53 protein-coding genes (2 of these 53 cut by a window edge) are annotated in these 56,702 nt (G+C 63.7%); 27 read left to right on the forward strand and 26 right to left on the reverse strand.

The annotated features are described in order from the left end of the window. The 4 genes from POM99_RS10870 to POM99_RS10885 form a co-directional block, all read right to left on the reverse strand. Positions 1–172: the beginning of a TonB-dependent receptor gene (locus tag POM99_RS10870; RefSeq protein WP_277277657.1), read on the reverse strand. Its footprint begins 2,123 nt before the window's first position; the window shows 172 of its 2,295 coding nt (coding positions 1–172); the start codon lies at positions 170–172; the stop codon falls past the left edge of the window. A 208-nt stretch (positions 173–380) separates the two neighbouring features. Then, positions 381–1,721 (reverse strand): MFS transporter, encoded by a 1,341-nt coding sequence (locus POM99_RS10875; RefSeq protein ID WP_277277659.1) that lies wholly within the window; start codon positions 1,719–1,721, stop codon positions 381–383. 45 nt (positions 1,722–1,766) lie between these two features. Beyond that, complete coding sequence (locus POM99_RS10880) at positions 1,767–3,209, reverse strand: NAD-dependent succinate-semialdehyde dehydrogenase (protein ID WP_277277661.1); 1,443 nt, start codon at positions 3,207–3,209, stop codon at positions 1,767–1,769. A 21-nt stretch (positions 3,210–3,230) separates the two neighbouring features. Next, entirely contained in the window at positions 3,231–4,727 is a 1,497-nt protein-coding gene (locus tag POM99_RS10885; protein ID WP_277277662.1) for a carotenoid oxygenase family protein, read from the reverse strand. Positions 4,728–4,794: 67 nt separating this feature from the next. On the opposite strand from POM99_RS10885, the gene POM99_RS10890 reads away from it, so the two are divergent. After that, positions 4,795–5,418, forward strand: a complete 624-nt coding sequence (locus POM99_RS10890; protein WP_277277664.1) for a MarR family winged helix-turn-helix transcriptional regulator — start codon at positions 4,795–4,797, stop codon at positions 5,416–5,418. Here the strand turns inward: POM99_RS10890 and POM99_RS10895 are convergent. After that, positions 5,403–5,888: a DUF3237 domain-containing protein gene (locus tag POM99_RS10895; protein WP_277277666.1), complete on the reverse strand. Its 486-nt coding sequence runs from the start codon at positions 5,886–5,888 to the stop codon at positions 5,403–5,405. The two genes, POM99_RS10890 and POM99_RS10895, sit on opposite strands and share 16 nt — an antisense overlap. 107 nt (positions 5,889–5,995) lie before the next feature. On the opposite strand from POM99_RS10895, the gene POM99_RS10900 reads away from it, so the two are divergent. Beyond that, positions 5,996–6,478, forward strand: a complete 483-nt coding sequence (locus POM99_RS10900) for a DUF3237 family protein (protein WP_277277668.1) — start codon at positions 5,996–5,998, stop codon at positions 6,476–6,478. 40 nt (positions 6,479–6,518) lie between these two features. Here the strand turns inward: POM99_RS10900 and POM99_RS10905 are convergent, their stop codons facing one another. The 3 genes from POM99_RS10905 to POM99_RS10915 form a co-directional block, all read right to left on the reverse strand. Beyond that, entirely contained in the window at positions 6,519–7,988 is a 1,470-nt protein-coding gene (locus tag POM99_RS10905) for an NAD-dependent succinate-semialdehyde dehydrogenase (RefSeq protein WP_277277670.1), read from the reverse strand. Positions 7,989–8,068: 80 nt separating this feature from the next. Next, a complete protein-coding gene (locus tag POM99_RS10910) occupies positions 8,069–8,977 on the reverse strand; it encodes a LysR substrate-binding domain-containing protein (protein WP_277277672.1) in 909 nt (302 codons plus the stop codon). 180 nt (positions 8,978–9,157) lie between these two features. Beyond that, positions 9,158–9,787, reverse strand: a complete 630-nt coding sequence (locus POM99_RS10915) for a TetR/AcrR family transcriptional regulator (protein ID WP_277277674.1) — start codon at positions 9,785–9,787, stop codon at positions 9,158–9,160. 74 nt (positions 9,788–9,861) lie between these two features. Between POM99_RS10915 and POM99_RS10920 the strand changes: the two genes are divergently transcribed. The 3 genes from POM99_RS10920 to POM99_RS10930 all read left to right on the forward strand — a co-directional run bounded on the left by POM99_RS10920 (position 9,862) and on the right by POM99_RS10930 (position 12,858). Next, positions 9,862–10,995 carry an acyl-CoA dehydrogenase family protein gene (locus POM99_RS10920; RefSeq protein ID WP_277277676.1) on the forward strand — a complete coding sequence of 378 codons (1,134 nt, stop codon included), beginning with the start codon at positions 9,862–9,864 and terminating at the stop codon, positions 10,993–10,995. Between the two features lie 37 nt (positions 10,996–11,032). Next, on the forward strand, positions 11,033–11,800 hold the full coding sequence (locus tag POM99_RS10925) for an SDR family NAD(P)-dependent oxidoreductase (protein WP_277277678.1): 768 nt from the start codon (positions 11,033–11,035) through the stop codon (positions 11,798–11,800). A gap of 77 nt (positions 11,801–11,877) precedes the next feature. Then, positions 11,878–12,858 carry an NAD(P)H-dependent flavin oxidoreductase gene (locus tag POM99_RS10930; RefSeq protein WP_277277680.1) on the forward strand — a complete coding sequence of 327 codons (981 nt, stop codon included), beginning with the start codon at positions 11,878–11,880 and terminating at the stop codon, positions 12,856–12,858. 60 nt (positions 12,859–12,918) lie between these two features. Here POM99_RS10930 and POM99_RS10935 read toward each other — a convergent pair whose 3' ends face one another. Then, the gene (locus POM99_RS10935) at positions 12,919–14,103 is read right to left on the reverse strand and encodes an acyl-CoA dehydrogenase (RefSeq protein WP_277277682.1); all 1,185 of its coding nucleotides are present in this window, start codon (positions 14,101–14,103) and stop codon (positions 12,919–12,921) included. 96 nt (positions 14,104–14,199) lie between these two features. Between POM99_RS10935 and POM99_RS10940 the strand changes: the two genes are divergently transcribed. Continuing rightward, positions 14,200–15,093 (forward strand): LysR family transcriptional regulator, encoded by an 894-nt coding sequence (locus tag POM99_RS10940; RefSeq protein ID WP_277277684.1) that lies wholly within the window; start codon positions 14,200–14,202, stop codon positions 15,091–15,093. Between the two features lie 47 nt (positions 15,094–15,140). Here POM99_RS10940 and POM99_RS10945 read toward each other — a convergent pair whose 3' ends face one another. After that, complete coding sequence (locus POM99_RS10945) at positions 15,141–17,657, reverse strand: TonB-dependent receptor (protein WP_277277686.1); 2,517 nt, start codon at positions 17,655–17,657, stop codon at positions 15,141–15,143. Between the two features lie 358 nt (positions 17,658–18,015). On the opposite strand from POM99_RS10945, the gene POM99_RS10950 reads away from it, so the two are divergent. Further along, positions 18,016–19,239 (forward strand): acyl-CoA dehydrogenase family protein, encoded by a 1,224-nt coding sequence (locus POM99_RS10950; RefSeq protein ID WP_277277688.1) that lies wholly within the window; start codon positions 18,016–18,018, stop codon positions 19,237–19,239. Between the two features lie 16 nt (positions 19,240–19,255). Here the strand turns inward: POM99_RS10950 and POM99_RS10955 are convergent, their stop codons facing one another. Next, positions 19,256–20,200 (reverse strand): LysR family transcriptional regulator, encoded by a 945-nt coding sequence (locus tag POM99_RS10955; RefSeq protein ID WP_277277690.1) that lies wholly within the window; start codon positions 20,198–20,200, stop codon positions 19,256–19,258. Between the two features lie 213 nt (positions 20,201–20,413). Between POM99_RS10955 and POM99_RS10960 the strand changes: the two genes are divergently transcribed. Then, the gene (locus POM99_RS10960; RefSeq protein WP_277277692.1) at positions 20,414–21,778 is read left to right on the forward strand and encodes an aminotransferase; all 1,365 of its coding nucleotides are present in this window, start codon (positions 20,414–20,416) and stop codon (positions 21,776–21,778) included. 34 nt (positions 21,779–21,812) lie between these two features. Further along, positions 21,813–22,994 (forward strand): MFS transporter, encoded by a 1,182-nt coding sequence (locus POM99_RS10965; RefSeq protein WP_277277694.1) that lies wholly within the window; start codon positions 21,813–21,815, stop codon positions 22,992–22,994. A 75-nt stretch (positions 22,995–23,069) separates the two neighbouring features. Here POM99_RS10965 and POM99_RS10970 read toward each other — a convergent pair whose 3' ends face one another. Both POM99_RS10970 and POM99_RS10975 read right to left on the reverse strand, forming a co-directional pair. Continuing rightward, a complete protein-coding gene (locus POM99_RS10970) occupies positions 23,070–23,873 on the reverse strand; it encodes an SDR family NAD(P)-dependent oxidoreductase (RefSeq protein WP_277277696.1) in 804 nt (267 codons plus the stop codon). Between the two features lie 22 nt (positions 23,874–23,895). Next, a complete protein-coding gene (locus POM99_RS10975) occupies positions 23,896–24,666 on the reverse strand; it encodes a 2-keto-4-pentenoate hydratase (RefSeq protein WP_277277698.1) in 771 nt (256 codons plus the stop codon). 203 nt (positions 24,667–24,869) lie between these two features. Between POM99_RS10975 and POM99_RS10980 the strand changes: the two genes are divergently transcribed. The 11 genes from POM99_RS10980 (at position 24,870) to POM99_RS11030 (ending at position 36,887) form a co-directional block, all read left to right on the forward strand. Then, complete coding sequence (locus POM99_RS10980; protein WP_277277701.1) at positions 24,870–26,393, forward strand: aldehyde dehydrogenase family protein; 1,524 nt, start codon at positions 24,870–24,872, stop codon at positions 26,391–26,393. Positions 26,394–26,432: 39 nt separating this feature from the next. Next, positions 26,433–27,467, forward strand: a complete 1,035-nt coding sequence (locus tag POM99_RS10985) for a WD40/YVTN/BNR-like repeat-containing protein (protein ID WP_277277703.1) — start codon at positions 26,433–26,435, stop codon at positions 27,465–27,467. Further along, positions 27,454–27,918 carry a VOC family protein gene (locus POM99_RS10990; RefSeq protein WP_277277705.1) on the forward strand — a complete coding sequence of 155 codons (465 nt, stop codon included), beginning with the start codon at positions 27,454–27,456 and terminating at the stop codon, positions 27,916–27,918. The genes POM99_RS10985 and POM99_RS10990 overlap by 14 nt, the downstream gene beginning before the upstream one ends. A gap of 49 nt (positions 27,919–27,967) precedes the next feature. Beyond that, positions 27,968–28,573 carry an amino acid synthesis family protein gene (locus POM99_RS10995; protein ID WP_277277707.1) on the forward strand — a complete coding sequence of 202 codons (606 nt, stop codon included), beginning with the start codon at positions 27,968–27,970 and terminating at the stop codon, positions 28,571–28,573. Between the two features lie 14 nt (positions 28,574–28,587). Next, a complete protein-coding gene (locus tag POM99_RS11000) occupies positions 28,588–29,520 on the forward strand; it encodes an alpha/beta fold hydrolase (RefSeq protein ID WP_277277709.1) in 933 nt (310 codons plus the stop codon). Next, entirely contained in the window at positions 29,517–31,097 is a 1,581-nt protein-coding gene (locus POM99_RS11005; protein WP_277277710.1) for an acetolactate synthase large subunit, read from the forward strand. The genes POM99_RS11000 and POM99_RS11005 overlap by 4 nt, the downstream gene beginning before the upstream one ends. After that, on the forward strand, positions 31,094–31,858 hold the full coding sequence (locus POM99_RS11010; RefSeq protein ID WP_277277712.1) for an SDR family NAD(P)-dependent oxidoreductase: 765 nt from the start codon (positions 31,094–31,096) through the stop codon (positions 31,856–31,858). Before POM99_RS11005 ends, POM99_RS11010 begins: the two co-directional genes overlap by 4 nt. Before the next feature lie 23 nt (positions 31,859–31,881). Continuing rightward, a complete protein-coding gene (locus tag POM99_RS11015) occupies positions 31,882–32,451 on the forward strand; it encodes a cytochrome b (protein WP_277277714.1) in 570 nt (189 codons plus the stop codon). Between the two features lie 51 nt (positions 32,452–32,502). Beyond that, on the forward strand, positions 32,503–32,898 hold the full coding sequence (locus tag POM99_RS11020; protein WP_277277716.1) for a carboxymuconolactone decarboxylase family protein: 396 nt from the start codon (positions 32,503–32,505) through the stop codon (positions 32,896–32,898). A 402-nt stretch (positions 32,899–33,300) separates the two neighbouring features. Continuing rightward, positions 33,301–34,593: a PepSY-associated TM helix domain-containing protein gene (locus tag POM99_RS11025; protein ID WP_277277718.1), complete on the forward strand. Its 1,293-nt coding sequence runs from the start codon at positions 33,301–33,303 to the stop codon at positions 34,591–34,593. An 89-nt stretch (positions 34,594–34,682) separates the two neighbouring features. Next, complete coding sequence (locus POM99_RS11030; RefSeq protein ID WP_277277720.1) at positions 34,683–36,887, forward strand: TonB-dependent receptor; 2,205 nt, start codon at positions 34,683–34,685, stop codon at positions 36,885–36,887. A 91-nt stretch (positions 36,888–36,978) separates the two neighbouring features. Here POM99_RS11030 and POM99_RS11035 read toward each other — a convergent pair whose 3' ends face one another. Genes POM99_RS11035 through POM99_RS11045 form a run of 3 tightly spaced genes read right to left on the reverse strand, consistent with a single transcriptional unit; the run spans position 36,979 to position 38,758 of the window. Continuing rightward, positions 36,979–37,581, reverse strand: a complete 603-nt coding sequence (locus tag POM99_RS11035) for a hypothetical protein (RefSeq protein ID WP_277277722.1) — start codon at positions 37,579–37,581, stop codon at positions 36,979–36,981. After that, on the reverse strand, positions 37,578–38,249 hold the full coding sequence (locus tag POM99_RS11040) for a HupE/UreJ family protein (RefSeq protein ID WP_277277724.1): 672 nt from the start codon (positions 38,247–38,249) through the stop codon (positions 37,578–37,580). Before POM99_RS11040 ends, POM99_RS11035 begins: the two co-directional genes overlap by 4 nt. A gap of 26 nt (positions 38,250–38,275) precedes the next feature. Continuing rightward, positions 38,276–38,758: a hypothetical protein gene (locus POM99_RS11045; RefSeq protein WP_277277726.1), complete on the reverse strand. Its 483-nt coding sequence runs from the start codon at positions 38,756–38,758 to the stop codon at positions 38,276–38,278. Positions 38,759–39,045: 287 nt separating this feature from the next. On the opposite strand from POM99_RS11045, the gene POM99_RS11050 reads away from it, so the two are divergent. From POM99_RS11050 to POM99_RS11060, 3 genes are all read left to right on the forward strand, one after another. After that, positions 39,046–41,127 (forward strand): TonB-dependent receptor, encoded by a 2,082-nt coding sequence (locus POM99_RS11050; RefSeq protein ID WP_277277728.1) that lies wholly within the window; start codon positions 39,046–39,048, stop codon positions 41,125–41,127. Between the two features lie 154 nt (positions 41,128–41,281). After that, entirely contained in the window at positions 41,282–41,755 is a 474-nt protein-coding gene (locus tag POM99_RS11055; RefSeq protein ID WP_277277730.1) for a DUF6644 family protein, read from the forward strand. Between the two features lie 72 nt (positions 41,756–41,827). Beyond that, positions 41,828–42,331 (forward strand): DUF6644 family protein, encoded by a 504-nt coding sequence (locus POM99_RS11060; RefSeq protein WP_277277732.1) that lies wholly within the window; start codon positions 41,828–41,830, stop codon positions 42,329–42,331. A gap of 3 nt (positions 42,332–42,334) precedes the next feature. On the opposite strand, the gene POM99_RS11065 is transcribed toward POM99_RS11060, so the two are convergent. Then, positions 42,335–43,408: an AraC family transcriptional regulator gene (locus POM99_RS11065; RefSeq protein ID WP_277277734.1), complete on the reverse strand. Its 1,074-nt coding sequence runs from the start codon at positions 43,406–43,408 to the stop codon at positions 42,335–42,337. A gap of 239 nt (positions 43,409–43,647) precedes the next feature. Here POM99_RS11065 and POM99_RS11070 point away from each other — a divergent pair, with 239 nt between their 5' ends. From POM99_RS11070 to POM99_RS11085, 4 genes are read left to right on the forward strand one after another with little or no spacing between them, the layout of a single operon-like run. Next, positions 43,648–44,805, forward strand: coding sequence for an ornithine cyclodeaminase family protein (locus tag POM99_RS11070; RefSeq protein ID WP_277277735.1), 1,158 nt, complete (start codon positions 43,648–43,650; stop codon positions 44,803–44,805). Between the two features lie 35 nt (positions 44,806–44,840). After that, on the forward strand, positions 44,841–45,263 hold the full coding sequence (locus POM99_RS11075; RefSeq protein ID WP_277277736.1) for a Rid family hydrolase: 423 nt from the start codon (positions 44,841–44,843) through the stop codon (positions 45,261–45,263). A gap of 26 nt (positions 45,264–45,289) precedes the next feature. After that, the gene (locus POM99_RS11080; RefSeq protein ID WP_277277738.1) at positions 45,290–46,588 is read left to right on the forward strand and encodes an NAD(P)/FAD-dependent oxidoreductase; all 1,299 of its coding nucleotides are present in this window, start codon (positions 45,290–45,292) and stop codon (positions 46,586–46,588) included. Positions 46,589–46,611: 23 nt separating this feature from the next. Beyond that, positions 46,612–47,469 carry a DMT family transporter gene (locus POM99_RS11085; protein WP_277277740.1) on the forward strand — a complete coding sequence of 286 codons (858 nt, stop codon included), beginning with the start codon at positions 46,612–46,614 and terminating at the stop codon, positions 47,467–47,469. Between the two features lie 4 nt (positions 47,470–47,473). Here POM99_RS11085 and POM99_RS11090 read toward each other — a convergent pair whose 3' ends face one another. The 9 genes from POM99_RS11090 to POM99_RS11130 all read right to left on the reverse strand — a co-directional run. Further along, positions 47,474–48,997 carry an aldehyde dehydrogenase family protein gene (locus POM99_RS11090; RefSeq protein WP_277277741.1) on the reverse strand — a complete coding sequence of 508 codons (1,524 nt, stop codon included), beginning with the start codon at positions 48,995–48,997 and terminating at the stop codon, positions 47,474–47,476. A 35-nt stretch (positions 48,998–49,032) separates the two neighbouring features. Then, a complete protein-coding gene (locus tag POM99_RS11095; RefSeq protein ID WP_277277743.1) occupies positions 49,033–50,418 on the reverse strand; it encodes an APC family permease in 1,386 nt (461 codons plus the stop codon). A gap of 268 nt (positions 50,419–50,686) precedes the next feature. Continuing rightward, positions 50,687–51,478 (reverse strand): cyclase family protein, encoded by a 792-nt coding sequence (locus POM99_RS11100; protein WP_277277744.1) that lies wholly within the window; start codon positions 51,476–51,478, stop codon positions 50,687–50,689. After that, the gene (locus POM99_RS11105) at positions 51,475–52,683 is read right to left on the reverse strand and encodes an SDR family NAD(P)-dependent oxidoreductase (protein ID WP_277277747.1); all 1,209 of its coding nucleotides are present in this window, start codon (positions 52,681–52,683) and stop codon (positions 51,475–51,477) included. Before POM99_RS11105 ends, POM99_RS11100 begins: the two co-directional genes overlap by 4 nt. Next, entirely contained in the window at positions 52,680–53,852 is a 1,173-nt protein-coding gene (locus POM99_RS11110) for a thiolase family protein (protein ID WP_277277749.1), read from the reverse strand. The genes POM99_RS11105 and POM99_RS11110 overlap by 4 nt, the downstream gene beginning before the upstream one ends. Positions 53,853–53,862: 10 nt before the next feature. Then, on the reverse strand, positions 53,863–55,530 hold the full coding sequence (locus tag POM99_RS11115) for an AMP-binding protein (RefSeq protein ID WP_277277751.1): 1,668 nt from the start codon (positions 55,528–55,530) through the stop codon (positions 53,863–53,865). A 78-nt stretch (positions 55,531–55,608) separates the two neighbouring features. Further along, positions 55,609–56,064 (reverse strand): MarR family winged helix-turn-helix transcriptional regulator, encoded by a 456-nt coding sequence (locus tag POM99_RS11120; RefSeq protein ID WP_277277753.1) that lies wholly within the window; start codon positions 56,062–56,064, stop codon positions 55,609–55,611. Next, positions 56,054–56,539, reverse strand: coding sequence for a MarR family winged helix-turn-helix transcriptional regulator (locus POM99_RS11125; protein ID WP_277277755.1), 486 nt, complete (start codon positions 56,537–56,539; stop codon positions 56,054–56,056). The genes POM99_RS11120 and POM99_RS11125 overlap by 11 nt, the downstream gene beginning before the upstream one ends. A gap of 123 nt (positions 56,540–56,662) precedes the next feature. Continuing rightward, positions 56,663–56,702: the final stretch of an indolepyruvate oxidoreductase subunit beta family protein gene (locus POM99_RS11130; RefSeq protein ID WP_277277757.1), read on the reverse strand. The gene runs 1,541 nt beyond the window's last position; only the last 40 of its 1,581 coding nucleotides appear in the window; its start codon lies beyond the right edge, outside the window; it ends in the stop codon at positions 56,663–56,665.

A 56,702-nucleotide genomic window follows, 5' to 3' on the forward strand; every position in this document is an offset into this window, starting at 1 on the left:
TGCTTTCGGTGGTGAAGGCGGCGACGCTGATCGGCACCTTGCTGAGCTTTTCGTCCTGCCTGGTGGCGGTGACGACGATTTCACCCGTCTGCTGTGCGGCATCGCTGGCGGCTTGGCCGGCGGATTGCGCCTGGGCTGGGGTGCCGAGGGCGACGGCCGAGGTCAGGGCCAAGGCAACGATTCTGGTCGTAGTGGAAAGCAGGGCAGTGCGGCAGGGGTTCATATCGTCCTCCGGTGTCTTGCTCCGGTCCGGGCTCGCCAGGCCGGTGCGCTTGTTGGATCAAAAATGATCAGATGACTGAATAATTCAGCCGCGCGCTTGGGTCAACGATTCTTTGACTAATCAAACAAAATTGGGTGCGCGCCTCGGAACTGCGCCGTCAGGCGGTGGAGGGGGCGGCCTTGGCCGCAGACCGGCCAAGGAAGATCACGAGCACGGCCACTGTGAAGGGGAAGGCGGCCACCACCGCCATGGTCAGCTTCAGCGTGAAGGCTTGCGCCAAGGCGAAGCCGCCGAACAGCGGCAGCACCACCCCGCCGATCCGTCCGGCGCCGCCGGCCCAGCCGATCCCCGTGCTGCGGATGTGGGTGGGATAAACGCGGGCCATGGTCATGTTCAGGCCCGCCTGTCCGCCCCCCTGGAAGAACGCCATGGTGAACAGTGCCGGGGTGAACCACACGCTGCCGAACGGCACATGGCCCAGCAGCAGGATCGCCGCGGAATAGCCCAGGAAGAACAGCGGGATCGGCAGGTGCCGGCTGCCCCGGTCGAGCAGAGTGCCCATCGCCAGCATCCCCACGATTCCGCCAAGCAGTCCGATCATCGCCGACCGGGCAAATGCCTGGATGGAAACGCCCGCCATCTGCTGGAGGAAGCTGGGCAGCCACGCCGCCACCAGCGCGATCGTGCCCATGGAAAAGAAACAGGCGGCAAACAGCAGCGTGCTGGTGGCCATCCGTCCCTCGCGGAACAGGTCGAGCGGATTGGCGCGCGCCTTTCCGGCATCGAGTGCACGCGCGCTGAACAGTTCATCGCCCGAAAGCGCGGTTTCCGGCGCAAGCCGACGGATCGTGCGGGATATTGCAGGGTCGGCTGGATCCTTTGCCGCACGAAACGCGATGGATTCGGGCAGGGCCAACGCCAGGGCGGGCAGCAGCGCCAGCGGCATCGCGCCGCCGATCAGGAATCCGGCCTCCCAACCATAGGCCGGAACCAGCAGCGCGGTCATCGATCCGGCGACGTTGCCAAGGCTGTAACCTGCCATTCCGGCGGAAAGGAACATCGCCCGCTGGCGCAGCGGCGTGAATTCCGAAATCAGCGCCACCGCATAGGGCAGCACCGCCGCCAGGAACAGGCCGGTCACCCCCCGCAGCGCCGCAAGCACGAGTATCGAAGTCGAAAACGCAGTGACGACGGTCAGCACGCCAAACAGGGCGAAGGCGATAAGCAGCATGCGCTTGCGGCCCAGCCGGTCTCCCAGCGGGCTCATCAGGAATGCACCCACCGCAAGGCCGATCTGCTGCATTGCGATCACCGGGGTCATCGCGGCGGGAGTAGCGCCAAAATCCCGGGCGATGGCAGGGGCGATCTTGCCGACCATGTAGATGTCGAAGCCATCGATGAACATGACCAGAAAGCACAGGATCAGGATCCCGAAATGGACCGGGCGGAGCCGCTGCCGATCGATGAACTCCTGCACGTCGAAGATCCTGGCCGACATCCTGAATTCCCTCGCTTTTTCCCGCACCCCAATTGAATTCGGACGCTATACCTGGTGGATCGTCTTGGTGACCATGCAGGCCATCAGCCCTTCCGGTCCATCCTCCGCGCCATGGCCGCTCTGCTTTACCCCGCCGAATGGTGCATCGGCCGCGGCGAGGCCGGTTGTGTTGATCCCTATCATCCCCGCCTCGATCGCATCGCCGATCAGGTTGGCCCGGCGCGCGTTCTCGGTAAAGGCAAAGGCGGCCAGGCCGAAGGGCAGGCGGTTGGCCTGCTCCACCGCTTCGTCCAGCGATCCAAATCGCGCGATCGCCGCCACCGGGCCGAACGGTTCGTCGTTCATCACGCGGGCGGTGATTGGCACGTCGGCCAGAATGGTCGGCTGCCAGTAGTTGCCTGGACCGTCCACGCCATCTCCACCGCCGGCAATGCGCGCACCCTGCCGGCGTGCATCGGCCACGATCTCGCCCATCGCCTCCACCCGGCGCGGGTTGGCCAGTGGGCCCATCTGGGTTTGTCCGTCCAGCCCGTTGCCGATGCGTGTGTTGCCGAACCGGCTGGCGAAGGCGGCGACGAAGCGATCGTGGATTGCGTCCTGCACATAGAACCGGGTGGGCGAAACGCAGACCTGACCGGCATTTCGCGCCTTGCCAACCGCCAGCGTCTCAACCGTCCGTTCCAGGTCGCAATCGTCAAACACGATCACCGGGGCGTGGCCACCCAGTTCCATCGTGGTGCGCTTTACCGTATCCGCGGCCAGCCGCAGCAGGTGCTTGCCCACTGCGGTCGATCCGGTGAAGCTTACCTTGCGGATCACCGGGCTGGCCAGCAGGTGGCGTGAAACTTCGTCGGGCACCCCGAACACCAACTGCACCACGTCCGCTGGGCAGCCGGCGTCGATCAGCGCCTGCACCACCGCCATGGCCGAGGCTGGCGTTTCCTCTGCGGGCTTCAGGATCACCGAACAACCCGCCGCGATCGGCGCGCCCAGCTTGCGTCCCGGATTGTGTACCGGGAAGTTCCATGGCGCAAACGCGGCCACCGGCCCCACCGGTTCATGCACCACCAGCGAACGCGTGCCCGCGGGCCGCACCAGCACGCGGCCATAGGTTCGCTTCGCCTCCTCGGCATAGAAATCGAACAGAGCCGCACAGGCCATGGTTTCGATCCGCGTCTCGGCCAGCGTCTTGCCTTCTTCCAGCGTGGCGATCGTGGCGATCTGCTCCACCCGCGCGCGCAGCAGGCGGGCGGCATCCTGCAGCACCCGCGCCCGTTCGGCCACGGGCGTCGCACGCCAGGTGCGGAAACCGCGTTCGGCGCACTGCAGCGCGGCATCCAGATCGCCGGCATTGGCCAGCGGCAGCTCGCCCAGTGTCTCGCCCGTTGCCGGATTGACCACGCGGTGCGTGCGGTCGGCTGCGGTGATCCACCGCCCGGCAATGTACATGGCAAGGCGGGGATAGGTCGCCTGCGGATTGGTCGTCATGTGTCGTTCCCTGCGAATGGATCAGGCCGCAAGGGCGCTGGCGGGCGCCCAGTTGCCGTGCAGGCCCGGGCGGATGCGGAATGGGATGGCCAGCGTGGCGATGGGCCCCGCTCCAAGCTCGAGCGCCGCGAACAGCAACAACCGCGATGCGTTCTCGGCCAGGCGGTTTTCGATCACGACAAGGTACCCGTCGCCTTCCGTGGTGGAACCGGGGCGCGGGATGAAGGCCGGTTCCTGCAATGAGCTGGTCGGCCCGACCCACCAGGTATCGGTCTCGCCCGTGGTGCAATCGATATGGGCCAGCGTGTTCATCATCATGCCCGTGGCGCTGCGCATGCCGGGCAGGTCCACGGGCTTCGTGGCATCCTGCACCAGCTGCCAGCCATGCCGGTTGGCAAGTCCTGCGAAACGATCGTCGATGCGGGGGAATTCCCCCACCAGATCGGCCAGGGGCGCCATGCGGATCTCGTCGCTGTTCGCGGCCATGTCCACCGTCCACCGCGTCATCCGCGCGGCCGCAGCGGCGGGATCGAACGGAGCGCCTTCTGTGTCGGGGAAAAAGGGAAACATGTTGCCGGCGGCCGTCGGCACATCGAAGTGGATCACGCTGCCCACGTTGTGCGCGTTCATCACGTGGCTGGCGAAGCAGGTCGGCGCGCGGAACCAGCGCAGGTCCGCCGCCTGACCGCGCCGGGGCATCACGCCGAGGAAAACTTCGCGTCCCCGGTCGAAGCCGAAGTGCGGCAGCCGGGCGTGCAGCCGCTCCCATGAACCGACGATCGGCACCACGTGAAAGACCACATAGTCCTGCGTGAACGCGAAATCGTGCATCATGCAGTAATAGGGCAGCTCGAACCACGCCTCGTGCACGATCTCGCCCTGCGCATCGATCACGTAATAGGCCATGTCCGGCGTACACAGGCCACGCGCGGCATAGCCGAAGGCCAGCATCTCACCGGTCTGCGCGTCGATCTTGGGGTGCGCAGTAAAGGTTTCCGAGGTCATCCGGCCACCGAAGGTGTAAGCCGGGTCGATCGTCTCCAGCGTTTCCGGGTCCATCCACACGGGCGGGCTGTCTTCCTTCAGCGCCAGCAGCTTGCCCGCGTGGACGATCACGTTGGTGTTGGCCGTGCTGCGCACCATGCCTGCCACGGCGGGATCGTCGGTCAACGGATTGCGATAGGCGCCGAACAGCGCCTTGCCCGCCTCGCGTTCGGCCACGAACTTGCGCGTGCGGACCCAGCGCTGCTTCAGCGAAACCGTACCGCCGCCAAAGCCGAAGCGGCTCACCATGCCATCGCCGTTGAACCAGATGTCGTCCCCGGCCAGCGGCGGAAACTGCGGATCGGGCGCCACGCGGAAGAAGGCGCCTGCCAGATCCATCGGCACGGCACCGCCGATCACCTCCAGCCGGGGAACGTCAGCCTCGATACCGGAAGGGGCGAAGATCCCCGTGAAGTTTGCCGTCTGCGGAAATTGCACGCCTGACACCGCCGTCCCATTTTCTTGATTGCTCAACGAGAAGATTGATTAGTCAAGGATGGCGCTTGCTGGCAAGCACTTTCTGTGGTTGGGTCGACCGGCTATGGCATCGCGGCAGATGGCGCCGGCCGGCAAGCCGCGCCCCGGCCGGACTCTCAGGTGGAACATGCAGGCAAGTGACGACGCGAAGATGGCCCATCCGGCCGGGACTGGCGGAATGGGCGGGGATACGCCGCCTGCGGATGATATCGCCCTGCCGGGCTGGGCGATCACCGGGCTGGACTATCCCACCTTCCGCATCGGCCTGTTGGCCAAGGTGATGGACCGCCTGACCATCCGCGATCTGATGGACACCGATGGGCTGACTTATGCCGAATGGCGCGTGCTGGTCCGGCTCGCTGCGGTCGAGGACGGCGGCACCCCCGGTCGCGTGGCCGAACTCGCCTGGGCGGACCTTGCCGAAGTCAGCCGGGCAATCGGCTCGCTTGAGCGCAAGGGCCTGGTCGAACGGCACAAGAACCCAAAGGACCTCAGGACCTCGATCCTGCACCTCACGGCCCGCGGCCGGGCGCAGCATGAAGCGACGCTTGCCCGGCGCAACGCCTTTCACGAAAACCTGCTCGCCGGGCTCAACACGGCGGAGCGGGCCCAGCTTGATGAGCTGCTTTCCAGGATCGGCGCACAGTTGCACATCTCGCCCCCCGCCGGGACTCACCGCACCGCGTAGTATCGGAACAGCGAATGGTCGGGCTCCGCGCTCCCTTCCGCGGCGGGGCGGCGAACGCCCTTGCCGATGATCACCGTGCGGTTCAGCCATTCGTGCGGACCATCGGGCGCGCGGAAATAGGGGGTGCAGCGGAAATAGGGTGGCACCGGATCGTGGCCTGGCCGCTCCAGCATTCCGTGCACATAGCCAAGGTTGCGGATGTAGATCAGCGCACCGTCGTCGGCCTCGATCATGTAGTGCGCGTTCAGTTCCACCACGCCATCGGTGCGGATCATGGGCCAGTCGGCCCCGCTGTGGTCCACCAGCTTGCCCTGCAGCCTCGGGCCGCTGACAGTGCTTCCCGCACCCACCGAGGTATAGGCAAAGCGCGGCCCGTCGCGATGGATAGGCTCGGTCGACCAGCGCCGGTCGAAGTTGATCCGGATGTCGAACACATGTTCGAGGCGGAGGGAAAGGTCGATCTGGTCCAAGAAGGGCTTCCTGCTGATGCTTCGCCGCTGGCGGCGCGACAATGATGCTTGATCAATCAAATAAGATCACTATGCAAGCCACTTCGACATCCGCAGGGAGATCCAGGTTGATTGATTGGCAGCCCTTTGCCCCCAGGTTCCGCTATGCGTTCTCGATCGCGCTGACGCTGGGCAAGCCCTATTGGCTGAAGCCCACCACCATGGGGGCCACCCGCGCGGGCGTCTATGCGGTGGAAGGCGAGGTGGAGGGGCCCGGCATCAAGGGCCGCGTCATTCCGATGAGCGGTGGCGACTGGCCGCTGCTTCGCCCCGACGGGGTGATCGATTTCGATGCACGCTACATGCTCGAACTCGATGACGGCACGATCATCTACATGCAGAACCGCGGCTACCGCTGGGCCTATACCGAGGAAGTTGCCGAACGCATGGCCCGCAACGAACATGCCGAGCCGCACGAATACTACATGCGGGTATCGCCCAAGTTCGACGTACCCGAAGGCCCGCACGACTGGCTGGCGCGCCATGTGTTCGTCGGCGTGGCCGAGAAGATACCGGGCGCCAACCGCATCCATTACTTCGTGGTGGAATGATCCCCATCCGTCTGGGGGCGGCGCCCGGTCAAAACCCGCGTCAGCGCAGCCCTTCGCAGACGAACTTGAATTCAAGATAGTCGTCCATCCCGTGGCGTGAGCCTTCGCGACCGATGCCGGATTCCTTGATCCCGCCGAACGGGCCTGTTTCAGTGGAGATCAGTCCCGTGTTCGCACCCACGATCCCGTATTCCAGCGCACGCTGCACACGTACGATGCGGGCATGGTCACGCGTGTAGAAATAGGCGGCAAGGCCCGCGCTGCTGTCATTGGCGAACGCCACCGCCTGCTCCTCGGTGTCGAAAGTCACCAGGCCCGCCACCGGTCCGAACGTTTCTTCGCGACACAGCAACGCGTCTGCCGGCACATCGTCGATCACCGTGGGTGCGAAGAACGCACCCGCACTTTCGATGCGCGATCCGCCCACCAGCACGCGACCGCCGCGCGACACGGCATCGGCCACGTGGCGTGCCACCTTTTCCACTGCCGCGTCGTTGATCAGCGGGCCCTGCGTCACCCCCGGCTCGGTGCCGCAACCGGGCGTCAGCCTGGCCACTTCGACGGCAAGCTTTTCGGCGAAGAGCGGCTTGATGCCGCGCTGGACGTAGATCCGGTTCGCACAGACGCAGGTCTGGCCGCTGTTGCGAAACTTCGATGCGATCACACCCGCCACGGCGGCATCGACATCGGCATCGTCGAACACCAGGAATGGCGCGTTTCCTCCCAGTTCAAGCGAGACACGCTTTACCGTGTCCATGCAGCGCGCGGCCAGCATCTTGCCCACCGCGGTCGATCCGGTGAAGGTGAACTTGCGCACACGGGGATCGCTGGTCAGCACGTCGCCGATCGGGGCGGGCTGGCCTGTCACCACGTTGAACGCCCCTGCCGGAATGCCGGCAGTCTGGCCCAGATCCGCCAGCGCCAGCGCGGTGAAGGGGGTCAGTTCGGACGGCTTGAGCACCACGGTGCAGCCTGCCGCCAGTGCGGGCGCAACCTTGCGGGTGATCATCGCCGCCGGAAAGTTCCACGGCGTAACGGCCCCGACCACGCCCACTGGCTCACGCAGCACCATCAGCCGGCGCGATTCTTCCGAGGCGAGCACATCGCCATTGATCCTGCGGGCCTCTTCGGCAAACCAGCGCACAAAGGCGGCGGCATAGCCGATCTCGCCCACAGCTTCTGCTAGGGGCTTGCCCTGTTCGGCCACCAGCAGGCGCGCCAGCGCCTGTTGATTGGCAATGATCGCGTCGTACCAGCGCAGCAGCACATTGGCGCGCTCCAGCGGTGAGACCCTGCGCCAGTCCTGCAAGGCTGCCTGGGCCGCCTCCACCGCCGTCAGCGCGGCGTCTGCGCCAAGGTCGGGGACGCTGCCGATGACCTTGCCCGTGGCTGGGTCGGTCACCGCGATACGGTCCGGTCCGTTCACCCACTTGCCTGCGATGAAGGCATTCTGCCTCAGCAGTTCGTGATGGATGGGCGATTGGTCGGCGCTGCGGGTTTCGGTCAGCATGTCGGGGCCTCCTTGGGTCCCTTGTGCCATGCGGGGGTGATGCGGTGGTGTGCAGGCGTGCGATTGGCGCTGGGTGGTGACTAAAAATCACCACCCAGGTCCGAAGTCATCGCCGCTTTCAGCCATTGCCGGAACAGCGCCACCGGCCGTTCTGACCAGCGCTCTGCGCGCATTGTCAGGAAATAGGCACCCAGCGAGACCTCGTTGAATGGCTTCGCCTGCGGCTCCACCCTGACAAGCCGACCGGACGCCAGGTCATCCCCCAGCAGAAAGGCGTTGGTCAGTGCGATGCCACGGCCATTGCGGCATTCATCCAGCACAAGGTGTGCGTGCCACAGGCGCGGGCCCGGCAGGGCATCGCCCGGCAGGGATATCCCCTGGCCGGCCAGCCAGTCCCGCCATTCGATGTCGCTTTCCTCGTGCAGCAGCCTTGCACCCAGCAGGTCCCCGGCAGAGGCAAGCGGCGGCAACGTGGCGAGATAGCCGGGGCTGCACACCGGGAAGACGCTGGGGCGCGCGAGTTCATTCGATCGCACCATCGCGGCGGCGGCCCCGCCATCGCGATAATATCGCACATCGCCATCCACTTCTGCATCGCGTGGATCTGGCGGCGCATCCGACGGGCGCAGTTCGAGCGCGATATCAGGAAAGGTGTCGGTAAAGCCGCGCAGTCGTGGCAGCATCCAGCGCACGGCAAGGCCGGGCACGCACCACAGAGTCAGTCTGTCGCGCCGCGCCTTGCGCAGTCGGGTGGTCTCGGCTTCAATGGCTGACAGTGCATCCGATACCGTGTGGTAGTAATGCAGGCCTGCCTCGGTCAGCCCGCCCGGCGCGCTGGCGTCGATCAGGTTGACCCCTACAAGGTTCTCCAGCGCCTTCAGATGGCGGCTGACAGCGGAATGGTCGATGCCGATAAGTGCCGCCGCGCGTCGGATTCCGCCCGTTCGGCCATAAGCCTCGAAGGCGCGCAGCCAGGCAAGGTTTGGCACGCCCGCGCGAAACGGCCCCTCCGACCCACTCACAACGCTCCACCCATGATTGTTGCTTGCCACAATTCAGCCATGCCGAACAGGTGGCGGCGCGCATGTTCCTTCCATCTGCAAGCACGGCGGCCGGGTGAGCATGGGCCGGACCTGCCTTCTCTCAACCATGGGGTTTGCCTGGCGCGGTCAGGCTCGCGGGGTGAAGCCATGTCCGAGGAATTCGACCAGCTTGCGGGCAATCGCATCGGGTGCGTCCTCGCCCTCGGGGTTCTGCCAGCGTGCAGGCCAGTTCAACGCACCGGCCAGCGCAAATGCGGTGAGCTTCACGTCGCCGGGGGCAAGCGAACCATCCGCCATGCCCGCGGCGATGAATCCCCGCATGTCCGCATCGATGCGACGCTTCAGGTGGCGAAAGCGGGCTCGGCTTTCCGGAGCCAGCGCCTCTTCTGCGGTCCTGATCACGCAGCGGCCGAAGTCGTCCATGTTTATCTCGGCATAGCGCGTCAGGTAGGCAATCAGCCGGTCCGCGCCGCTGCCGGGCAGGGTGCGGCAGTGTTCGGCAAGATCGATCAGCTGCCCCAGCCCGATCACCACGCATTCCAGCAGCACCTGATCCTTGTTGCCAAGGTAATGGTAGATGGTCGGCTTCGAGATGCCGAGACTGGCGGCGACATCGTCGAGCGACGTCTGGTGGAAGCCGCGCCGGTTGAACATCTGCACCGCCGCCCGCAGCACGGCGGCGCGCTTCGCCTCACGCGCGGTGCGTTTCTGCTCGGCAGAGAGGAAGGGGGAGTCGGCTTCCGGGGCGGTGTCCATGCAATACAGGGAGTTGACAGAAAACGCGTGCGAACGCAATCTACTCATGAGTATAGTATAAGCGAACGAGTGTGATGATTCTCACCGAAACCCAGATTGCCGTGCGCGACATGGTGCGTGATTTCGCGCAGGAGCGGCTTCTGCCCCGTTCCGCAGCCTTCGAGGCGGCCAAGGGCTATCCCGATGACCTCTGGGCCGAACTGTCCGGACTTGGGCTGATGGGCATGATCGCACCCGCCGAAGCGGGCGGGGCCGGGCTGGACAGCGTGTCCTACGCGCTGGCGCTGGTCGAGATCGCGGCAGGGGACGGAGCGCTGTCCACCATCGTTTCGATCCACAACAGCCTGATCGTCGGCGGCCTGCTGAAGCTGGGCACTCCAGCGCAGCAGACGCGCTATCTTCCGGACCTGATCGGCGGGCGCGCGACCGGTGCCTTCGCCCTGACAGAATCTGACGCCGGATCCGATGCCTCTGCCATGCGCACCCGCGCGGTGAAGGTGGAGGGCGGCTGGCGGCTCAACGGCGCCAAGCAGTTCATTTCCAACGGCCGCATTGCCAAGGTGGCGATTGTCTTCGCCGTGACCGATCCCGAAGCGGGCAAGCGCGGCATGACCGCGTTCCTCGTGCCGACCGACAGCCCGGGCTATGCGGTTGACAAAGTGGAGCACAAGCTTGGCCAGAACGCGTCGGACACGTGCGCCATCCGTTTCGACGATGTGTTCGTGCCCGATGACATGGTGCTGGGCGCCGTGGGCGAGGGCTATCGCATCGCCCTTTCCAATCTGGAGGCCGGGCGCATCGGCATTGCCGCGCAGTGCATCGGCATGGCGCAGGCGGCGCTGGAGATCGCGATCCGCTATGCGAAGGAGCGCAAGAGCTTTGGCCAGGCGATCATCGAACATCAGGCGGTGGGCCATCGGCTGGCTGGTCTTGCCGCAAAGCTTGAGGCGGCGCGCCAGCTCGTGCTCCATGCAGCGGCGGTTAAGGACAGCGGTGCATCGTGCCTGACCGAGGCCTCGATGGCCAAGCTGGTTGCCTCTGAAACGGCCGAGGAGGTCGTGTCGGGCGCTTTGCAGACACTCGGTGGCTATGGCTATCTTGAGGAATACGGCGTGGCGCGCATCTACCGTGATATGCGGGTTTGCCAGATCTACGAAGGTACTTCGGACATCCAGCGCATGGTCATCGCCCGCGCGCTTGCTGCCTGAAAACCAGGGCTGAATTTACCCCAACGGGAGGACTTGAATGGACATCAACGGATTGGCCGCCATCGTCACCGGCGGCGCATCGGGGCTTGGCGCGGCAACGGCCGAGCTGCTGGCGGCGCGCGGCGCCAAGGTTACGCTGTTTGATCTCAATACCGATCTTGGCCATGCCAAGGCGACCGAGATCGGCGGCCGCTTCGCCGCCGTGAACGTGACCGACGAAGACGCCGTGACGAACGCCATTGCAGAGGCCGAGGCGGTCAACGGCAAGGCACGCATCCTCGTCAACTGCGCCGGCATCGGCCCGCCGGCCAAGGTGCTGAACCGTGATGGCAGCCCGCTGCCGCTGGCTGACTTTGCCAAGATCATCAACATCAACCTGATCGGCACCTTCAACGTGCTGTCCAAGTTCGCCAGCCGCATCCACGATGCCGATCCGCTGAACGAGGATGGCGAGCGCGGCGTGATCGTCAACACCGCCAGCGTGGCGGCGTTCGAAGGGCAGATCGGCCAGCCGGCCTATTCCGCCTCGAAAGGCGGCGTGGTCGGCATGGCGCTGCCCATCGCGCGCGAATTCGCCCGCTTCGGCATCCGCGTGAACACCATCGCGCCGGGCATCTTCTGGACCCCTCTGCTCGGCTCGCTGCCGCAGGAGGCGCAGGATTCGCTGGGCAAGCAGGTGCCGTTCCCCAGCCGCCTGGGCAAGCCGGCGGAGTATGCGAAGATGGTCGAGGCGATCGTCACCAACCCGATGGTCAATGCCGAGGTGATCCGGCTTGACGGCGCGATCCGCATGGCGCCACGCTGAAATGGCGTACATTGAGAGCGACTGAGGGCCGGTTGAAACGGGCTGAGGCGCCTTGAGACGCGTTTAGGGAGGACTGAATGGCACTGAAGACCCGCATCACCGAGATGCTTGGGATCGAACATCCCATCGTGCAGGGCGGGATGATGAACGTGGGCTATGCCGAGCTGGCAAGCGCGGTTTCCAACGCGGGAGGGCTCGGCATCATCACCGCGCTGACCCAGCCGACGCCGGACGCGCTGCGTGACGAGATCGAGCGCACGAAGGGCATGACGGCGAAGCCGTTCGGCGTGAACATGACGATCTTTCCCACCGTGAACGCGCCTGATTACAAGGCCTATGCCCAGGCGATCATCGATGGTGGTGTGAAGATCGTGGAGACCGCGGGCACCCCGGCTGTGCGCGAGATCTGGGAGATGCTCAAGCCCCATGGCGTGACCATCCTGCACAAGTGCACGGCGGTGCGCCATGCCCTGTCAGCCGAAAAGGCGGGTTGCGACGTGATCTCGATCGATGGCTTCGAATGCGCCGGCCACCCCGGCGAGGACGATATTCCCGGCCTGATCCTGATTCCCGCCGCGGCGGACAAGGTGAAGATTCCGATGCTGGCATCGGGCGGGTTCGGCGACGGGCGCGGGCTTGCGGCGGCACTGGCGCTGGGTGCGGACGGCATCAACATGGGCACGCGGTTCTGCGCCACGGTGGAGGCGCCGATCCACGACAACGTGAAGCAGGCCTATATCGACAACGACGAGCGCGGCAGCTTCCTGATCTTCCGCAACTTCAAGAACACGGCGCGCGTGGGGCGCAGTGCGGTTTCGGAAGAGGTGGTGCGCCGGCTGGCACAACCGGACGCGGTGTTCGAGGACGTGCGCGAACTGGTGGCGGGCAGCGCGGGCAAGGCATTGCTGCAGACCGGCGACCTGACCAAGGGCGTGTTCTGGGCAGGCATGGTGCAGGGCCTGATCCACGACATCCCGACGTGCCAGGTGCTGATCGACCGGATCGTGGCCGATGCCGAAGCGATCATCCGCGCGCGTCTGGCCGGGATGATCACCTGAACACAGCCGCGTGAGTGCGGGTGAAGGGGCTGGGGCCGGTCGCCGTCCGCCAGCCCCGGTTCAGAACGCGGGGATGCCGGTGATCGCGCGGCCGAGAATCAGCGCGTGGACATCGTGCGCGCCTTCATAGGTGTTCACGGTTTCCAGGTTCACCATGTGGCGGATCACCTGATACTCCTCGGAAATGCCGTTGCCGCCGTGCATGTCGCGCGCAGCCCGCGCGATATCCAGCGCCTTGCCCACGTTGTTGCGCTTGACGATGGAGATCATCTCGGGCGCAAAGCGGCCTTCGTCCATCAGCCGGCCGACACGCAGCGATGATTGCAGGCCCATGGCGATGTCCACCATCATGTCGGCCAGCTTCTTCTGCCACAGTTGTGTGGCGGCAAGCGGGCGGCCGAACTGCCTGCGATCGAGGCCATACTGGCGCGTGGCGTGCAGGCAGAATTCGGCCGCGCCCATCGCGCCCCATGAAATGCCATACCGCGCGCGGTTGAGGCATTCGAACGGCCCCTTCAGCCCTTCCACTTCGGGCAGCAGCGCATCGGCGCCGACGCGGACCTCGTCCATCAGGATCATGCCGGTGGTGGAAGCGCGCAGCGAGAGCTTGCCTTCGATCTTGGGCGCTTCGAGGCCCTTCATGCCCTTTTCGAGGATGAAGCCGCGGATGCGCCCGCCGTGGGCCTCGCTCTTGGCCCAGACGACGAAGACATCGGCGAAGGGCGCGTTGCTGATCCACGTCTTTGCGCCGTGCAGGACATAGCCATCACCATCGGCGCGGGCGACGGTGCGCATGCCGCCGGGGTCGGACCCGGCGTCGGGCTCGGTCAGGCCGAAGCAGCCGATCAGCGCGCCAGAGGCAAGGCCGGGCAGGTAGCGCCTGCGCTGTTCTTCGGAACCGAAGGCGTAGATCGGGTGCATCACGAGGCTGGACTGCACCGAGGCCATTGAACGGTAGCCGGAATCGACGCGTTCGATCTCGCGCGCGCAGAGGCCATAGGCGACATAGCTGGCACCGGAGCCGCCGTATTGTTCGGGCAGGGTCATGCCGAGCAGGCCGGCCTGGCCCATCAGCGGAAACAGTTCGGGGGCGGAGACTTCATCGCGGAAAGCCTGGATCACGCGCGGCTGCAGCTCGCCCTGGGCAAAGCCGTGCGCGGCATCGCGGATCATGCGCTCGTCGTCGGTCAACTGGCTTTCGAGGTCGAAGGGATCTTCCCAGTTGAAACGCACGCTGCCGGCCATTGTCGTGTCTCCTTGCGGGGCTTTGTCTGTGCGGCGCTTGTGTTATTACCGCAATGCCGAAGGATGGGCAAAGTCTATCGCAATCTGGAATAATGGATGATCGACCCGGACGGCCTGCGCGCCTTTGTGAGCATTGCGGACACGGGCAGCTTCTCGCGCGCGGCGGACTTGCTGGGGATCGCGCAGTCGGTGGTGAGCAAACGGCTGCGGCGGGTGGAGGACCAGCTGCGGCTGACGCTGGTGGACCGCACCGTGCGCAACGCCATCATGCTGACCCGCGCGGGCGAGCTCTATCTTGCCGAGGCACGGGCCACGCTGGCGCAGCTGGACAAGGCCGAGCGCGTGGGCCGCAACCTGGCGCGCGGATCGGCTGGGCCGCTGCGCATCGGCTTCGTGTTTTCGGCCGCGATCGACGGCAGCCTGGGTGCGGTGCTGGCCGCTCTTGCGCGGGAGGCGCCCGACGTGACGCCGGAACCGGCGATGATGGAAACGCCGGATCAGCTTGCCGCGCTGGGCACGGGGCGGCTGGACGTAGGTCTCGTGCGGCGGCGACCGTCGTGGCCGGAGGGGTGCTCTGCGCGGGTGATCCATCGCGAACCGCTGCTTGCCGCCATGGGGCTGACGCACCCGCTGGCAACGCTGGCGGAGGTTTGCGCGCACGACCTTGCCGGGGAACGCTTTATCGTGCCGCAGTTCCACGAACGAGTTGGGCTGGTCGACAACCTGCAGCGGCTGGCGCGGCAGGGAGGGTTTGAAGCGGGCGAGATCATCCGAACCGCTGATTTCCCGACAGCAGCATGCCTGGCTGCGGCAGGGCACGGGGTGGTGCTGGCGCCGGCATCACTGCGGAACATCAGGTTGGCGGGCCTGACCTTTCGCGTGATCAGCGATTATGCGGAGGAAATCGAGACGTTGCTGGTGTGGCGCGACGACGCCCCGCAGCAGGCGTTGAGCGCCATGACGGCTGCATTTATGGGCCATGTGTCATAAGGCCGAACGGACGACCGGGCGCGGGAGGCCGCCCCAGTCCGATCGCCTCATGACCCTTCATCGCCCGGCGACGGCACGCCTGCCCGCCGGTGACCTGAACAAACCCGGAGGCGGCGGGGCTGGGTGCCGCCTCCGGGCCGGTGCCAGCGGTTTGCGCCGAACGGGATGCGCAACGTGGCGCCGTAGGTGACAGGCGGCGCATAGATCGACGTCACGCCAAGGATGCCAAGGTTCAGGGCATAGGCGCGATAGGCCTTGTTGAACACGTTGTGCGCCCATGCGGTCAGCGCGATGCCGGTCTGGTCGTGCTTGTAGGTCAGCGACAGGTTGGTGACGTTGTACGCCTTCTGCAGTGAGCCAAGACCATTGGTCACTTCCAGGAACTGGTCATCATACCACACGCCATCGACCTGAGCCGCAATATTGCCGCCGGACACATCGCGGTTGTAGCGCAGCAGGTAGTTGAAGCTGAACTTGGGCGCATTGGGCAGCTGCGCGTTCTTGATGTTCGCCTGCGGGAAATCGCAACGGAACACCCCGCCAAGGTTCTTGCAGTATTCCGAATCCGGCGCGCCGGGGAACAGTTCCGGACCAAATTGGACGCCCGTGCCCGGAATGCTGTCGACGCGCGAATGCTCGTAGGTGGCCCCGAAGACCGCGTCGAAATTGCGCGAGGGCGACCAGAAGGCTTCCAGCTCCGCACCGGTGGCGCGCGCGTCGCTGTTGTAGACCTTGGGCACGCCGCCGGCGAGCGAGAAGGCCTGATAGTCGTCGTAGATGTAGTGGTAAACCGTGCCGTTCAACCGCAGCTTGCCGCCCAGCAGGGTGGTCTTGAAGCCGCCCTCGATGCTGTTCAGCGTTTCAGGCCGGTGGCGGAAATCCTGCGCGGCGATGTTGGAGGAGAGCGACCAGTTGCCGCCCTTGATGCCACGGTTCCATGACAGGAACAGCAGGGCATCGGGCGTCGCCTGATAGTTCAGCGAAACGCGCGCTGCCCAGTCGCCATAGTGGTCGCGGTTCACGCCCGGAACCACGGCGGCGAGATCCTGGTCGGTGAACAGCAGCTTGGGATCGGGCTGCGGGGCATAGGTGGGGTCGCTGAGGATGTTGCGATAATCGATGGACTTGTTGTCCTTCGAATAGCGTCCGCCAAGAGTCAGTGAGAGCTTGTCGTTGAACTTGATATCGCCCTGCGCAAAGACAGACCAGTTCTTCGAATTGATGAGGTAGCGCTGGTCCACGGTGGGCAGCGAGAAGCCGCCGTTGCCCGCAATGGCCAGGTCGAGGATCGGCGCGCCGGTAACCGCGTGCGAGCCGTTGTACTTCATGTCGAGGTAGTAACCGCCGACCTGCCATTTCAGCATGCCGGTTTCGCCAGCGAGGCGCAGCTCTTGCGAGAACTGGTGGAATTTGACCCGCGAATCGACGTTCACGATGGTGAAGGGCAGGGCATCGCCGTCTTCGGCATAGACCTTGTTCATCGTCAGGTAGTTGGTGATCGAGGTCAGTTCCGCACCACCCAGCTTCCAGTCCAGCTGGCCCTGGTAGCTGTTCATCACGCGATCGAGCCGACCGGGACGTTCACCGAAATGAACCCAGGGCGAAGCCTTTTCCGAAGTGACGCCGTTGATCACCCCGTTCTGGTCGTCGCTCAGGCCCGCAGCGTTGGTATTGCAGTATCCGTTGGCGAGGTAGACGCAGTTTTCAAAGACATAGCCACCGGTGGCGACGTTGTTGTCCTCGGCATGCTTGTACCACAGGCTCAGAGTTGCTTCGGGGGTAATGTCGAACTGCAGGTTGGCGCGCGCTGCCCAGCCGTTCCTGCCACCGAGATCCTGCCCGCTGCCCGGCGCGATGAGGGCGCCTGTGGGATCGAACGTATCGCGCGACTTGATATAGCCGTCGGCCTTTTCCATGCGGCCAGCCACGCGAAGGCGCACGCCCTGCGCCAGCGCACCACCCGCAGCACCTTCGATCGACCACGAATGGAAGCGGCCGTATTCACCGCTGGCGTAACCTTCGAAAGCGTCCTTGCTGGCATCGTTGCTGAGGTAATGGATCAGGCCGCCCGTGGCGTTGCGGCCGAACAGCGTGCCTTGCGGCCCGCGCAGCACTTCAACGCGCTTGATGTCGAACAGCTGTCCGGCAATCGCGTTCATCGAGGCGATGTAGGCGTTGTCCTGATAGACCGCGACCGGCGCTTCGAGGTTGTCGGTGAAGTTGTTCTGCGAGATGCCGCGCAGGCTGAAGATCGTCAGGTTGGGCGACCACGCGTTGACGCGCAGCGACGGGATCTGCTGCGTGATCTGCGTGGTGTCGGTGATGTTCAGCCGCTTGATCTGGTCGCCCGAGAAGGCGCTGACCGAAATCGAAACCTTCTGCAGGCTTTCGCTGCGCTTGTTGGCGGTGACGACAATGGCATCGGCAAGGCCGGCTTCAGCGGAGCCCGCTTGGGCAGCTTCCTGTTGCGGCACATCTTGGGCATGTGCCTGGGCTGCAAACGCAACCGCGGCAGCCGAGATCAAATAGGCCGCCTTACCGGCTGCCGAACGAATCCTGTTCATCGTGACTTCTCCCCGAATGCACGACTGCGCCTCCCTCTCGTGCGCTTGGCATCGTGCCCGAATGTTCATGTTGCGGAACGTGATTCGTTATTACACGGTTTACAGTGATAGGCAATCGGGGTTTATTGTTGCGGAAGAGAAACGATCAAAGAGGGTGATTCGGGTGCCTCGACTGGCATTCGCACAACTTCTTAAGTGCATGATAAAAAACAGCTTAAGTGAGAAGTTTGAACAGCGCAGGCTTGTCGGGGTCGCTTAAAAGGGTGGCGTGCGGATCGGTCGGCGCATTATTGTTGAACAGACTTCGTCGGCCCGGAATTGCCCGTCCGAGCCGCCGCAAGGAAAGGATTCGAAAGACATGGAAACGGCCGAAATCGCCATTGCGAACCGCATCGTACCTTCTAACGGAGATACGTTTCCGAAGCCGGAGGATCTGATCGCCCGCGCGCGCGCCATGGTGCCGGTGCTGCGCGAACGCGAAGCCGAAGCGATCGCTGCACGGCAGGTGCCCGAAGAGACGATTCGTGCCTTCATCGATGCAGGCTTCTTCAAGGTGCTGCAGCCGCGCCGCCACGGCGGCTATGAAATGTCGCCCGCCGTCTATTGCGAGATCGCACGCACGCTGGCGGAAGGGTGCATGAGCAGCGCCTGGGTCTATGGCGTCGTTGCGGTCCACAACTGGCAGCTGGCGCTGTTCGATCCGCAGGCGGCCGAGGACGTCTGGGCCGAGGACGACAGCGTGCTGGTCAGTTCGTCCTACATGCCGATGGGCAAGGTCACCAAGGTGGAAGGCGGTTACCGCCTGAACGGGCGCTGGGCCTTTTCCAGCGGATCGGCCCATTGCGACTGGGTGATCCTGGGTGCGAACATGCCGGCCGAAGAAGGGGGCGCACCCGAACCTTTCAACTTCCTGGTGCCGCGCGCGGACTATGAGATCGTGGATACGTGGCACACGATGGGCCTGTGCGCCACGGGCAGCAACGACATCGTGATCGAGGACGCCTTCGTGCCCGCGCATCGCGTTATCCGTGAACTGGACATGTTCCGGCTCGACTGCCCGGGCATGGCGGCCAACCCCGGTGCGCTCTATCGCATTCCCTTTGCGCAGCTGTTCAACCGCACCGTATCGACCACGTCGCTGGGTTCATTGCGCCATGCGCTGCAAACCTTCATCAAGGCGACGAAGGAAAAGCGCGCAACCTATACCGGCGCGCGCCTTGCCGCAGACACCACGATCCAGGAAGCGGTGGCCGAGGTGAAGGTGATCCTCAACGATCTGGAGCTGCGGCTGTCGAGCGACCTTGCCGAACTGGACCGTCGGGCCGAAGCCAATGACTGGCCGATCGAGCGGCGCGCCGAACTGGGGCATCACACCACGTCGATGGTCAACTCGTGCGTGCGGGCGATCGACCTGCTGATGCTGTTCTCCGGCGGCAAGGCGATCTACCTGGGCAACCCGATCCAGCGCGCGTTCCTCGACATCCACTGTGCCCGCGCGCATGTGGCCAACAACCCGTTCCCCTATGCGCGCAATGTCGGCGCGATGGCCTTCGGCTTCGACAACGACTGCCTGGATCTCTGAGGAGGGATCGCCGGGATCAGATCGCGGACGCGAGCGCGAGGAGACTGCCAGGGGACTGTTCATCCCCGTCACGCATCTCCTCGCGCACGAAGTCAACGAAGGCGCGTACCTTGGACAGCGCGTAGTTCCCGCGCGGGAAGATGATGTGCAGCGGGATGCGCTCAGTCACCAGATCGGGCAGCAGCGGTTCAAGCCGGTTGGCGGCGATGTCCTCTTCCACCAGGAAGCGGGGCAGGAAGCTTACACCCAAGCCTTCGACCGTGGCTTCACGCGCCATCCGCACCGAATTGCTCGTCAACGGGCCACGGTTGATGGCCACGGTCACATCGTCGGACAGGCGCCATTCGCCGACCCGCGAGATATGCGTCTCGACGATGCAGGTGTGGTCCTTCAGGTCGTTGGGCGCGCTGGGGCGCCCCGCCTTTTCCAGGTATCCGCGCGAAGCAACGAGAACCATTGGGTAGTGGCGCAGGCGCACCGAATCCAGCGAACTCTCGAACGTGTCGCCCATCCAGAAGGCGACATCAAAGCGGCCCTTGATCAGGTCAACCTTGCTGTCCGAAAGATTCACGAACAGGCGAACGTCGGGATAGGACTGCAGGAAGCGCGGCAGGATCGACGTCAAATCGAACAGCGACGAAACCACCGGCGCGTTCACCTTCAGCTCGCCCCGCGGCTTTGACACCATGCCGCTGATGATCTGGTTGGCTTCGCTGACTTCCTCCACGATGCGAGCGCATCGCGCGTACATTTCGCGTCCCGCGGGCGTGAGCGTGACTGACCGCGTGGTGCGGTCGAGCAGGCGTACCCCTATGCTCTGCTCCAGCTTGGCAATCTGGCGGCTGACAGCGGCCTTGGAATAGCCGAGCATGTTTGCCGCGCTTGAAAATCCACCTGTGCTGACCACCGCGGCGAACGACATCATCGCCATCACGTTACCAAGATCGGGTTTCTCGTCCATGCCTCTCTCCTCCGCCACGGTCGGCGGCAAGTCAATGCCGTGACCCCTACGGTAATGCTGACTCTGACTGCGTTGATTGTTCACTTAACGCAAAAGGAAAGCATTTTTATCTAGGACTGTTGCCAAATCGTATCAAATGGGCGAAGGGTGCGGCGTCAAATATTCTGCAGCCCTGATTCGATCAGCGAAGCGGGCGGCAAGGGGAGAAAATACATGGCGACCCAGCTTTCCGAGGCCGCGCTGCGCGACCAGCGCAGCCAGTTCCACCCGTTCACCGCGATCACCGACTTGATGGCCGATGGGCCCACCGTGATGTCGAGCGGTTCCGGCGTCCGCGTGACCGACGTTGACGGCAAGGAATATCTCGACGGCATGGCCGGCCTGTGGTGCGTGAACCTTGGCTATGGCCGCAAGGAGATCACCCAGGCGATTGCGCACCAGAGCGAGCGGCTTTCGTTCTTCCACACCTTCAACGGCATGTCGAGCGACGTGGTCGCCGAGTGCGCGGAAGAACTGCTCAAGCGTGCGCCGGTGCCGATGTCGCGCGTGTTCTTCGGCGCATCGGGCAGCGATGCCAATGAAACCCAGCTCAAGCTGATCTGGTATTACAACAACCTGCGCGGCAAGCCGGAAAAGAAGAAGATCATTGCGCGCTGGAACGCCTATCACGGTTCGGGCGTGGCAACGGCCAGCCTCACCGGCCTGCCCGGCATGCACACCCTGTTCGACCTGCCCAAGGGCCCGATCATTCACGTCAGCGCGCCGTACTATTATCGCAACGCGCCTGAAGGCATGAGCGAGCGCGAGTTCTCGAAGCAGTTGGCTAAGGAACTGGAAGACACCATCGCGCGCGAAGGCGCCGACACCATCGCCGCGTTCTTTGCCGAAGCCGTGATGGGCGCCGGCGGCCTGATCCCGCCGCCCGAAGGTTACTTCGAGGAAATCGGCCCGATCCTGAAGAAGCACGACATCCTGCTGGTGGCGGACGAGGTCGTATCCGGTTTCGGCCGTCTCGGCACCTACTGGGGCAGCCAGACCTATGGCTACGAGCCCGACCTGATCACCTCGGCCAAGGGCGTGACCTCGGGCTATTTCCCGATGTCGGTCTGCTTCATTTCGCCCAAGGTGTGGGATGTGATCGAAGGTGCGGCATCCACCGCGGGTCTGTTCGGCCATGGCTACACCTATTCCGCCCACCCGGTCGGCGCGGCTGCGGCTCTGGCCGCACTCAAGCTGATCGACGAGCTCAAGGTGGTCGAAAACGTGGCCGACGTCGGCCCTTACATGCTGCAGCAGCTGAAGGACCGGCTGGGCCAGCACGCCCATGTGGGTGACATTCGCGGCCAGGGCCTGATGATCGGCATCGAGCTGATGAAGGATCGTGGCGCGAAGGAAACCTTCCCGATGGCCAACCGCACGGGCCGCCAGGTGCTCAAGGCTGCGGCTGCCCGTGGTCTGATCACCCGCGCGCTGGGCGATACGCTGGTGTTCGCCCCGCCTCTGGTGATCAACCGGGCCGAGGTGGACGAACTGGTCGACAAGTTCGCGCTGGCGGTTCAGGACGTCGTCCCCGCCTGAACACAGCGGCAAGACCAAGGTGGGAAGGGGCAGGATGGACCAGGCGCTGATGATGGATGGAACCGCACCTGCTGATGCACAGCCGGTGCGGTTGACCCCGGCAGGCCTTGCCTGCGCGGTGGTGATCGGGATCATCGGTGCGCTGGTGATTTTCCTGACACCTGCTTTCCTTGCGCTGGTGGCGCAGCAAAGCGGGTTCGATAACGATCAGTTGGGCTACCTCGCCGCCTGGGACATCAACGCCATGGGCGTTACCGTCGGCCTCAGCACCTTCGCGCTCTCTCGCGTGCGCTGGCGGCTGGCGGTGGCGACCGGGCTGGTGCTGATTGCGGCGGGCAACCTGCTGACAGGCTTGGCCGCCGGATTCACCGCAATGGCCGCAGCCCGAGTTGTGGCCGGCGCGGGTGAGGGCATCGCCATCGGTTTCGCCTTTGCGGCCCTGGGCCGCGCCCGCAATCCGGACCGTGCGTTCTCGATCTACCTCGTGGCGGGCGCGCTATTCAGTTCGCTGGTCCTTTATGCACTGCCACAGATACAGGCCGCCTTTGCGCCGCGCACTGTCTTTACGGTGGTGGCCGTGGCCAGCCTTTTGGCAATTCTCACGCTCAAAGCGCTGCCCGACGGATCGACCGACGAGGTGGACATGTTTGCGGGCGGCGGTGCGCTCGATCGGCGCATCGCCTTCGGATCGCTGGTTGGCGTGTTCCTGCTGTTCTTCGCCATGGGGGCTGGTTGGAGCTATTCCGAGCGCATCGGGATCGAGAGTGCGGTGCCGGTGGGCACCATTGCGAGCGGTCTTTCGATCGGCACGATGGCCGGCGTGGTTGCGGCGGGACTTGCCGGGTTCCTGCCGCCTCGCTGGGGCAGGGCTGGCCCTCTGATCGTGAGCGCCATAACCGGTGTGATCGGCTTCCTGATGTTTCGCGGGCAGGTGAGCGGCAGCACCTTCATCATCGCCTGCGTGCTGATGATGTTCAGCTGGAACTTTGCCCAGCCGCTGCTTTCGGGAATCTGTTCGGAGGCTTGCCAGCGCGGGCGAGTGGTCTGCGCGATGGGTTCAATCCAGACCTTCGGCACCGGCCTTGGCCCTGCGGCTGCGGCGGCCACCTTGGCCACGGGCAGTTTCAACCTGATGCTCTATGCCTGCTGCGTGATCCTCGTGCTAAGCGTTGTCGCCACGATCTGGGCTACGTGGGAAACGAAAAAGGCGGCCTGAGCCGCCTTTTCGCCAATCGCTTTCGCTTGGGAGGGAACGGGGGCGCCGGTCGCAGGACCGGCGCCCCCGTTGGCTTTAGAGGAACACTGCGCGCGAGAGGCCGCCATCCACGGCGATGGATTCGCCAGTGATGCCGCTGCCAAGCTTCGAGCACAGGAATACGATCGGATCGGCAACTTCCTCCACCTCAAGCATGCGCTTGAGCGCGGCGGGATCCCCCGCCTCGCGCTTGACTATGGCATCAACCGTGGTGCCTTCCTCGGCGGCCATTTCGGCGAACCATTCCTCGATATGTTCGGTGCGGGTCACGCCGGGGTGGATGATGTTCACGGTGATGCCATCCTTGCCCACTTCGTCGGACAGGGTCTTGGTGAAGTGGACCAGCGCGGTGTTGCGCATACCGGAAAGCGCCTCGGTGCAACGCGCGGTCAGTCCGCCGACATTGACGATGCGACCCCAGCCCGCCTTGCGCATATGCGGGACGCAAGCCTTGGCCGTGCGGAAGTATCCGAACAGCTTGGTGTTGAGGTCCAGCATCAGGGCGTCTTCGTCAGCCAGTTCGATGGCGTTGCGCACCAGCCCGCCTGGCGCTGCGGCGCAGTTCACCAAGATGTGCACGGCGCCAAAGCGTTCGACTGCCGCCGCAACCAGTGCCTCGACTGATTCCTTCGACGTCGTGTCAGTCGGCACGGCGATGATCTCGCCACCGGTGGTGGCGCGCAGTTCTTCGGCGGCCGCTTCCAGCTTTGACGCGGTGCGCGCCGCAATGACCACCTTGGCCCCCGCGAGCGCGAGCTTGCGTGCGGTTTCCTTGCCGATGCCGACGCCGCCGCCGGTGATGACGGCAACCTTGCCGTCGAGTCCCAAATCAAGGTTCATTTCCAGATCTCCCCATCGAATCTCATGGTACGAGTGTGATGCAGGCGGCGTCGATCCCGCCGAACCCTGCGCGAATGTCATCCCCGGCCTTCACCTCGGTCGCGCCGGTGCAGCTGCCCGATGCAACCAGCTGTTCGCGCCGCAATCCGCCTTCGCCATTGACGCAAAGCCAATTGGCCAGCCACGCCAGCGCGTCGATCGGATTGCCCATCACGCGGGCCGAATTGCCGTTTTCCTGCACTTCGCCATTGCGCGTCATGGTGACGGGAAGATCTGCAAAGCGCTCTTCCCACGTCCATGCCAGCCTCTTGCCGAGCACCAGTGCATAACCCATTGCATTGTCCGCCACAAACGATCCCAGTGGCAGGTCGCTGGTCTCGAAGCGCGTGGCGGCAAGCTCGATCCCGGCGTAGATCGCCTTGATCGCAGGCAGCACGGACTCGCGCGTGTAGGGCGCACCCTCGGGAGGCAGGTCACTGCCCAGCTCGAAGACAATCTCTGCCTCGGCATAGGTTTCCGCCCAGGCTGTCCGCGCTTCCGCCCCGCTGTTCAGAATGGCACTGGCGGCCAGCCTTCCAACGGCGGGTTCGGCGGCACCGAATGCTTCGCGCGCGGGGGCGGAGGTAAGCGCCAGTTTCCACACCATCACCGGCATGTTGCTGCCCGCCATCACCGAGCGCTGGATGGCATAGGCCTGCTCCAATGTCGGCTCCTGCGCGGGCAGGGCGCAGGGAACGCCAAGGCGTCGTGCCTGCACCAGCACGGCATCAAGCGGCTTGTCAGCTTCGCGCATCGTTCGATCTTCCCCATGGCGCAGGACTCGGACAGGCCGGTCGACGCCTTCAATTGTCGCTCCTATGAAACAACGCGACCATAAAATCAATTATTGTTTACTCAATGCAGGTGCGTTATCAGGTGATTCGAAATGAGATGCAGCCTGTCGCAAACATTCGTTTCTTCAGGGCTGCGTTCACGCCAGATCCCAGGGGAGTGTCCATGTCCGCAGTCGCCCAAGCCAGCGCGCCAGACGCGTTCTCCATCGCAAGCCGGCTAGAGGCCGGACTGAAGGGCGCCCCGCGCGGCCTGATCATCGATGGCAAGACCGTCTCTGCCGTTTCGGGAAAGACCTTCGCCACACACAATCCTGCCACGGGCAAGGAAATCTGCCAGGTGGCCGAAGGCGGTGCGGCGGATGTCGATCTGGCCGTGCAGGCCGCGCGCCGTGCGCTGAACAATCCCGCCTGGCGCGACATGAGCGCGGTGGATCGCTCGCTGCTGCTCAACCGGCTGGCTGACCTGATCGAGCGCGATGCGCAGGACCTTGCGGTGCTGGAATGCATCGACAACGGCAAGCCCGCCACCCTGACCAAGGCGGTGGAGATCGAAGGATCGATCAAGACCTTCCGTTATTTCGCGGGCTGGCCGACCAAGTTCGGCGGGGAAACCCTGCCGGTGTCGCCGCGCAGCGGAGCGAAGATCCTCAACTATACGCTGCGCGAACCTGTGGGCGTCTGCGGCCTGATCGTGCCGTGGAACTATCCGATGTCGATGGCGGCATGGAAGGTTGCTCCGGCCCTGGCGGCGGGCTGCACCGTGGTGCTCAAGCCGGCCGAGCAGACCCCGCTCACCGCGCTGCGTCTGGCTGAACTGGCGCTCGAAGCGGGTATTCCGGCGGGCGTGTTCAACGTCATCACCGGCTTTGGCGAGGCGGGCGCGGCGCTGGTCGACCACCCCGGTGTGGACAAGGTCGCCTTTACCGGTTCGACCGAAGTGGGCAAGGCCATTGTCCGTGGCAGCACGGGCAACCTCAAGAAGGTCAGCCTCGAACTCGGCGGCAAGTCGCCCCAGATCGTGTTGCCCGATGCCGATCTGGATGCGGCGGCGGCCTCCATCGCCGCGGGCATCTTCTTCAACCAGGGGCAGACCTGCACCGCCGGTTCGCGCCTCTATGCCCATGCCGACATCCACGACGACCTGCTGGCGCGCATCGCCGATCACGCGGCGAAGCTGACCATCGGCAACGGGCTTGATCCCTCAGTGAACTTCGGCCCGCTGGTGTCCGAAGAGCAGTGGGACCGTGTCAGCTCCTATGTCGAGATCGGCCAGCGCGAAGGTGCGGAGCTGGTCATCGGCGGGTCGCGCCCTCAGGGCCTGGACGAGGGCTTCTTCTTCCAGCCGACGATCATGGCCAACGCGGGGCGTGACATGCGCATCGTGCGTGAGGAAATCTTTGGCCCGGTGCTCAGCGCGCTAAGCTGGTCGGATCCGGAAGACCTGGTGGCGCAGGCCAACGATTCCGATTTCGGCCTTTCCGCCGGGATCTGGACGAACAACCTCAAGCAGGCACACCGCCTGGCCGCGGCGGTGAAGGCGGGGACCGTGTGGGTCAACTGCTTCAACCTGGTGGACAATGCGACGCCGTTTGGCGGATTCAAGCAGTCGGGCTGGGGCCGCGAACACGGCCGCCAGGCAATGGAACTCTACAGCGAAGTGAAGAGCGTCTGGGTCAACCTCAGCTGATCCAGATCAGGCGCCAAAACAGCAGGAACGGGACTTTTCATGGGCAGGACACTCATTGTCGCAACCGACGGACAGGCCGTCATGCGCAGCCACGACGACGGCAAGAGCTGGTATCGCATCAACATCCGGCAGGATCTGGAATATGACGATCGCGTCCGCTGCCTGCTGGTCGATCCGGCCAACCCGGATGCGGTCTTCGCCGGAGCTGAAAAGGGCCTGTTCTACAGCTCCGATTGCGGCGTCCACTGGAAGCGGATCGATTGCGCGCTGAACGGCTATGCCGTGTGGAAGCTCGCCGTCAGCGAGAGTGACCCCAAGATCATGTACGCCGGCACCGGCGCGCCCTCGCGCTCGGCGCTGTTCCGCTCCACCGATGGCGGCCAGACCTGGGAACAGACACCGCTGGAGATGCCGGAATTCTGCGAAGGCGTGAACCGTCCGCGCATGCTGGCGGTGGTGGTTGACCCGCAGGACCCGAAGGACGTCTGGGCCGGCGTGGAAGAAGGCGGCCTGTGGCGCAGCCGGGATGGTGGTGACACCTGGGACCGCATCGACAACACCTGGTCAGCGTTCGGTGGCAATTCCGACCTGCACGACATCATGATCCTGCCGCAGGCTGATGGCAGCAAGGTGCACCTCGCGCTCACCGTGATCGCGCTCTATCGCTCCACCGACGACGGCAAGACCTGGGAACGCACTCCGGCCAAGGAGGCCTGGGGTCTGCGTTACTCGCGTGTCCTGCTGCGCAAACCCGGCAGCGCGACCGAGATTGCCGTCGGCATCGGCGATGGCACACCCGGCACGACCGCGGCAATCCTGACTTCGCATGATGCGGGGCTCAGCTGGACCCATGCGGAACTCGACAAGCCGTCGAACTCTTGCATGTGGGCCTTCGGGTCCAATCCGGCTGACCCGGATTTCCTGCTTTCTGCCAGCAAGTTCGGCTATCTCTATCGCAGTACGGACGGTGGGCGGACCTGGGCCAAGGAATGGCGCGAGTTCAACGAGATCACCGATCTGGCATGGATTCCGGGGGTTCCGGAAGATCTGGGGTTGCCGCATGTCACCAATTAAGGTCGATCACATCGCGCACGTTGTCCTCTTCGTGCGCGATCCCGAGGCTTCGGCGCAGTGGTACTGCGACGTGCTCAACATGAAGATCACCGCACGCGCGGGTGATGGGCCCTACAAGGGCGGCGTCTTCATGAGTTTTGGGGAGAGCGATCACGACATCGCCCTTTTCAAAGCCGAGGACGGGGCGACCAAGGGCAAGGAGTTCGAGCACATTGGCCTGATGATGGCCGGTACCAGCATGGACGACCTGCGCGCCAACTACGCCTACTTCCGCGAGCGCGGCGTAGAAATTGCCGAGATTCTCGACCATGGCGTTTCGGTCGGCATCTACTTCTATGACCCCGACGGCCATATGCTTGAAGTGTTCTGCCAGAAGGTGCCGCAGCATGGCGGCCTCTCGCAAGCCGAACTGCACCGCAACCAAGGCCAGGCCGATCCCGTAACCTTTTGATCGCGAGCCGCCCGAAGGTGGCCGCAAGACAGTATACTGGGGAGTTATCATGACCACTTACGCCGCCAATTTCGGCGCCTTTCACGTTCGCCGCTGGTATGCGCAGGTCCAGGAGATCTGGGCAGGCGAGACGGGCGCCGCTGCCGACGGTGCGCCGCTGTTCAAGTACATGATCGGCGCCTGCATCAAGAACCCATACGCGGGCCAGTTCGTTGAAGACCTTTCCGCGTGGATCGAAGCATCGCCTGAACTGGGTGTGGAAATCGGTCGGCGGCTCAATGCGCTTTCCGGCAATGCCAAGATCGAAAGCTATGGCAAGGCGATCCTGGTTGGCCTTGATGGCGAGTATGAGCATGGCAATGCGCTGCTGACGAACCCTGCTGCGAACCCGATCCGCGATGCCGTGGGTGGTGGCGCTTCGTGGGTGCCTTCGACTGGCAAACGGGGCGTGCCGGGCACGATCCTTGATATTCCGCTCGGCCACAAGGACGCGCTTTACGTGCGTTCGCACTATGACACTATGAGCGTTTCGTTCGACGATGGGCCGAACCGCGACGAAGTGATCGTGTGCTGGGCCTTCGCAACGCGCGGGCGTCTCAACGCGCGCCTCGGCGGCCTCCGTGCAGAGGACGCCGAAGGCAACGGTCTGACCTGATCGGGCCGCACCAAATGTCCGCATCCGCCGCATCCGCCGCATCCGCCCAGGCCCCGCTCCCCGTCGCTCTGCTCGACGGGGAGCGGACCCGCACCGTCGTCAACGGCGAGCAACGCATTCACGTGCGCGAATGGGGTGACCCTGCGCGCCCGGCGATCGTGCTGCTGCATGGTCTGCGCGGTTATTCGGGCACCTGGCGCAACCTTGCCCGTGCGTTGGCCGACAGGTTCCACCTGATTGCCTTTGATGCGCGGGGACGCGGTGAAAGCGGCTGGGACGCTGCCCGCAACTACTACACCGACGCTTATGTCGGCGATCTCGAAGCGGTGATCGCCGCGTTCGGGCTGACACGCTTCACCCTCATTGGTCATTCGATGGGCGGTACGACATCCTACGTCTATGCGGCAGCGAACCCCCAGAGGCTGGATGCATTGGTGGTGGAAGACATCACCGCCGGTTCCTCGGTCTCGGGCGCTGGCTTTGAACGCATCGTCGCGGAGATGAAGGCGCTGCCCACGCGGTTCGCCGATTGGGCGGAGGCGCGGGCCTATTGGCGCAAGTTGCGTTCCAACCTGCCCGATTCCGCAATCGAGGAACGGTTGTGGGAGAGCATGCGCACCGATGCCGATGGTTCGGTGATCTGGCGCTATGACGCAGAAGGCATTGCCGCCACGCGCGTCGCTCCCGATCCCGCGAGGGTGGTCGATCTGTGGCCGGTCATCGCCGCGATCGACGTGCCTACGCTCGTCGTCCGCGGCGGCAAGTCCGACTTCTGCAATCTTGCTTCGGTCGAACAACTTGAGGCGCAGAATCCCATGCTGCGCCACGCCACCGTCGATGACGCCTCGCACTATGTCCATGACGATGCACCGGAGGAGTTTCTCCGCCTCGTTGAACGCTTCCTCGCCCGCATCGGCGTGGCCGCCAAGCAGGATCAGCAAGCATGACCGACCAGACCGCCTCAGCGCCGCGCACCGGGGCCGATGCCATGTTCGATGCCCTGCATCGCGCGGGCGCAGAAATCTGCTTCGCCAATCCCGGCACCACCGAAATGACCATGGTCAGCGCGCTCGCGCGCAACGGCCGCATCCGTTCGGTACTCAGCCTGTTCGAAGGCGTGTGTACCGGTGCGGCCGATGGCTATGCGCGCGTGTCGGGCAAGGTGCCGCTCACGCTGCTGCACCTTGGCCCCGGTTTCGCCAACGGCATCGCCAATCTGCACAACGCCCGCCGAGCGGGATCGCGCATCGTGAACATCATTGGTGATCACGCCACGTGGCACCTGCCTTATGATGCGCCGCTCACGTCGGATATCGAATCGCTGGCGTCACCCGTATCGCGCAAGGTCATCCGCATGGCCTCCACTTCAGCGATCGCACTTGATGTGGATGCTGCCTTCGCCGCCACGTGCGTGGGCGAGGGCGGGGCAGCCACGCTGGTCGTGCCGACCGACGTGATCGACGCATCCGCCAGTGCCGAGGCCCCGGCGATCCAGCCGCGCGCCTGGGCAGGCGCTGCCGTTCAGGCCGATGCCATCGCCAGCGCCCAATCCGCGTTGGCTTCCGCTTCCAGTGTGATTGTCCTTCTTGGCGGGAATGCGCTGTGCGAGGCTGGGGTCCGTGCCGGTGCCGCGCTTGCCGCGCACCTTGGCGGGCGTCTCCTGATGGAACCATATCCTGCGATCGTCACACTGGGTGGCAATCTGCCCACAGTGGAGCGTCAGGCCTACTTTCCTGACGACGTGATCGCGCAGATGGGTGAGGCCACCGTTGTCCTGGCCGGATCGCGCATGCCGATCAGCTACTTTGGGTATGAAGGCTATCCCAGCCAGCTTGTCGCGGAAGATCGTCTCGTCCGCCTTGCCGGGCCAGCCGATGATGCGGTTGCCGCTCTCGCCCAGCTTTGTGCCGCGCTTGGTGCCGCGGACCTGCCGGTTGCCGAAGCGCCGGAGCCGGTCGCAGCCTCATCGGCGCGCGATGCCGCACTTACTCCGGTGCTGGTGGTCGAGGAACTGATTGCCCAGTTGCCCGAAGACGCGATCATCTCGCTTGAAGGGTCGACGCTTGGCGGACCCTGGCTGCGCAATGCCCACCGCGCTCGCCGCCACCGCGTGATGACCAACACCGGTGGCGCCATTGGCCAAGGCCTGCCCTGCGCGGTAGGTGCGGCACTGGCCGAACCTTCGGCGCGGGTCGTTTCGCTGCAGTCCGACGGCAGCGCGCAATACACCCTGCAGGCGCTGTGGACCATGGCGCGGGAGAACCTTCCGGTGACCGTGATCATGGCCGCCAATCACCGCTATGCCATTCTTCAAACCGAGCTGGTCCGTGCCAGCGCACCGCTTGATGATGTGGTGATTGCGGGCCTTACCCGGCTGGACAATCCGCGCGTTGATTGGGTGTCACTGGCCGCAGGCTATGGCGTGAAGGGTCTTCGTGTCACCACTGCGGGTGAATTGGCCGCCGCTCTGCGCGAAGGGCTTGCCCAAGATGGCCCGCTGCTGATCCAGGCCGAACTGCCATGACAGGAGCGCCTGTCGCGATCGTCACTGGCGGCAGCGGAGGGATCGCTCCGGGCATTGTGAGTGCGTTGACCGGGGCCGGGTTCACCGTGGTGCTCACTGCGCGCAGCCAGGCCCGACTGAATGAGGCGGCTTCGACTCTCTCCGTCCATGCCATAACTTCCGATGCACTCGATCCCGCCAGCATCGAAGCGATGGTTTCTGAGGTTCAGGCCCGTTTCGGTCGGATTGACACGCTGGTGAACGCAGCGGCCAGTTCCAATCCCATCGGCGGAGTCATCGAACAGGTCGACGTTGCTGCCCTCATGGCCGATGTCGATACCAAGGTCGGCGGTTACCTCCGCTACATCCAGGCCGTCGTGCCCGTGATGAAGGCGCAAGGATCGGGGCAGATTGTCAACATCGGCGGTCTCACCGGCCGCTCGAGCGACACTCTAAGCGGGTTGCGCAATGTCGCCGTCGCGCACCTGACCAAAGTGCTTTCCGATCAGCTGGGGCCGTTCGGCATCGCCGTCAATGCAATCCACCCCGGCATCGTGCGCACACCGCATCTCGACGAGCTGTTTGCCGAACTTGCGCATGAACGCGGTATTGAACCGGCCGAGGTTGAGGCGGAATTCACCGCGGACATTCCGACCGGCGCGATCCTTGAAGTTGACGCGGTCGGGCGCATGGTTGCCTTCCTTGCATCAGCGGGCAATGCTTCGATCACCGGCCAGTCGCTGACGGTCGATGGCGGTTATTCACGCGGGATCTATCTTTAACTATCGGCAGAACGGGGATCGTCATGGCATCTGATACGGCAACCGCATCCAAGTATCCGCTTTCCATGCGCGTGCTGCATTGGCTGCGCGCTGCGATCATCCTCGGCCTGATCTGGTCGGGCTGGTACATGACCAGCCTGCCCGAAGACACGCCGATGGCTACGTTCGATCTGTTCTATCCCAATCACAAGCAGTTTGGCGTTCTAATCTGGCTGCTCGCGGTGGTTCACCTTGCCATCCGCTGGAGCAATCGCGCCCGGCTGCCGCACGAGCCTGAGGGGCTGAAGCCTTGGGAAAAGACGCTGTCACACGCGGTCCATCGGTTGATCATGCTGCTCACGCTGCTGATCCCGCTGCTCGGCTATTCCATGTCGGCTAGCTTTACGCAAAGTGACGGCGTGCCGTTTTTCTTCTTCGGCGAGGTCCCCGAAATCCTGCCCAAGAACGACGATGCCTTCGCCGTTTTCCAGGCGTTGCACAAATATGCGGCCTATACCCTTCTGACGCTGGTCATCCTCCACGCTGCCGGCGCGATCAAGCACCGCCTGCAGGATCGCAACGGGGAAACCGATGTGCTGCCCCGGATGTTCTGACGCGGATTCACTGATTGGTTTTTCGACTACTCCGGCAAGGGAGCGGGGCGCATGGACAACGAACGGTTCGAGAGGGGCCTGGAACTGCGCAAGCAAGTCCTCGGCACCGGCTATGTCGAAAAAGCTATGGCGGCGGCAGACGATTTCACCCGCCCCATGCAGGAACTTTCAACGACCTATTGCTGGGGTGAGGTTTGGTCGCGTCCCGGCCTCACCCGCCGTGAACGCAGTCTGCTCAACCTTGGCATGATCAGCGCGTTGAACCGCCCGCACGAGTTGCGCCTTCATGTAAAGGCGGCGCTGCGCAATGGACTGACGCGGGATGAGATCCGCGAGGCGTTGCTGCAAGTGGCGGTTTATTGCGGCATCCCCGCAGGCATCGATTCCACGCGCATCGCTGCGGAAGCCATTGCCGAGTTCGATGCGGAGCAATCGCCGAGGGACTGACCCTGCTTCTGCTGCAAGGAAGATTGCAGCCAACTTCCACCTGTGCCGAAAATGCAATGGCCATTCCAGTCGGCTGACATTGCATGATGCAGAGGGGGTGAAGCAGCAGCTCTCCCGGGTCGAACCTAGACTCTGTGAGGTATCCGGCGTTCAGGCTCTGACCGGAAATCATTCCGATTGGCCTGTATCCATAACGAAGAAGGTTCCTCCCTTTTAGGGACGTGGCCGAAAATACAATTGAATGGACCGTCGCCGCAATACCGCCTGCGCGGCGTCGTGACAAACTCGAGACAAGCCAGATGCACTTCAGTTGCAGCGGGCGCGGCTCTACTCGGATGATCCGCCCCGGGCAAAGCTTGGAGACGGACATTGTTGCAGGGAGGCCAGATCAGGGAGGCGGCGGTGAAGGTTCACCGCTATCTCGGCCTGTTCGTGGCCGCATTCCTCGTTCTTATCGCTGCCACAGGCAGTGTGATCGCTTTCTACGACGAACTTGAGCGGGCGCTCAATCCGCGGATGCGCGTCGTCGCGCCCCAAGGTCCCTTGATTTCAGTGCAACAGGCCCTGTCCATCCGTGCCCGTCTCGAAGCGGAAGACCCGCGCTCGCATGTTTTCTCGCTCCAGTTTCCGCAGCGGCCCGATGAACCCCTTTTCTCGCGGGTCATGCCAGCCATCGATCCGGCAACCGGGTTGGCGCGCGCAATTGATTATGACGAGGTTTTCGCCAATCCCTATACGGGAAAGCGGCTTGGCCAGCGTTTGATCGGAGCGGCCACACTGCGCCCGTCCGGGCTGCCGTCGTTCCTGTATTATCTACACTATGCCCTGATCTTTCCGCTCGGAATCGGTATCCTTCTGATCGGGGTACTCGGGCTGGTGTGGGCAGTTGTCAGCATTGCCGGGTTCTACCTCACGCTTCCGCCCAAGGTAAAGCGCAGCCCGTTGGGCAAGCCGACCCGGCCGTTCCGCAAGCGCTGGGCTACGTCGTGGAAGATCAGCCAAGGCGCGAACGGCAACCGTTTCGTGCTCGATCTTCATCGTGCGACCGGGCTCTGGCTCTGGCCGCTGTTGATGGTCTTTGCGGTCACCGGGTTTGCCCTGAACCTCGGCGGATACTGGGGCAGCTTCGTCAAGACGTTCGCGGCCTATGAGCACTTTCAGGAACTGCCGCCACGCCCGCCGCTGCCAGCGCCGCTGATCGATCCTCCGGTCGATTGGTACCGGGCGGCCGATCTCGGGCAGCGCTATTATGCCCAAGCTGCGCGGCACGAAGGCTTCAAGCTGGGCCGCCCGGCGGCGCTCGAATACCGGCGCGATCTCGGCGTCTATTTCTTCCTGGTGCATACCTCGCGCGATCTGCTTGATGCACAGGGCAACCCCACGGAAACGGATTCGCCCGCCACGGCCGCCACCATGGCGATCGATGCGCGCACCGGTCGCATGATCGGCCTGCAACTGCCCACCGGCCAAAGAGCAGGCAACACCGCCACAAGCTGGCTCATCGCGCTCCATGTCACCGCGATCGGCGGCCGCGCCTGGCAGATCGCCATTTCGCTCTTTGGCGTGGCCGTGGTGGCGATCTCTTGCACTGGTGTGCTGCTTTGGTGGCGGCGGCGCAAGGCCCGTCCACAACGCGCCCGGCCACCCGTGGCTGCTCCGCGTCACATTCCTGAATCAACCAGAACAGTCACTTAAGGGGATAAAACATGAGTGGTAAGGTTACACGCCTCATTCGGGCTTCGCAGACACCCGCATCGGCCTTGGTCCTGCTTGCACTTTCGGCCATGCCGGCCTTCGCCCAGTCAGCCGATGATGGCGGAGTCGTGTCGAACGAGATCATCGTCACGGCGCAGAAACGCGAAGAGCGCCTTCTCGACGTGCCCGTGCCTGTTACTGCCGTGGGCAGCGCGGCCCTTCTTGCCCAGAACCAGACCAAGGCGCAGGATTTCTTCGCAAGTGTGCCCGGTGTGAACCTCCAGTTCCAGAACAACCGTGCCCAGTTGTCGATCCGCGGCATCTCCACCGGCCCGGTCAGCGGCAACCCGGTGGTGGGCTACACCATCGACGATGCTCCCTTCGGTGCTTCCACGGGCCAGGGCGGCCTGTTCGGTTCAGCGCCCGACCTCGATCCGTCCGATCTTTCGCGCGTCGAAGTGCTGCGCGGGCCGCAAGGCACGCTTTATGGCGCATCTTCAATGGGTGGTCTGGTCAAGTATGTCACCGTCGATCCCGATCTCAAGCAGTTCAGCGGATCGGTGGGCGCGGGTGCCAACCTGATCCACAAGGGCAGCGATCCGGGCTACAGCGTGCGCGGCGCGCTCAATGTGCCGGTCAGCGAAACGCTTGCCGTGCGTGCCAGCGCGTTTGTCCGCAGGGAAGCGGGCTACATCGACAACGTTCGCACCGGCGTGAAGGACGCCAATTCCACCGATGTGTGGGGTGGTCGGCTTTCGGCACTGTGGAAGCCTTCGGACAGTTTCTCGCTCAAGCTGAGCGGCCTTTATCAGGTGCGTGACATCAATGGCTCGTCCAACGTCGATGTCACCACCGGCTCGCTCTACAAGCAGACCGACCAGATCGGCTCGGGTCGCAGCCGTTCCGAAACCCAAATGTACACAGCTGAAATCAAGGCAGAGCTGGGCGCAGTCGACCTGACGTCGATCACGGCCTATTCGCGTGCGCGCAACTTCGATTTCCTTGATTTCACCGCGTCGCCACTGGTCGAATTCGCGCCGATCTTCCCGATTCTTTTTCCAGGCATCGACCCGATCGGCGATATCTTCCGCCAGGGCTACAACGTGAACAAGGTGTCGCACGAAACCCGCCTCTCGGGTTCCATCGGCAGCAGCGTGGACTGGATCGTCGGCGGCTTCTACACCAACGAGGACGCCAACTACGATCTCGACAACTACGCCATCGATCCGGCCACCGGCGCAACGCTGGGCGTGCCGATCAACGATGGCACCGGTCCGCAGCGCGGCACAATCATCGTCTGGCGCGATACCATCAAGTTCAAGGAATATGCCGGGTTCGGCAACCTGACCGTGCGCTTGTCCGATCAGTTCGATGTCCAGCTTGGTGGGCGTTACAGCCACAACGATCAGGACATGTTCCACCATGAGTGGTTCCAGTTTGATCCTTATCCGGCCCTGCCGGTTGAAGGCATCAATCGGCCGCGCGCCAGCGGAAGTGCCTTCACCTACCAGATTTCGCCGCGCTTCAAGCCGACCCCTGATCACATGATCTACGCCCGCATTGCGTCGGGCTATCGCCCCGGCGGCACCAATGCGGTGTGCGGGCCGCTCGCGTTGCCTTCGGCGGTGCCTTGCCAGTTCAAGCCGGACAAGACCGTGAACTATGAACTGGGTGCCAAGGGCGAACTTGCCGGCGGTCGCCTGACCTACGATGTCTCGCTGTTCAATATCACCTGGAAGGATATCCAGATTGTCCAGGTGCTTGATGTCTTTACCTACAACGGCAACGCCGGCAAGGCCCGCAGCCGGGGTGTCGAACTCTCGCTGGAAGCACGCCCCGTCGATGGCCTTTCGCTCAAAGCATGGTGGTCTTATGTCGACGCCACCCTGCGCGAAGAGTTTGTCGATGCGAACTTCTTTGCACAGAAGGGGGATCGTCTGCCGTTCTCCAGCCGTCATTCGGGCCGCTTCTCTATCGATTACGGGGCCGATATCGCGCAGGATACCGAATTCTCGGTTGGCGCTGCGGCAACCTATGTTGGGGATCGCAAGGGTGAATTCGTGCCCTTCGAAGGTGTCGCTCCGCTGCGCGCCAGCTATCCTGGTTACGTCCAGTTCGATCTCAACGCCTCGCTCAAGCTAAAGGATTGGACGCTCAGCGCCTATGTCCAGAACCTGACCAACAAACGCGGCGTGATCGGCGGCGGATTCTGGAACCAGACCAGCTACAACGCCAACTGGTTCAACTATTCCCAGCCGCGCACGATCGGCGTCAACGCCGAAGTCCGCTTCTGATCCGCTCTCTCTCCCTGCCGGCGCGCGCCTCGCGTGCCGGCAGCGGAACTCAAGGGGCTGCAGGGTTTCCAGAGCCCGGCAGCCCCCTTTTTCAGTTGGGGGTTAGCGCCCGGTCCTCCTGGCCATGGCCACCCAGCAGCCTTGATCCGTCGATCCGGCCTGATGCGTCCAGTGTCAGCGTTACCGGGGTCAGGCCACGGTTTTGCCAGTGCCATCCGTGGATCCCGGCAAAAGCGGCGGTGTACCGTCCGCCCTGCCGCTCCCCGCGCGCGACAGCGTAGCTCTCGGTCAGCGCCTCGCCGCCGTCGTCGGGGTGGGCATGCATGTCATAGTTCAGCGGCCCGTTCGCCTTCCAGGTGAAGGCGATAGTCGCGCCCTTGGCCAGCACGTACTTCAGTTCCACTTCCTCGAACGGAGCCAGTTGATAGGTCCAGTGGTCGCGCGCGCCCGGTTCCTGCGGTGGAGCATCCATGGCAACGAAGGCTTCGGGATGCTGCCGACCGCGTGCCAGTGTCTGTTCCGCCTGCGGGTTGGCCATTTCGGAGAGCCCGCTGCTCTTCCCGAAGCCCGTCAGATCGATGCCGGTCTCCGCTGGCAGCACGAACAGCACCACGGCCCCGCCGGCCACAGCGGCAAGGCCGGTTCCCCACAGAATGGCGCGGCGGCGCGACGCCGCATTGGTCTGGTCGGTCATGATGCGATGAACTCCATGCTTTGCTGGATAACGATGGCAAGCCCGCACGCCACGAGCGCCCCGCTGGCGATCTGCGCGACCCGGGCAAAGCCGCGTGCACTGCGGCAGGCGGAAAGCAGCGCCACGATCGGCGCAAGGACCAGGACCTGCCCAGTCTCGATCCCTATGTTGAACGCGATCAGATTGGTCACCAGCCCGTTGGCCGGCATGGCCAGGTCATTCAACTTGGTCGCCAGGCCCAGCCCATGGAACAGCCCGAACACCAGGATCGCTGCGCGCGGGCTCAACCGCAACCCAATCCGCTCGAACCCGCCCAGATTGTCGATCCCCTTGTATACCACCGACAGTCCGATAATCGCATCGATCAGGTGTGCATTCGCGCCAAAGCCACAAAGTACGCCCAGCATCAGCGTGGTCGAATGCCCGATCGTGAACATCGAGACGAAGATCGCCACTTCGCGCATGCTGCGCAGCAGCAGGACCACTCCGATCAGGAACAGGACGTGGTCATATCCCGTCACCATGTGCTTGGCGCCCAGGTAGAAAAACGGCGCGAACGCCGGCCCGGTTACCGTCTGCACGAAGGCACGGTCGCTGTGTGAGACATCGTGAGCCAGCGCTACTGTCGGCGCGGCCAGCAAGGCCAGTGCGCACAGCCAGCCCGCCATCCGCACAGGGAAGGGGGACCCTCTGGTCACTTCGTCCCGCTGCTCGCCGGCTCGGCTGGCCGAGCACCACCAGGCACCGTCATATAGACTTCATGGCAGGCGCTACATACGTTGTAGATCGATCCTCCCACCTCGAACACCTTGTCCGGGTTGCGCTCCTTCGCTGCCTGCTCGGCCAGCTTGGCGACATCGCTCAGGCCTTGGGCATAATCCAACCAGTCGTTGCCTCTGCCTGCTGCTGCCCCCGGGCTTCTCAACTGCTCTCCCAATTGGCGCAGCGTCGCCGCTGCCTCCTGCGTACGCGCCCACTCGGCGTCGGTCTTCGGCTCGATCTTGCGCGATCCTGCGGCATCCGAGATGTACTGCACCGAGTTCCAATAGATCTCGGCAGTCGGCTGAACCTTGCCCGCCATAAGTGTCTTCACGTCCACCGCAGGTGGGGGGGCAGACTGCTGACAACCGGCTGCAAGCAGCGCGCTGAACAGTGGAGCGGCGATTTTCAGTTTCATCCGGACTTCTCCCGCGACGGCTATCTCTCGGTGCCACATCGCCAGATTGCCCGGATTGCCCCACGCCGCGTTAGAAGTTTCCGGTAACCGTCCAGTTACACTGCCGTTACAGAAGGTAAGTGCATTGAAATTATGTGGAATTATCCTCCGCTAGCTAAACCCGACTGCCAGCTGCCCACAAAGCCTGATGCCTTCCCTGAAACCTGCGAACCGTTCGTAACTTGTCTTGGTTCCGTGGGCCGACAACCCATGGTCCACGGTCAGAACAAGGCCGGGGGAGAATCTTCATGGGCAAAAGCGCCGCCAACCGTTCCACGTCGCGCATCGCGCGCCTCGCCTCGGCTGCCTGGATCGCGCTCGCACCAGCAGTACTCCATGCTGAGGATGCCTCTGACGACGGTGCTCCCCGCCAGATCGTCGTAACTGCTTCACGTCTCGACCTGATCGGCGTGGCCACCACGTCCAGCGAAGGTGAGATAACCCGCCAGGAGATCGCACAACGCCCCGCCTATCGCGTCGGGCAATATCTGGAATCAATCCCCGGCCTTGCAGTGACCTCGCACAGTGGGGAGGGGAAGGCGAATCAGTACCTCCTGCGCGGTTTCAACCTTGATCACGGCACTGATTTCGCCACCTGGGTCGATGGCATGCCGGTCAACCAGCGCACCCATGCACACGGGCAGGGTTACACCGACTTGAACTTCCTATTGCCCGAACTGATCGGTGGCATTGCCTTTACCAAAGGCGCCTATTTCGCCTCCGAAGGGGATTTCTCGGCCGTCGGCACGGCCCACCTGGCCCTACGGGACACCATGCCCTTCACGATCTCCGTGGGTGCAGGCACCGTGGGTGATCGACGGCTGTTCGCTGGCGGATCGCTGGCGCTGTCCGGCGGAGGCGCGCTGCTTGGCGCGGTGGAGCATTTCCAGCTCGACGGACCTTGGGACAATCCCGATCGCCTGCGCCGCATCAATGCGGTGCTGCGCTGGTCGGCGGGGACCGCAGCCAACGGTTTCTCGCTCACCGCCATGGCCTATGACGGCCATTGGAACGCCACCACCGATCAGCCACTGCGCGCCATCACGGCCGGCCTGATCGGCCGCTTCGGTTCGCTCGATCCCAGCGATGGGGGTCGTGCCTCGCGCTATTCGTTGTCCTTCCGCTTCTCCCGTGAAATCGGTGATTGCGATCTCGAAGCCACCGCATTTGGCATTCGCCAGCACCTCACGCTTTGGAGCAATTTCACTCATTTCCTCGACAATCCGATCCGGGGCGATCAGCACGCCCAAAACGATGGCCGCTGGATCGGTGGGGGCAGCGCTTCTTTGCGCGTCCCGTTCACGGGCCTTGGTGCGGAGCACGCTCTCACCTTTGGCGCACAGGCCCGCACCGATGTCATCGATGTCGATCTTGCGTCCACCGAACGCCGTACCGTCTTTGCCGTGGACCGTGACAATCGGGTCGATGAACTCAGCCTTTCCGCCTATGCCGAACATCGGGCAAAGTGGGCATCATGGCTGCGCACCGTTGTCGGCCTGCGTATCGATCATTTCCGCACCACAGATCACGATCGACTGTCCGGGATCGTTGGCCGCCAAGGCGCTTCGCTATTTCAGCCCAAGGTCAGCATTGTCCTGGCTCCATGGCCGCACACCGAATTTACCATCTCTGCGGGGCGCGGCTTCCATTCCAACGATGCCCGTGCCGGCCTGGAAGATGACGGGCAGGGCGGTACGTCGCTGGTGCGCCCTCCGCTGCTGGTGGAATCGAACAGTTATGAAGCCGGCTTGCGCACCAACGTCGTGCCACATCTTACGCTTACCGCCACTGCGTTCCAGGCCGATTTCGCCTCGGAACTGACCTATTCGGCCGATGCAGGCCAGACCGAGGCAGGCCGGCCCAGCCGACGTCGGGGCCTGGAATTCACCGCGCAATACCGGCCGGCCCCGTGGCTTGAAATCAATGGCAACCTCGCCTTCAGCCACGCCCGCTATCGCGATGGCCCGCTTGCCAATCGTTTTATCGAGGATGCGCCCGGGTTTATCGGTTCGGCAGGGATCCTTGTGGATGGCTTCGGGCCTTGGTCGGGCAGCCTCGTCTGGCGCAGGCTTGGTCCCCATCCGCTGGTGGATGACAATTCGGTGCGCTCATCCGGTTACGGCCAGGTCAACCTTGCGCTGGCGCGCACCATCGGCAAGCGCTTCACCCTGCGTGCGGAAGTGTTTAATCTTCTCGGCAGTACCTCCGATGCCGCCGATTATTTCTATCGCAGCAGGCTGAAGGGCGAAGATCCTGGCGGCATCGAAGGGCTGAACGTCCATGCCCTCGAACCACGCTCTTTACGCATCAGCCTGTCAGCTTCGCTTTAGCACCACGTCGCCACAACCGCCCGTTGCAGCACGCCGTGTCGCGGTATCGTACGGTTTCAAACTTTGGACCAGCGGTTCGCGGCACTAGGTTCCAGACCACAACTGCCGCGTCGTCGGCAAGGGTCGATAAGACCGAGAATTAGGGAGAAAGTTCATGTTCTTGCAGACATTCGGGGAATGGCTCTATGATACGCCGGTCGCCACCGGCCTGCGCGAAACGACCTGGGTCATTCCGGCGGTCCAGAGCATCCACATCCTTGCCATTGCCGTGGTGATAGGTTCGGCCCTCGTGTCCGAATTGCGTCTGGCTGGGGTCATCGCAACCGATGAAGCACCGGGCACGGTCGTACGGCGCTACCTCCCATGGATATGGCGCGCGCTGATCGTGCTGCTACTCAGCGGTACTGTGCTGATTGTGGCGGAACCGGCGCGTACCCTTGGCAACACCGTTTTCTGGATCAAGATGGGGCTCGTGCTCGGCGCCTTCGTGCTCACGCTCTCGTTCCGTCGGCCGCTGCTTGTCGCTGCCGATGGCGTGGTTTCCGAACCGGCCAAGGCGATTGCCTGGCTGTTGCTGGTGGTCTGGGTCGTCGTGATCTTCTGCGGCCGCTTTATCGCCTACACCTGATCAATGCCGCCCGGCCTTCGCAACGGCCCCGGCTGCCAACCCATACAGATATCCCAGGGGGAGCTACCCGCCATGACGCTCGAAACCACGCTGCAGCAGGTATACGACCTGCCCATCTCCGCCACGATCCGGGAAAACGTCAACGCATTCCCGCTTCTTGAATCGCTCCATGTGCTTGCCATCACGCTGGTCTTCGGCACGATCCTGATCGTGGACCTTCGCCTGTTGGGTGTGGGCGCGCACCGCCGCAGCGCGGATCGCCTGATCCGTGAACTCCTGCCTTTCACCTGGATCGCCTTTGCGCTTGCAGTTGTAACCGGCAGCCTGCTTTTCGCCTCCAACGCGCCAGCCTATGCCGCTAACCGCGAATTTCAGCTGAAGCTCGTTGCCATCGCGGCTGCGGGCGTGAACATGCTGATTTTCCATGCCACGGCACATCGGAAGATCGCCGGTTGGGATCTTGATCTCCCGCCTCCTGCTGCGGTGCGCGTCTCGGGCTTTCTCTCGCTGCTGCTGTGGACGGTTGTCATCGTACTCGGACGCTGGATCGGCTTCACGCTCGACGTACTGTTCTGAACCCTACCCTGGCTGGTCGTCCTGCTTCAGGAATCGGCCGGGGGAAACCCCGGTCCATTCCTTGAAAGCGCGGGAAAACGCGGCCGTGTCGGAATAGCCCAGCTGTTCAGCCGCCACGGCCAGCGAAATGCCCGATTTTGCCAGCATCGTTTTCGCCCGCTCCTTGCGGGCATCCTGCAGCAGTTCGCGGAACGATGTGCCTTCTTCGGTCAGCCGCCGGCGCAAAGAGCGTTCCGAAAGCTTCAGCTCCGCCGCCACCGATGCGCAGTCCACATGCGTGCGGCCCAGCCAGCGGGTGATCACGTCACGCGTCAGGTCCACAAAGCTGTCGCTTGGCGTCGCTTCCGGGCCGAGCAGGTCCAGCAGGTGCCATTCCAGGATAGTGCGCAGCTTGCGGTCTTCCGACGGGATCGCGCTGGCGAAGGGCATGTCAAGGTCGGTGTTGCGCAGAACAAGCCCGTTCGCCAGCTCATTGCCGCGCACCGGGCATCGAAAATGCTGGACCAGCTGTTCCTGCCGGCCCGCCACCGAATGCTCGAACAGCACCGCCACCGGGCTCCATTTGGATGAAAGCAGCTGCTTCGCCAGGTTGACATAACCGGCAATCGCGAATTCTGCATCCTGCACGCGCGGCCAGATCTTGGCGTCTTGTATGCGGTAGCTGTAGGTCGTTGTCTCGTCCTCGATCGTGCTTTCGAACAGCGTCTGATTCTGCAATCGGGACTGAAACAGCGCCAGGTAATCCAACGCCCCGCGCAAGGTGCCGGACGCACGCAACAGGGCGTAGAACGGTCCCAGCTCGGTCAGCCCGAACGACGAACCCATAGCCAGGCCCAAGTATGGCCGGTCGAACTTTGCCGCCGCACTTTCCAGCAGCGCGACATAACGGTGAAGGGGTACGCGCTCATAAGGCGTTTCCTGCTGCGAACGAAACATGCCGTGTTCGCGCAGCAACGGATCAATGCGCCGCCCCACGTCTTGCAGCGCGCTGAACATCGCGGTCAGGAAGAGCAGGCGGATCGTGCCCTGGCTACCTGTGGGCAGCGCGGCGGCTTCGGCTTCATGCACCTCTTCCATCATCCGGTGGCCTCCCTGTTGGCCGAATCTGCAATGCGGCATTCCCGACCTGCAATTTACTGATTCCGGCCGAAGTCCGAAACCGCCCTTCACGTGCAGCGCTGTCGCAAACGGTAGCAATCAAGCGCGTGTTCTGGAAAAGCGAGGCGCCGGTGTCCGATCAATCTCTTGTCAAAGAAGTCTCTGGATCGAACGCGGCTGTCAACTCCCTATCGCCTGCCACTGGCCCGCTGGCCGACTTGGCAAGCGATGATGCGCGCTCTGCCGCGCTGCCTGCGATCGATTTCCTCTATCTGTCGGAACCCGACATGATCCGCGCCGGCGTCACCGATATGCCGGCCTGCGTCGATGCCATGGAGGAAATGTTCGGCCTGCTCCACCGCGGGGATTATCGCATGGCTGGCGGAAACAACAACCAGCACGGCGCGATCATCGTGTTTCCTGACGATTCGCCGTTCCCCGACATGCCCAAGCCAACAACCGACCGGCGCTTCATGGCTATGCCGGCGTACCTGGGCGGGCGCTTCCGCACTGCGGGCATGAAGTGGTACGGCTCCAACATCGAGAATCGTGACAAGGGGCTGCCGCGCTCGATCCTGACCTTCGTCCTCAACGATGCCGATACCGGCGCGCCCTTGGCCTACATGTCGGCCAACCTGCTCTCCGCCTACCGGACCGGCGCAGTGCCGGGCGTGGGGGCACGGCACCTCGCACGCAAGGACTCGCGCGTGGTCGGCATCGTCGGTCCCGGCGTGATGGCGCGAACGTCGCTCGAAGCGTTCATGGCCACTTGTCCGCAGATTGACACGGTCAAGATCAAGGGCCGTGGTCAAGCCAATCTCGACTCTTTCCGCGCCTGGGTGGCGCAGACTTTTCCGCAACTGACCGTGCGCGTTGTCGAAACCGATGAGGAAGTGGTTCGCGATTCCGACATCGCTACTTTCTGCGCTTCCGTCGCCACCGGTGATCCCTCGATCTACCCCACCGTGCGGCGCAAATGGGTGCGCCCTGGCACCTTCCTGTCGATGCCGGCACCCTGCAACATCGATTCCGGCATGGAAGCCCCCGAGATCCGGAAGGTGCTCGATTTCACGGGGCTCTACGAGGCTTACGAGGAAGAGATGCCTGCCCCGGTCCACCGGTTCATCCCGGCAGTCGGCGTGCGCTGGTTTGACCTCGTCGGCGAGGGACGTATCGACCGCGCCAGCATCGAAGATCTCGGCCGGATCACCTCGGGCGATGCGCCGGGACGGCAGAATGACGACGAAATCATCATGCTTTCTGTCGGTGGCATGGCGGTGGAGGACGTCGCGTGGGGAACGCATGTCTATCGCCGCGCCCTGGCGCAGGGGATCGGCGTGCGCCTCAACCTCTGGAACGAACCCGCGCTCAAGTGACGCGCACCGCCAACTCCCACGAACTGGATCAACCCATGCTCGAAGTCGTCAAGGTCAGCACCGGCAACAAGTTTGAAGAGCACGGCTCCTATTCGCGCCTCGTCGCGGTGGAGAACCTCATCTTCGTATCGAACACTGCGGGCCGAAACCCGCGGACGAAGGAAATTCCGGCCGATCCCGCCGAACAGACCAATCAGGTGCTCGACAATATCGCCGCTGCCCTTGCCTCCGTCGATGCGGTGCTGGCCGATGTCGTCTCCGCGCGCGTCTATGTGCAGTTCCAGGAAGACATCATGGCCGTTATGACAGCCTATGGTGAACGCATGCGTGGCATCAATCCCACGCTCACCATGTCTTGCCCGCCGCTCGGCTCCACCGAATACAAGGTGGAGATAGACGTCGTGGCTTTCCGCGGTGCCTCCACCGCCAAGGTCCGCGAACTGCGCATCTCGCTGTAACCGCGCCTCACAGGAAAATGTCGCCGATGGGCCCCCAGATCGATCCGGTAGTGACCTCCGCCGTCATGCCGCCCCGCACCACGGTTGTCATCATCGGCGGTGGCATCGTCGGTCTGTCGACCGCGCTTACTCTTGCCGAGCGCGGCGTGCCTGTTGTTGTGCTGGAAAAGGGTCGCATCGCGGCTGAACAATCCTCGCGCAATCTCGGTTGGGTGCGCAAGGTCATGCGTTCCGTGCCCGATCTGCCTATGGCGATCATGGCGGAGCGGATGTGGGAAGAGATGCCTGGCCGCGTTGGCAGTGATTGCGGCTTTCGCCACTCCGGCATCACCTATGTTTCGCGCACGGCCGAGGAGCTCGGCAAGCACGAGGCATGGCTCGACAAGGTAAAAGGCGAAGGCCTCGATTCCCGCCTGCTCACCCGGCGCGAGATCGAGAATATGGTACCGGGCGGCACGGTCGATTGGGTTGGCGGCATCACCACGCCTTCGGATGGACGTGCCGAGCCGCAGTTGGCCTCCAGCGCGATCGCCCGTGCTGCCATGGCGAAGGGCGCCGTCATTATCGAGAATTGCGCTGTCCGCACGCTGGTGCGCACCGGCGGCGCGGTCTCGGGCGTGGTCACCGAACATGGCGAGATCACCTGCGATCATGTCGTGCTGGCCGGGGGCGTTTGGTCACGGCGCTTCCTTGCCAACCACGGTGTTACCTTGCTCACCCTCCCTCTCGTCGCTGCGGTCCTGCGCACCGAACCGTTTGAAGGCCCGGCCGATTGCGCGGTCGGCGCATCGAACTTCTCTTTCCGCAAACGGCTTGATGGGGGCTACACGATCACACAGCGTGGCGCCCTGTTCGCCCCGCTTACGCTTGATCATTTCCGCATCGGTCTGAAGTACCTGCCCACGCTGATTGCTGAATGGAAGAACCTGCGTGTCTCGTTCGGCAAGGAATTCTTCGACGATCTTGCGCTGCCACGCCGGTGGAAGCCTACTGACGTCACTGCATTCGAGAAGGTGCGGACAATGTCTCCGCCGGTCAACCATGCTCTCAATCAGGAAGCGATGCGCAATCTGATCGAAGCCTGGCCAAGTTTCGCGAATGCCCGGATCGCGCAGGAATGGGGCGGCATGATCGATGTCACGCCGGATTCGCTACCGGTGATCGGCGGGGTTGCGTCGATCCCCAACCTCACGCTGGCCACCGGCTTCTCTGGTCACGGCTTCGGCACCGGGCCAGCTGCGGGGCATCTCGTGGCAGACCTTGTCATGGGCAACCAGCCGCTTCTCGATCCTTCGCCGTATAGCCTGGATCGTTTCGACGGCTGATGAAACAGTCAGCAGACTATGCCTTGCCTGCGGCGGCAGTGCTGCTGTGGGGTGGCAACGCGGTGGTGACCAAGGCATCCGCGGGCGTAATCGGGGCGGCTGAAGTCGCTTTCTGGCGCTGGTTCATCGCCACGCTGCTGCTCGCTCCTTTTGTCGCGCCTGCACTGCTGCAGCATTGGGCCGAGGTGCGTGGCATCCTTGGCCGCCAGATCGTGCTTGGCCTGCTTGGCAGCGCGCTTTTCCCTACTCTGATGTACGTTGCTGCGGCCCATACCTCTGCAATCAACATGGGCGTCATTCAGGCATTGATGCCGGTCATGGCCCTTGGCCTTGCCATGGTGCTTTTTGGGCAACGGTTCTTGCCGGTCGTCTGGCTTGGCGCGCTTGTCTCGCTCGTTGGCGTGGCAGTGGTTGTCACCGGGGGTAATCCGTTCAGGCTTTCGAAGCACGGGCTCAACCCGGGTGATGCAACAATGCTTGCGGCTACCGCCTGCTTCGCGCTCTATACTACGCTGATGCGCAAATGGCGCAGTGCCGTGCCGGAGACAGTCTGCCTGTTTCTGCAGGCGCTGGTAGCCTCGGTGGTGTTGGTCGTTCCTTGCCTGCTTGCGCCCGGCCATGGCATTGATCAGCGCAATCTACCGATCGTGCTCTACGCAGCAGGCCTGGCCTCGATTGCTGCACCGCTTTTATGGATGGCGGGAGTCGCACGCATCGGTCCGGCGCGCGCCGCCAATTTCTTCAACGGCGTTCCAATTGTCGCCGCCACATTGGCGGTGCTTTTCCTTGGCGAACGTATGACTGCGGCAATGTTGCCCGGGGCAGCCTTGGTGATCGGCGGCGTCATGCTCGCCGAACACTTCACAGCGCCCCGAGACTGATCCATCAGAAGCCCGCTGCGGCAACGTCCAGTCGCATGCACACTGCCTTGGGTTCGGTGAAGGCCTGCATCGCTTCACTGCCGAACTCTCGGCCAACACCGGAAAGCTTGTTGCCACCAAACGGCATGGCAAGATCCAGTACGTTGTGGGTGTTCAGCCACACCGTGCCAGCGTCTATCCGGTCGGCCAGCAGGTGCGCGCGGTCGATGTCTCGGGTCCAGATGCTGGCCGCCAGACCAAACGGCGTATCGTTGGCGATGCGGACGGCATCTGCAACGTCGTCATATCGGACGGCGCAGACCACGGGGCCAAAGATCTCCTCGCGCATCACTGTCATATCGCGTTCCACCCCGCCCAGCACTGTAGGGGCATAGAACCAGCCGTCACGCTCAGGAGCCGTACCACCGGAAAGGGCTGATGCCCCTTCGTCCAGACCTTGTGCCACGAGCCCGGCCACGCGATCGCGCTGCCTTGCCGAGATCAGTGGGCCCATCTGCGTCTGTGCGTCGAACGGAGAACCAAGCTTGATTTCCGATGCGATCCGGCACACCCCGGCCAGCACTTCGTCAAAAATCGATGCGTGAACCAGCAGACGCGATCCCGCGGTGCAGATCTGCCCCGAATTGGCAAAAATAGCGCCGGCCACGCCGGGAATGGCTCGCTCCAGGTCGGCATCGGGAAGCACGATTGCGGGGGACTTGCCGCCCAACTCCAGCGTCACCCGTTTCATCGATCGTGCCGCCGCTTCCATGATGCGCTGACCTGTCGCCGTCGATCCGGTGAAGGCGATCTTGCGCACCAGCGGATGGTCCACCAGCGCTGCACCCACTTCGGCACCGTATCCGGTCACGATATTGACCGCGCCTGCCGGAAACCCGGCTTCCACGATCAGTTCGCCGAGCCGCAACGTGCTCAGCGACGTTTCTTCCGAAGGCTTCAGCACAACCGTGCAGCCGAACGCGATGGCTGGCGCGATCTTCTGGATCGCCTGCCCGATGGGGAAGTTCCACGGCGTGATGCCCGCCACCACGCCAACTGGGCGGCGCTGGGTATAGGCGCGGTAGATCGCCGGTTCGGGGACGAGTGGAGAGTGCGAGACATACTCGCCAGCGATCTTTGATGCCCATCCGGCAAAATAGCGCAGGCCGTCTATCGTGAACTGCAGGTCGATTGCATTGGTCACGGCCAGTAGCTTGCCGCTGTCCAGCGATTCCAGCCGGGCCAGCTCTTCGCGATCCCGCTCCACCAGCAGCGCCAGACGCTCAAGCAGGCGACCCCTGTCGATCGGCCGCATGCCTTGCCAGGCATCACTCTCGTAACACCGCTGGGCCGCTTCCACCGCGCGGTTGACGTCTTCCACGCCGCAGGCATGGAAGTGCATGATCGTCCCGCCAGTCGCCGGGTCGATTGCCGCAATCGTGCGATCGGGCCGAAGCGGTTCCACCAGCCGCCCGTCGAGCAGGATAAGCCCGCTCGGCAGGGAGATTTCGTTCAGGTTCGGTACGGTGACGGGTGGGGCGATAGCCATGCTCTGGGCTCCGTTTGGCGTGAGACGTGCATGCGTCAGGCTGCTGCCGGAGCAGCATCACCTTCCACTTGCGTCGTGCCCACGCGGGCATAGGTATGGGGGGCCTTGCGCCGCAGATAGGCCCCGTGGGCGATCCCGGCAAAAGCGGTCAAAAGGAACAAGAACGGCAGGCTGTTCACAACCAGCAGCGTCGTCCCGGTCAGTGCCTGGTAGTTGGCAAGAGACAGGATCGTGGCGATGCCGATGATGATCCCGCTCAACAGCGGTGCAAGCGTCTTGCCCAGCGAGAACTCTCCACGCCGCGCAAAGAACACCGGGATGGAAAGCGATGTCGCAGTCAGTAGAATCTCCAGCCCCACCGCTCCCATCGAAGACAGGCTGGTGGAAAGGCTCAGCAGGGGGTCCAGGCCGGCGAGGGCAAACAGGGCGATGATTGCTGCCAGGATTACGGTCAGCAACTGACACGCATTATAAGGAGAGCCATGGCGGGGATGGACCCGGCCCAATGCAGCCGGGATCAGCCCGTCGCGCGAAAGGGCAAAGAAATACCGGGCGATATTGTTGAAAAAGCCCAACGCTGCCGCAAACAGGCTCGTCACCGTCAGCAGGTTCAAGGCTTCCCGGCCAAATTCGCCCAGATATCGCAGGGCGATGCCACTCACCAGTCGGCCGGGGTCAGCTGCCGCCACCTGCTGCACCCGCTCGGGTGTTTCGGCCAGCACCAGGCACCAAGCAGAAAGGACATAGAACGTGCCAAGCACAAGGACCGCGCCATAGGTGGCGCGTGGGATTGTGCGCTCGCGGTCAATCGCCTCTTCCTGGTAGATCGCCGTCGCCTCAAAGCCGATACAGCCGTTGATGGCATAGATCACGCCAATCCCCAGACCCGGGGCGAAAACCTTGGCGGGGCTAAAGCTGCTGAAGTCCAGCCCGCTCCATCCGCGATCATACAGGATCAGTCCGTCGATCAGCAGGATCAGACCCACTTCAAGCAGAAGCGCAACCGTCAGAACCTTGGCTGCCATCGTGATCTTGCGATATCCCAACCAGGAAATCACTGCGATTGCCAGCGCCGCCCAAAGCACCCACGGTGTTGTCACGCCAAAGGTCGTTTGCATCAGGTCCGAAGCGAAGAACGCCATTGCCCCCAAGACAGACGCGGCGGCGCAGATATAGGCGACCACAGCAGTATAGGCGGCGGCTATGCCTGCCTCCTTGTTCAGGCTGGCTGCAATGTAAGCATAGAATGCGCCCGCATTGCGCACGTGAGGGATCATGCGGACATATCCCACCGCAAACAGCACCATGACTGCGCAGATCAGCAATTGTGTGCCCGGCATGCCCGCACCGTTGCCGAAGGCCAGCGCAAGCGGAATGATTCCGGCCAGCACGCCCATCGGCGCGGCACAGGCCAGGATCATGAACACAATATCGCCTGTGCCCAGCATACCGGAATGCAGGCCGCCTGTGTCTTGTGATTTCTGCGGGGAAGTGGCCATGTCTGCTCGGCTGTTTGAAGGTCCTGCGGACCGGGGCGGATGATGGCGGCTGCGGGGCAGTGCCGTGATGACGCTTCTGCCGCTTTTGTTGGTCAATCCGGCCATCCAGCGGGCCCTCGCGCCGCGCCAGCTTGCCAATCCATCGGCGCGGCGCAAGTGCGTCGTGGCGCAGTTGGCCGCATCTGCGTTATCAAGCCTTGGGCACCATGGCGGCCACACGCAGCGGACTGCCGGAACCGCCCTTGATCTTCAGCGGCATCGCCACGATCATCGCGCCGAATGTCGGCAACTGGTCCAGGTTGGTCAGGCACTGCAGTCCGAAGCGGCCGTTGCCATGCAGGATGGAATGCGCCGGCAATGGCTCATCGAAATGCGATGCCTGGCCTGCATCGGTCCCCACCGTTTCCACGCCCAGCCCCACGCAGTCGCGCTCGTGCACCAGAAACCGCATCGCCCCAGCGTCCGGTCCGGGCGAATGCGCCCCGTCCTCGCGCAGGTTAAGGTACGATACCGTGCCCACCTTCTTTGACCAGTCGCTTCTCAGGAGCACCCAGTGGCGTGGCGGGATCGGCCCGTTGGCATTTTCCCACTCTTCAAGGAACGCGCGTGTCACCACGAAATCCTCGTCTTCCGCGGCCTGCGCGCTGATGTCCACCACCACCGCCGGGTGAAAGAAGTCACGCGGCGCCACCGCGTCCACCGTGCCGTTGGGCACGTCCTTGCCCGTGATCCAGTGCGCCGGCGCGTCGAAGTGCGTGCCGGTGTGCTCGTTCATGGAAATGTTGTTCCAGTACCACGCCGGGCCATTGCCGTCATAGCGGGACACCGTCTCTATCCGGAACGGCTCGCACTGCCCGAATTCGGACGGCAGCACGATCACCGGGAAATCGCTCGACAGCACGTTGGTCAGATCCACGATCTCGATGGATCCGCCGGCAATCGCAACAGCCAGGTCGGAAAGCAGGGCAGGGGTCGTGCTCACAGGTTCTTCTCCCGCACATAAAGCGATGGATCGGCCAGCCAGCGCATCATCGCATCGGCTGCCACGTCGCCCACGCAGGTTTCCTCGCGCCCGTTGGCCAGCGCTTCGGCAATTGCGCCGGCGATCCGCACGGGTGGCACCTTGGGCGGGGGGGCATGCTGGTGATCGGAGTCATCCACTGGCCCGGTGAATACCGACAGCACCCGCACGCCTGTGCCGCGCATTTCGTGGCGGAAGGCTTGCAGTAGGGAAAGTCTTGCCGCTTCCGCTGCGGCAAAGCCCGCATTGCCGGCATCGCCGGCCAGCGCGGCGGATGAAAGCACGTCCACGAACGCCCCGTTGGGCCTGCCCGCCAGTATCGGCGCGAAAGTCGCCGCCAACCGCGAAAGCCCCATCGCCGAAACTTCCAGTGCACGGCGTTGCTCCACGAGTGCGTTGCCCGCGCTCATGCCGCCGGTCCGCACGTGGCGCGCGGTGTTTACCACGATGTCCAAGGGGCCGCCGATCCGGCTCGCCGCCTCCGCCACCGATACCGGATCGGTCACGTCCAGTGCGATCGTCTGCACCCGATCGAGCGCGTACACCGCATCGTAAGCATCACTGGCCAGCGCCGGTCCGGGCAGGCCGGCCACCACCAGCTCCGCGCCTGCTGTCTGCAGTTCGCGCACTACCGCGCGGCCAATGGCATTGCGCGCATCGCTAACCAGTGCGATCCGCCCGGCCACTGGCACCACGAACTCGCGCCATTGCGGATCGCTCATCAGGTCGATTGCTCCTTCGGGAATGGCGAAAAGCGCCGCATTGCCGCCACGGTCCACCATGGCCCGCACATGCGCGCGGTCACCGGGATGCAGGGCAGCATGCAGGTGAACCAGCGCCACAGGCCCCGCATCCATCTGCACCTTGCCCATCCGCCACGGCATATGATCGCGGAAATAGGGGTCGGTCGAAACCCGGACCGTCGTTTCGCACAACACTTGTGCGCCCGCCGGCTGTTCGCGCCAGCCCAGTTCGCCCCAGCACGCCGGGCAGGCATCGCGCGGAGGGTAAGTCACCTTGTCGCAATCACTGCACGCCTGCATCACGAGGCGCCCCTGCGCCGCGCGGGCCGATAATGCGTGCATTGCCCGGCTGCGCGCGCCCGGTGGAACGTGGCGCAGCCGCTTGCGCGCCAACGGATCGCGCTTTTCGCGCGCGCCGCTCATGGCAGCGCCTCCAGAAGAGCTGCGCCAGTGCACACCCCACGGTCGAAATTCACCAGCCCGAACCCCGATACCGCCGCAATCTTCGCCTGCGGCACCTGTGCGCCCAGCGGCCGGTGCAGGATCTGGCGCAGACCCTCGGTCATGTTCTGGAACCCGCCGGCCGCGCCCGCCTGCCCGGCAGAAAGCTGGCCGCCGTTGGTGTTCAGCGGCAGGTTTCCCTCAATGGTGAAGTCGGTTTCGCGAATGAAGCGCGCCACCTCACCCTTCGGGCAGAAGCCCAGGTCCTCGATCTGCATCGCAACGATCACCGGATAATCGTCATAGACCTGAAGCGTGTCCACATCAGTGGGTGTGATGCGTGCGGCTTCCCACAGTTGGTCAATGTCCAACACCCATCCCCCGCGCAGCTGCACCGGATCCTCGGCAAAGGCGTTGTGCCGTTCTATTGTGGCCAGCACCTGGGCCATCGGCAGTTTCAGCTGCTCGGCCCGCTCCGGTGTGGTCACGATGAATGCCTCGGCTCCCGCGCATGGCATCACGCAGTCGAACAGGTGCACCGGATCGGCAATCGGCCGCGCCGCCATATAGGCTTCCATGCTCAGCGGCTTGCGCTGCAGCGCAACGGGGTTCGATCCCGCATTGGCGCGCTGCGCCACGCACAGCTTGCCGAACTCGGCACGCGTCACGCCGTACTCCCGCATGTACGCATCGGTGATCAGCGCAAAGGTCGCATTCGGCCCGCCAAAGCCATAGGGATAGACTGCATCCTGCGAAAAGCGGGAAAAGCCTGAAAGGCTGTGGCGAAAGCTGTCGATCTGGTTGGTGTCCGCAGCCAGACAAACCACCAGTTCGGCATCGCCACATTGCACCGCACGGGCTGCCCGCCGCAGCGCCATCACTCCGCTTGCCCCGCCGGTGGGAATGTGGTCCAGCCAACGCGGGCACAGGCCCAAGTGTTGGGTCAGCCCCACGGCCGTGTCCGGCCCGCTTGAAAAGCTTGCAAAGCAGAATCCGTCGATGTCCGCAGGCGTCAGGCCAGCTTCATCCCGCAATTGCCGCAATGCACGGCCCGCCCACCAGTGTGCTGGCTCGGCCGAGAACCGGCGATAGGGCACTGTCACCGGGGCGCACACGACCACGCCATCGTAGGGGGCCTGTCGGCGCGTCATCCTTCCGCTCTCATCCCTGCCGCTTCTTGAAGGCGCGGGTATCGTGCAACTCGCCACGGTCCATTTTCTCGGCCACCACGGTCTTCAGCGCCGCACGCAGGATCTTCTCGGTCGGCGTGCGCGGCAGCGCGTCTACAAAGCCGAGCCAACCCGGCGCTTTGTAATACGCCATCTGTCCCAGGGCCCATCGCACGATGTCGCTCGCCACCTGCTCGGGTTCGCCCGCGTCGTCGCAAACCACCAGTGCCGCCACTTCGTCGCCGCGTACCGGATCGGGCGTCGCCGCCACTGCCACTTCACGGATCGCCGGGTGCCGCGCCAAGATCGCTTCCACCTCCACTGCGGCAATGTTCTCGCCCGATCGACGGATGACGTTCTTCTTGCGGTCCACGAAGTGCAAGTCGCCGTCGCCGTCGCGCAGCACGATATCGCCCGTGTGGAACCAGCCACCGTCCCAAGCCTCGGCAGTCGCCTGTGCGTCCTTCAGGTATTCGGTGAAAAAGCCATAGCGCGGATCGGGGCCAGACCGGCGCACCAGCAGTTCACCTTGTTCATCGTTCGCCACATCGCGCCCGGCTTCGTCCACGATGCGAATCTCGATCTCCGACCCTGGTCGGCCAAAGCAACTGGTGCCTACCTTGCGCGGCTCGTTATGTGCGCTGATCACCCCACCGCTACCGGTCTCGGTCATCGCCCAGGCTTCGATCAAGGGGAAACCGAACCGTGTCTCGAACGGGGCGTGCAACTCGCGCGGGGATCCTGCGCCAAAGCCGAAGCGCACCTTGTGATCACGATCGGCCGGGCTCTCCGGCGCGCCCATCAGCATTGCCGGCATCACGCCCAGGTAATGCAGGCAGGTCGCACCGCTGTCCCGTACCGAATCCCACCAGCTGCGCGGATGGAACCGGTCCAGCATGGTGAGACAACCACCAACCGTGATCATCGCCACCAGCGAAACCGACATGGCGTTCATGTGGAACACGGGCAGCGGCGTCAGCATCCGCTCCTCACCCTCGTGCAGCGTGATAAGCCCGCCGGTGTCGCGATACCAGTCGCCCGAATGCAGGAAATATGCGTTGGAAAGGACGCAGCCCTTTGGGCGCCCCGTCGTGCCTGAAGTATAGAGCAGCGCCGCTTCCACCTTTGCGTCGCCAGCGCCTGCAACAGTTGCCTGCGCGGGCCGGTCGGGCAGGGCTGGAAGGGCATCGTCCGGACCCACGCAGGCAATCGGGTTGCCGCCGGACACGCCGGCAGCAACAATCTCGTCACACCGCTCCGGCAGCGCAATGGCCAGCGCCATTTCGGAATGCGCGATAAGGTACTCCAGCTCGGCCGCACGCAGGTCGGGATTGATCGGCACGACCGATGCGCCCAGGCTGTTGGCTGCGAGGAATATCTCAACAAACGACGGGCGGTTTTCCAGCAGCAGGCCGATCCTGGTCGCTTGGCCCATGCCTGCCGCCGCCATTGCTGCGCGCCTAGTCTCCACGCGCGAAAGCATCGTGGCATAGCCGATTTCGCCAGCCGCGATTCCATAGATGGCTGCCGTTTCAGGCAACACATTCAGGAACGGCTTGTCGGGATACCGGGCTGCCGTCGCCGCAAACCGGGAAAAGACTGTTTCCGTCCTTCCGTGTCCCGCCTCGCCGCTCACGTTGCCCCCTCCAGTCAAATTCATTTGCATATATTTAGCACTAAACTAAATTGAGTCAAGCAACGGGTCCCCGGTGCCAGGGCTGCGAAATCTGGTCTGCAATCAGGGGCGCAGGTTCGCGGTCATCGCCTTCAGCACTCGCCGTGTCACCGCGAGGTCCTCTGCGGAGATGCCGACGACGAGTTGTGCGTGGAACCGCTCCATTTCAGGCCAGCATTCATGCAGCAACGCGCGCCCCTGCGCGGTCAACACAACCTCACGCCGGCGCAGGTCGCAGTCAGGCGTGTGCCGCTCCACCAATCCAGATTGCACCATCGCGTCCACCGTGCGGCTGGCCTTGGATTGCTCGCAGAATGTACGCTCGGCGATCTCGTTGATCGTCAGGCCATCTTCGATGTGCAGCATTGAAAGCGTGCGCAAAACCACCAGGTTGGCCCGGTGCGGCTTCAGCATCGCTCCGATCGACGCCTGCCCATGGTGGGAAAGGCGGTTTACCAGGTAGGACAGCTGCTCTTCCAGTTCAGCCGTCGTTGCGGGAGGCAGCGGACTATCCTTCATCGTCGGGATCATCCACCACTGTGTCCGCACCTGCCATTCTCCTGTCCAGCGCCGCGCGGATCTGGTCCAGCGAGGCCAGTGCCCGTGCCAGCTCGGCTTCGGTCAGTCCGTCCATCCATTCTTGCAACAGCGCGTCATGCTGCGTGCGTGCCGCCTCGAATGCCGCCGATCCCTGCGGCGTTATCCGCGCGATGAACGATCGCCGGTCATGCGGTGCCATCTCGCGCGTGGCCAGTCCTTCTGCCACCAAACGCTTGGCCAACCCGGTCACATTGCCGCCCGTCACTTTCAGCTTTCGGGTCAACGCGCCCAGTGTCAGGCCTTCGGGATTGCCATGCAACTGCGCAAGTACGTCATACTTCGCCAGCGTAAGGCCGCATTCGCGCACCATTGCCCGATTCAGCCGGTTGTAGATGTCCCCGTGCAGCGACAGCGTGCTGATCCACACAAGGGCGGGCAAACTGCGCGATTGCATCCTTAGGTACCGTTCCACTCATGTCCCGGCCCAGCACCCGTCGCAGGCACTGACCGCAGGCGTATTGCCGCCTGCGGCTGCATCAGGCAAGCGCTCTCGCCCTTCCCAAGGTCAGGGGTGTTGTCAGGAGAATGATCCGATCGTGCGGATCAACCCGTCCAGG

This window comes from Novosphingobium cyanobacteriorum (assembly GCF_029436685.1).
Lineage (GTDB): Bacteria > Pseudomonadota > Alphaproteobacteria > Sphingomonadales > Sphingomonadaceae > Novosphingobium > Novosphingobium cyanobacteriorum.

Excerpts from the sequence above, each read along its gene's own strand:
- POM99_RS11020 (WP_277277716.1), top strand. The coding sequence starts at position 32,503 with ATGGACAACGAACGGTTCGAGAGGGGCCTGGAACTGCGCAAGCAAGTC.
- POM99_RS11035 (WP_277277722.1), bottom strand. The coding sequence starts at position 37,581 with ATGACCGACCAGACCAATGCGGCGTCGCGCCGCCGCGCCATTCTGTGG.
- POM99_RS10990 (WP_277277705.1), top strand. The coding sequence starts at position 27,454 with ATGTCACCAATTAAGGTCGATCACATCGCGCACGTTGTCCTCTTCGTG.
- POM99_RS11080 (WP_277277738.1), top strand. The coding sequence starts at position 45,290 with ATGGGCCCCCAGATCGATCCGGTAGTGACCTCCGCCGTCATGCCGCCC.
- POM99_RS11055 (WP_277277730.1), top strand. The coding sequence starts at position 41,282 with ATGTTCTTGCAGACATTCGGGGAATGGCTCTATGATACGCCGGTCGCC.
- POM99_RS11110 (WP_277277749.1), bottom strand. The coding sequence starts at position 53,852 with ATGACGCGCCGACAGGCCCCCTACGATGGCGTGGTCGTGTGCGCCCCG.
- POM99_RS11065 (WP_277277734.1), bottom strand. The coding sequence starts at position 43,408 with ATGGAAGAGGTGCATGAAGCCGAAGCCGCCGCGCTGCCCACAGGTAGC.
- POM99_RS10940 (WP_277277684.1), top strand. The coding sequence starts at position 14,200 with ATGATCGACCCGGACGGCCTGCGCGCCTTTGTGAGCATTGCGGACACG.
- POM99_RS10985 (WP_277277703.1), top strand. The coding sequence starts at position 26,433 with ATGGGCAGGACACTCATTGTCGCAACCGACGGACAGGCCGTCATGCGC.
- POM99_RS11095 (WP_277277743.1), bottom strand. The coding sequence starts at position 50,418 with ATGATCCTGGCCTGTGCCGCGCCGATGGGCGTGCTGGCCGGAATCATT.
- POM99_RS10930 (WP_277277680.1), top strand. The coding sequence starts at position 11,878 with ATGGCACTGAAGACCCGCATCACCGAGATGCTTGGGATCGAACATCCC.
- POM99_RS11005 (WP_277277710.1), top strand. The coding sequence starts at position 29,517 with ATGACCGACCAGACCGCCTCAGCGCCGCGCACCGGGGCCGATGCCATG.
- POM99_RS10970 (WP_277277696.1), bottom strand. The coding sequence starts at position 23,873 with ATGAACCTTGATTTGGGACTCGACGGCAAGGTTGCCGTCATCACCGGC.
- POM99_RS10980 (WP_277277701.1), top strand. The coding sequence starts at position 24,870 with ATGTCCGCAGTCGCCCAAGCCAGCGCGCCAGACGCGTTCTCCATCGCA.
- POM99_RS11010 (WP_277277712.1), top strand. The coding sequence starts at position 31,094 with ATGACAGGAGCGCCTGTCGCGATCGTCACTGGCGGCAGCGGAGGGATC.
- POM99_RS11125 (WP_277277755.1), bottom strand. The coding sequence starts at position 56,539 with ATGCAATCGCGCAGTTTGCCCGCCCTTGTGTGGATCAGCACGCTGTCG.
- POM99_RS11050 (WP_277277728.1), top strand. The coding sequence starts at position 39,046 with ATGGGCAAAAGCGCCGCCAACCGTTCCACGTCGCGCATCGCGCGCCTC.
- POM99_RS11045 (WP_277277726.1), bottom strand. The coding sequence starts at position 38,758 with ATGAAACTGAAAATCGCCGCTCCACTGTTCAGCGCGCTGCTTGCAGCC.
- POM99_RS11060 (WP_277277732.1), top strand. The coding sequence starts at position 41,828 with ATGACGCTCGAAACCACGCTGCAGCAGGTATACGACCTGCCCATCTCC.
- POM99_RS10915 (WP_277277674.1), bottom strand. The coding sequence starts at position 9,787 with ATGGACACCGCCCCGGAAGCCGACTCCCCCTTCCTCTCTGCCGAGCAG.
- POM99_RS10960 (WP_277277692.1), top strand. The coding sequence starts at position 20,414 with ATGGCGACCCAGCTTTCCGAGGCCGCGCTGCGCGACCAGCGCAGCCAG.
- POM99_RS11000 (WP_277277709.1), top strand. The coding sequence starts at position 28,588 with ATGTCCGCATCCGCCGCATCCGCCGCATCCGCCCAGGCCCCGCTCCCC.
- POM99_RS10935 (WP_277277682.1), bottom strand. The coding sequence starts at position 14,103 with ATGGCCGGCAGCGTGCGTTTCAACTGGGAAGATCCCTTCGACCTCGAA.
- POM99_RS10880 (WP_277277661.1), bottom strand. The coding sequence starts at position 3,209 with ATGACGACCAATCCGCAGGCGACCTATCCCCGCCTTGCCATGTACATT.
- POM99_RS10975 (WP_277277698.1), bottom strand. The coding sequence starts at position 24,666 with ATGCGCGAAGCTGACAAGCCGCTTGATGCCGTGCTGGTGCAGGCACGA.
- POM99_RS10995 (WP_277277707.1), top strand. The coding sequence starts at position 27,968 with ATGACCACTTACGCCGCCAATTTCGGCGCCTTTCACGTTCGCCGCTGG.
- POM99_RS10955 (WP_277277690.1), bottom strand. The coding sequence starts at position 20,200 with ATGGACGAGAAACCCGATCTTGGTAACGTGATGGCGATGATGTCGTTC.
- POM99_RS10875 (WP_277277659.1), bottom strand. The coding sequence starts at position 1,721 with ATGTCGGCCAGGATCTTCGACGTGCAGGAGTTCATCGATCGGCAGCGG.
- POM99_RS10965 (WP_277277694.1), top strand. The coding sequence starts at position 21,813 with ATGGACCAGGCGCTGATGATGGATGGAACCGCACCTGCTGATGCACAG.
- POM99_RS11090 (WP_277277741.1), bottom strand. The coding sequence starts at position 48,997 with ATGGCTATCGCCCCACCCGTCACCGTACCGAACCTGAACGAAATCTCC.
- POM99_RS11015 (WP_277277714.1), top strand. The coding sequence starts at position 31,882 with ATGGCATCTGATACGGCAACCGCATCCAAGTATCCGCTTTCCATGCGC.
- POM99_RS10905 (WP_277277670.1), bottom strand. The coding sequence starts at position 7,988 with ATGCTGACCGAAACCCGCAGCGCCGACCAATCGCCCATCCATCACGAA.
- POM99_RS10925 (WP_277277678.1), top strand. The coding sequence starts at position 11,033 with ATGGACATCAACGGATTGGCCGCCATCGTCACCGGCGGCGCATCGGGG.
- POM99_RS11040 (WP_277277724.1), bottom strand. The coding sequence starts at position 38,249 with ATGGCGGGCTGGCTGTGCGCACTGGCCTTGCTGGCCGCGCCGACAGTA.
- POM99_RS11030 (WP_277277720.1), top strand. The coding sequence starts at position 34,683 with ATGCCGGCCTTCGCCCAGTCAGCCGATGATGGCGGAGTCGTGTCGAAC.
- POM99_RS11075 (WP_277277736.1), top strand. The coding sequence starts at position 44,841 with ATGCTCGAAGTCGTCAAGGTCAGCACCGGCAACAAGTTTGAAGAGCAC.
- POM99_RS10920 (WP_277277676.1), top strand. The coding sequence starts at position 9,862 with ATGATTCTCACCGAAACCCAGATTGCCGTGCGCGACATGGTGCGTGAT.
- POM99_RS10890 (WP_277277664.1), top strand. The coding sequence starts at position 4,795 with ATGGCATCGCGGCAGATGGCGCCGGCCGGCAAGCCGCGCCCCGGCCGG.
- POM99_RS11115 (WP_277277751.1), bottom strand. The coding sequence starts at position 55,530 with ATGAATTTGACTGGAGGGGGCAACGTGAGCGGCGAGGCGGGACACGGA.
- POM99_RS11120 (WP_277277753.1), bottom strand. The coding sequence starts at position 56,064 with ATGAAGGATAGTCCGCTGCCTCCCGCAACGACGGCTGAACTGGAAGAG.
- POM99_RS11105 (WP_277277747.1), bottom strand. The coding sequence starts at position 52,683 with ATGAGCGGCGCGCGCGAAAAGCGCGATCCGTTGGCGCGCAAGCGGCTG.
- POM99_RS10950 (WP_277277688.1), top strand. The coding sequence starts at position 18,016 with ATGGAAACGGCCGAAATCGCCATTGCGAACCGCATCGTACCTTCTAAC.
- POM99_RS10945 (WP_277277686.1), bottom strand. The coding sequence starts at position 17,657 with ATGAACAGGATTCGTTCGGCAGCCGGTAAGGCGGCCTATTTGATCTCG.